Source organism: Streptomyces smaragdinus, assembly GCF_009604385.1.
Taxonomy (GTDB): Bacteria; Actinomycetota; Actinomycetes; order Streptomycetales; family Streptomycetaceae; genus Streptomyces; species Streptomyces smaragdinus.
Window position 1 is genome coordinate 1 of sequence record NZ_WEGJ01000017.1, and the last position, 57,671, is coordinate 57,671.

At 71.5% G+C, this 57,671-nt stretch carries 45 protein-coding genes (1 of these 45 running past the window's edge); 32 read left to right on the forward strand and 13 right to left on the reverse strand.

Translation table 11 applies throughout. The features are described from left to right. From SRB5_RS20730 to SRB5_RS20755, 6 genes are all read left to right on the forward strand, one after another. On the forward strand, positions 1-743 hold a 743-nt coding region (locus SRB5_RS20730; protein ID WP_323378209.1), incomplete at its 5' end, for a vitamin B12 dependent-methionine synthase activation domain-containing protein. Positions 744-873: 130 nt separating this feature from the next. Further along, on the forward strand, positions 874-1,575 hold the full coding sequence (locus SRB5_RS20735) for an HAD family hydrolase (protein ID WP_153454210.1): 702 nt from the start codon (positions 874-876) through the stop codon (positions 1,573-1,575). A 212-nt stretch (positions 1,576-1,787) separates the two neighbouring features. Continuing rightward, the gene (locus tag SRB5_RS20740; RefSeq protein ID WP_153454212.1) at positions 1,788-3,407 is read left to right on the forward strand and encodes an ABC transporter substrate-binding protein; all 1,620 of its coding nucleotides are present in this window, start codon (positions 1,788-1,790) and stop codon (positions 3,405-3,407) included. A gap of 40 nt (positions 3,408-3,447) precedes the next feature. Then, positions 3,448-5,052 (forward strand): ABC transporter substrate-binding protein, encoded by a 1,605-nt coding sequence (locus SRB5_RS20745; protein ID WP_323378211.1) that lies wholly within the window; start codon positions 3,448-3,450, stop codon positions 5,050-5,052. Between the two features lie 104 nt (positions 5,053-5,156). Then, positions 5,157-6,524: an NAD(P)/FAD-dependent oxidoreductase gene (locus SRB5_RS20750; protein ID WP_153454214.1), complete on the forward strand. Its 1,368-nt coding sequence runs from the start codon at positions 5,157-5,159 to the stop codon at positions 6,522-6,524. Positions 6,525-6,635: 111 nt separating this feature from the next. Then, positions 6,636-7,709, forward strand: a complete 1,074-nt coding sequence (locus SRB5_RS20755; protein ID WP_323378212.1) for a ferritin-like domain-containing protein — start codon at positions 6,636-6,638, stop codon at positions 7,707-7,709. A gap of 74 nt (positions 7,710-7,783) precedes the next feature. Here SRB5_RS20755 and SRB5_RS20760 read toward each other — a convergent pair whose 3' ends face one another. Next, entirely contained in the window at positions 7,784-8,623 is an 840-nt protein-coding gene (locus SRB5_RS20760) for a helix-turn-helix transcriptional regulator (RefSeq protein WP_323378213.1), read from the reverse strand. 163 nt (positions 8,624-8,786) lie between these two features. Next, complete coding sequence (locus SRB5_RS20765; RefSeq protein ID WP_194292976.1) at positions 8,787-10,220, reverse strand: aldehyde dehydrogenase family protein; 1,434 nt, start codon at positions 10,218-10,220, stop codon at positions 8,787-8,789. A 167-nt stretch (positions 10,221-10,387) separates the two neighbouring features. Between SRB5_RS20765 and SRB5_RS20770 the strand changes: the two genes are divergently transcribed. The 3 genes from SRB5_RS20770 (at position 10,388) to SRB5_RS20780 (ending at position 14,524) form a co-directional block, all read left to right on the forward strand. Beyond that, a complete protein-coding gene (locus SRB5_RS20770) occupies positions 10,388-12,637 on the forward strand; it encodes an ATP-binding protein (RefSeq protein WP_323378214.1) in 2,250 nt (749 codons plus the stop codon). Between the two features lie 76 nt (positions 12,638-12,713). Continuing rightward, on the forward strand, positions 12,714-13,679 hold the full coding sequence (locus tag SRB5_RS20775; protein ID WP_153454218.1) for an alpha/beta hydrolase: 966 nt from the start codon (positions 12,714-12,716) through the stop codon (positions 13,677-13,679). 98 nt (positions 13,680-13,777) lie between these two features. After that, complete coding sequence (locus tag SRB5_RS20780) at positions 13,778-14,524, forward strand: SDR family oxidoreductase (protein WP_153454220.1); 747 nt, start codon at positions 13,778-13,780, stop codon at positions 14,522-14,524. Positions 14,525-14,588: 64 nt separating this feature from the next. Here the strand turns inward: SRB5_RS20780 and SRB5_RS20785 are convergent, their stop codons facing one another. Further along, positions 14,589-17,324 (reverse strand): helix-turn-helix transcriptional regulator, encoded by a 2,736-nt coding sequence (locus SRB5_RS20785; RefSeq protein WP_153454222.1) that lies wholly within the window; start codon positions 17,322-17,324, stop codon positions 14,589-14,591. Positions 17,325-17,413: 89 nt separating this feature from the next. On the opposite strand from SRB5_RS20785, the gene SRB5_RS20790 reads away from it, so the two are divergent. Together SRB5_RS20790 and SRB5_RS20795 are read left to right on the forward strand one after the other, a co-directional pair. After that, a complete protein-coding gene (locus SRB5_RS20790; protein ID WP_153454224.1) occupies positions 17,414-18,097 on the forward strand; it encodes an alpha/beta fold hydrolase in 684 nt (227 codons plus the stop codon). Further along, a complete protein-coding gene (locus SRB5_RS20795; RefSeq protein WP_153454226.1) occupies positions 18,094-18,729 on the forward strand; it encodes a sigma-70 family RNA polymerase sigma factor in 636 nt (211 codons plus the stop codon). Before SRB5_RS20790 ends, SRB5_RS20795 begins: the two co-directional genes overlap by 4 nt. Positions 18,730-18,777: 48 nt before the next feature. On the opposite strand, the gene SRB5_RS20800 is transcribed toward SRB5_RS20795, so the two are convergent. After that, positions 18,778-19,449: a response regulator transcription factor gene (locus SRB5_RS20800; RefSeq protein WP_323378215.1), complete on the reverse strand. Its 672-nt coding sequence runs from the start codon at positions 19,447-19,449 to the stop codon at positions 18,778-18,780. Between the two features lie 15 nt (positions 19,450-19,464). After that, positions 19,465-20,448 carry a RecB family exonuclease gene (locus SRB5_RS20805; protein ID WP_153454228.1) on the reverse strand — a complete coding sequence of 328 codons (984 nt, stop codon included), beginning with the start codon at positions 20,446-20,448 and terminating at the stop codon, positions 19,465-19,467. On the opposite strand from SRB5_RS20805, the gene SRB5_RS20810 reads away from it, so the two are divergent. The 3 genes from SRB5_RS20810 (at position 20,447) to SRB5_RS20820 (ending at position 23,382) form a co-directional block, all read left to right on the forward strand. Further along, positions 20,447-21,709: a site-2 protease family protein gene (locus SRB5_RS20810; protein WP_153454230.1), complete on the forward strand. Its 1,263-nt coding sequence runs from the start codon at positions 20,447-20,449 to the stop codon at positions 21,707-21,709. The genes SRB5_RS20805 and SRB5_RS20810 overlap by 2 nt on opposite strands. Before the next feature lie 109 nt (positions 21,710-21,818). Next, complete coding sequence (locus tag SRB5_RS20815) at positions 21,819-22,709, forward strand: tRNA (adenine-N1)-methyltransferase (RefSeq protein WP_153454232.1); 891 nt, start codon at positions 21,819-21,821, stop codon at positions 22,707-22,709. A 121-nt stretch (positions 22,710-22,830) separates the two neighbouring features. Then, positions 22,831-23,382, forward strand: a complete 552-nt coding sequence (locus SRB5_RS20820) for a hypothetical protein (protein ID WP_323378216.1) — start codon at positions 22,831-22,833, stop codon at positions 23,380-23,382. A gap of 12 nt (positions 23,383-23,394) precedes the next feature. On the opposite strand, the gene SRB5_RS20825 is transcribed toward SRB5_RS20820, so the two are convergent. Further along, on the reverse strand, positions 23,395-23,709 hold the full coding sequence (locus SRB5_RS20825) for a ferredoxin (RefSeq protein ID WP_153454234.1): 315 nt from the start codon (positions 23,707-23,709) through the stop codon (positions 23,395-23,397). A gap of 241 nt (positions 23,710-23,950) precedes the next feature. On the opposite strand from SRB5_RS20825, the gene arc reads away from it, so the two are divergent. The 15 genes from arc to SRB5_RS20910 all read left to right on the forward strand — a co-directional run bounded on the left by arc (position 23,951) and on the right by SRB5_RS20910 (position 41,816). Continuing rightward, positions 23,951-25,714, forward strand: coding sequence for a proteasome ATPase (gene arc, locus SRB5_RS20835; RefSeq protein ID WP_323378217.1), 1,764 nt, complete (start codon positions 23,951-23,953; stop codon positions 25,712-25,714). 237 nt (positions 25,715-25,951) lie between these two features. Further along, a complete protein-coding gene (gene dop, locus SRB5_RS20840) occupies positions 25,952-27,463 on the forward strand; it encodes a depupylase/deamidase Dop (protein WP_153454236.1) in 1,512 nt (503 codons plus the stop codon). 176 nt (positions 27,464-27,639) lie between these two features. Further along, positions 27,640-27,852: a ubiquitin-like protein Pup gene (locus SRB5_RS20845; RefSeq protein ID WP_153454238.1), complete on the forward strand. Its 213-nt coding sequence runs from the start codon at positions 27,640-27,642 to the stop codon at positions 27,850-27,852. 236 nt (positions 27,853-28,088) lie between these two features. Continuing rightward, entirely contained in the window at positions 28,089-28,931 is an 843-nt protein-coding gene (prcB, locus tag SRB5_RS20855; RefSeq protein WP_323378219.1) for a proteasome subunit beta, read from the forward strand. Positions 28,932-29,004: 73 nt separating this feature from the next. Continuing rightward, complete coding sequence (gene prcA / locus SRB5_RS20860; RefSeq protein WP_323378220.1) at positions 29,005-29,868, forward strand: proteasome subunit alpha; 864 nt, start codon at positions 29,005-29,007, stop codon at positions 29,866-29,868. A gap of 165 nt (positions 29,869-30,033) precedes the next feature. After that, positions 30,034-31,395, forward strand: a complete 1,362-nt coding sequence (pafA, locus tag SRB5_RS20865) for a Pup--protein ligase (protein ID WP_153454242.1) — start codon at positions 30,034-30,036, stop codon at positions 31,393-31,395. A 113-nt stretch (positions 31,396-31,508) separates the two neighbouring features. After that, the gene (locus SRB5_RS20870) at positions 31,509-32,486 is read left to right on the forward strand and encodes an FKBP-type peptidyl-prolyl cis-trans isomerase (RefSeq protein ID WP_153454244.1); all 978 of its coding nucleotides are present in this window, start codon (positions 31,509-31,511) and stop codon (positions 32,484-32,486) included. A gap of 86 nt (positions 32,487-32,572) precedes the next feature. Then, positions 32,573-32,944: an FKBP-type peptidyl-prolyl cis-trans isomerase gene (locus SRB5_RS20875; protein WP_323378221.1), complete on the forward strand. Its 372-nt coding sequence runs from the start codon at positions 32,573-32,575 to the stop codon at positions 32,942-32,944. Positions 32,945-33,742: 798 nt separating this feature from the next. Continuing rightward, positions 33,743-34,732 carry a helix-turn-helix transcriptional regulator gene (locus tag SRB5_RS20880; protein WP_153454248.1) on the forward strand — a complete coding sequence of 330 codons (990 nt, stop codon included), beginning with the start codon at positions 33,743-33,745 and terminating at the stop codon, positions 34,730-34,732. 7 nt (positions 34,733-34,739) lie between these two features. Next, entirely contained in the window at positions 34,740-35,696 is a 957-nt protein-coding gene (locus SRB5_RS20885) for a helix-turn-helix transcriptional regulator (protein ID WP_153454250.1), read from the forward strand. 25 nt (positions 35,697-35,721) lie between these two features. Further along, on the forward strand, positions 35,722-35,919 hold the full coding sequence (locus tag SRB5_RS20890) for a hypothetical protein (RefSeq protein ID WP_153454252.1): 198 nt from the start codon (positions 35,722-35,724) through the stop codon (positions 35,917-35,919). A 160-nt stretch (positions 35,920-36,079) separates the two neighbouring features. Continuing rightward, a complete protein-coding gene (gene tatA / locus SRB5_RS20895) occupies positions 36,080-36,385 on the forward strand; it encodes a Sec-independent protein translocase subunit TatA (RefSeq protein WP_153454254.1) in 306 nt (101 codons plus the stop codon). A gap of 100 nt (positions 36,386-36,485) precedes the next feature. Beyond that, positions 36,486-37,475 carry a twin-arginine translocase subunit TatC gene (gene tatC / locus SRB5_RS20900; RefSeq protein WP_228390260.1) on the forward strand — a complete coding sequence of 330 codons (990 nt, stop codon included), beginning with the start codon at positions 36,486-36,488 and terminating at the stop codon, positions 37,473-37,475. Positions 37,476-37,555: 80 nt separating this feature from the next. Continuing rightward, on the forward strand, positions 37,556-40,369 hold the full coding sequence (locus SRB5_RS20905; RefSeq protein ID WP_153454257.1) for a DEAD/DEAH box helicase: 2,814 nt from the start codon (positions 37,556-37,558) through the stop codon (positions 40,367-40,369). A gap of 16 nt (positions 40,370-40,385) precedes the next feature. Continuing rightward, positions 40,386-41,816: an oxidoreductase gene (locus tag SRB5_RS20910; RefSeq protein ID WP_153454259.1), complete on the forward strand. Its 1,431-nt coding sequence runs from the start codon at positions 40,386-40,388 to the stop codon at positions 41,814-41,816. Positions 41,817-41,855: 39 nt separating this feature from the next. Here the strand turns inward: SRB5_RS20910 and SRB5_RS20915 are convergent, their stop codons facing one another. From SRB5_RS20915 to SRB5_RS20925, 3 genes are all read right to left on the reverse strand, one after another. Next, positions 41,856-42,710: a siderophore-interacting protein gene (locus tag SRB5_RS20915; RefSeq protein ID WP_323378223.1), complete on the reverse strand. Its 855-nt coding sequence runs from the start codon at positions 42,708-42,710 to the stop codon at positions 41,856-41,858. Positions 42,711-42,795: 85 nt separating this feature from the next. Next, the gene (locus SRB5_RS20920; RefSeq protein WP_153454261.1) at positions 42,796-44,925 is read right to left on the reverse strand and encodes a ThuA domain-containing protein; all 2,130 of its coding nucleotides are present in this window, start codon (positions 44,923-44,925) and stop codon (positions 42,796-42,798) included. A 12-nt stretch (positions 44,926-44,937) separates the two neighbouring features. Beyond that, complete coding sequence (locus SRB5_RS20925; protein ID WP_153454263.1) at positions 44,938-47,769, reverse strand: carbohydrate-binding protein; 2,832 nt, start codon at positions 47,767-47,769, stop codon at positions 44,938-44,940. Between the two features lie 65 nt (positions 47,770-47,834). Between SRB5_RS20925 and SRB5_RS20930 the strand changes: the two genes are divergently transcribed. Beyond that, positions 47,835-48,047, forward strand: a complete 213-nt coding sequence (locus SRB5_RS20930) for a hypothetical protein (RefSeq protein WP_153454265.1) — start codon at positions 47,835-47,837, stop codon at positions 48,045-48,047. Between the two features lie 10 nt (positions 48,048-48,057). Then, positions 48,058-52,344, forward strand: coding sequence for a discoidin domain-containing protein (locus SRB5_RS20935; protein ID WP_153454267.1), 4,287 nt, complete (start codon positions 48,058-48,060; stop codon positions 52,342-52,344). Between the two features lie 49 nt (positions 52,345-52,393). Here the strand turns inward: SRB5_RS20935 and SRB5_RS20940 are convergent, their stop codons facing one another. The 4 genes from SRB5_RS20940 to SRB5_RS20955 form a co-directional block, all read right to left on the reverse strand. Beyond that, positions 52,394-53,125: a VWA domain-containing protein gene (locus SRB5_RS20940; RefSeq protein WP_153454269.1), complete on the reverse strand. Its 732-nt coding sequence runs from the start codon at positions 53,123-53,125 to the stop codon at positions 52,394-52,396. A 21-nt stretch (positions 53,126-53,146) separates the two neighbouring features. After that, positions 53,147-54,064 carry a 5'-3' exonuclease gene (locus tag SRB5_RS20945; RefSeq protein ID WP_153454374.1) on the reverse strand — a complete coding sequence of 306 codons (918 nt, stop codon included), beginning with the start codon at positions 54,062-54,064 and terminating at the stop codon, positions 53,147-53,149. A gap of 82 nt (positions 54,065-54,146) precedes the next feature. Next, positions 54,147-55,712, reverse strand: coding sequence for a pectate lyase family protein (locus SRB5_RS36610; RefSeq protein ID WP_153454271.1), 1,566 nt, complete (start codon positions 55,710-55,712; stop codon positions 54,147-54,149). A 299-nt stretch (positions 55,713-56,011) separates the two neighbouring features. After that, positions 56,012-57,337: a hypothetical protein gene (locus tag SRB5_RS20955; RefSeq protein WP_153454273.1), complete on the reverse strand. Its 1,326-nt coding sequence runs from the start codon at positions 57,335-57,337 to the stop codon at positions 56,012-56,014. 144 nt (positions 57,338-57,481) lie between these two features. Here SRB5_RS20955 and SRB5_RS20960 point away from each other — a divergent pair, with 144 nt between their 5' ends. Continuing rightward, a protein-coding gene (locus SRB5_RS20960) for an EamA family transporter (protein ID WP_194292977.1) crosses the window boundary here: on the forward strand, positions 57,482-57,671 show its 5' portion. 665 nt of this gene lie beyond the right edge of the window; 190 of the gene's 855 nt are visible here — the first part of the coding sequence; its start codon is at positions 57,482-57,484; its stop codon lies off the right edge, out of view.

Sequence of the window (57,671 nt, forward strand, 5' to 3'; positions counted from 1 at the left end):
AGGACTACGCCTCCTGGCTGGACGAGGGCGCGCTGTTCAAGGGCCAGTGGGGGCTGAAGCAGGCCCGCACCGGCACCGGCCCCTCCTACGAGGAACTCGCCGAGACCGAGGGCCGCCCCCGCCTGCGTGGCCTCCTCGACAAGCTCCAGACCGACGGCCTGCTGGAGGCGGCCGTGGTCTACGGCTACTTCCCGTGCGTGTCCAAGGGCGACGACCTGATCCTGCTGCACGACGACGGGAGTGAACGCACCCGCTTCACCTTCCCCCGCCAGCGCCGCGGCCGGCGCCTGTGCCTGGCCGACTTCTTCCGCCCCCAGGAATCCGGCGAGAGGGACGTGGTGGGTCTGCAGGTCGTCACCGTCGGCTCGAGGATCGGTGAGGCGACCGCGGAGCTGTTCGCCTCGGACTCCTACCGCGACTACCTCGAGCTGCACGGCCTGTCCGTCCAGCTCGCCGAGGCCCTCGCCGAGTACTGGCACGCCCGCGTCCGTGCCGAACTCGGCTACGCCGGCGAAGACCCCACCGCCATGTCGGACATGTTCGCGCTCAAGTACCGGGGCGCGCGTTTCTCGCTGGGGTACGGGGCCTGCCCCGACCTCGAGGACCGCGCCAAGATCGCCGACCTCCTCGAGCCCGAGCGGATCGGTGTGAAGCTGTCCGAGGAGTTCCAGCTCCACCCGGAACAGTCCACCGACGCCATCGTCCTCCACCACCCCGAAGCAAAATACTTCAACGCCCGATAATTCCCGTTTTGCCGGGGCTGCGCGCGAGCAGAACGCAGGTTTGAGCGACCCGACGTACACTGGTCGGTCCGGAACAGGCCGGTCGCCTCACGGCGGCCGGCCTTCGCGCCCCTCTGCAGGAGGTGAGTGGATGACAAGCAGCCTCCCAGCCCTCGGCACCCGAACGGCCGAAGGCGCAACGCTGCAGGCCGTGCTGCTCGACATGGACGGCACCCTCGTCGACACCGAGGACTTCTGGTGGCAGGCCGAGGTGTCGGTCTTCGCCGAGCTCGGCCATGCCCTGGCCGAGGAAGACCGCGCGGTGGTCGTCGGGGGGCCGATGATCCGCAGCGCCACGCATCTGATCAACGCCACCGGCGCGGAGATCACCCTCTCCGAGCTGACGCCGCTGCTCAACGACCGGTTCGAGGAGCTCATCGACGGGAACGTCCCGCTGATGCCCGGCGCCCACCGGCTGCTGGCCGAGCTCGCCGCGCACAACGTGCCCACCGCGCTGGTGTCCGCCTCCCACCGCCGCATCATCGACCGGATGCTGCGCTCGCTGGGCCGCGAGTACTTCGCGCTCACCGTCGCCGGCGACGAGATCCCGCGGACCAAGCCCTACCCCGACCCGTATCTGGCGGCGGCCGCCGGACTGGGCGCGGACCCCGTCCGGTGCGCCGTGGTCGAGGACACGATGACCGGCGTCACGGCCGCCGAGGCCGCCGGCTGCCAGGTGGTCGTGGTGCCCTCGGTGGTGCCGATCGAGCCCGCCGCCGGCCGTACCGTGGTCGGCTCGCTGGAGGACGTGGACCTGGCCTTCCTGCGCTCCGTCGTGAGCCGCCCCCGGTAGCGCCCGCGGGTGACCTTGGTCACCTCCCGACCCCCTCGGCGCGCCCTGTCCGGCCCGGTGACAGGGTCTGTCTGTCCGGGTTGCCGCCCTTGCGGGTACGTTGTCCGCGGCACCGTATATCGGTGCGCGGTCGCCTGTATTCGGGGAGTGAGAGGCCCCAACTTCCGGGGAACACCGCCCTGCTGAGCCGTCCGGATAGGGTCGGCGGAGTGATGACGGAGCCGAGGAAGACCCCCGCGGCGCTGGTGCTGCCGGCGCTGCTCGCGCTGATTGTGCCCCTGGCCGCCGCGTGCACCGAGACGGGCGGGTCCGGCGACGGTGAGACCGTCGTCATCGGCACCACGGACACCCTCGCCGCCGGTAACGGGACCCTCGCGCCGCTCGACCCGGCGTCCGCGTACGACATCAACAGCTGGAACGTCCTCACGAACACCATGCAGGGCCTCCTGCGGCTGCCGCGCACCGGCGGCGAGCCCGAGCCGGACGCCGCCCGCGAATGCCGCTTCGTCGACAAACGCAGCAGTCAGTTCCGCTGCTGGCTGCGCCCGGGCCTGGAGTTCTCCAACGGTCACGAGCTCACCGCGCAGGACGTCAAGTACTCCGTCGACCGGGTGCTCCGGATCAACGCCCCGCAGGGCCCCGTCGGGCTCCTCGCCAACATCGACACCGTCGAGACCCCCAGCTCTCAGGAAGTCGTCTTCCATCTGAAGTCGCCCGACGCCACCTTCCCGCTGAAGCTGGCCACACCCGCCGCCGCGATCGTCGACTCCGCCGAGTACCCGAAGGCGAAGCTGCGGGAGGGCTTCGAGGTCGGGGGCTCCGGTCCGTACACCGTCGAGGTCGAGCGGCGCGGCTCCGAGGCGGCGAAGCTCGTCTTCACCCGCAACGAGGGCTACGAGGGCAGCGTCGAGCACCGCAACGACAAGGTCGAGCTGCGGGTCTTCCAGGACGCCGGGGCGATGGAGAAGGCCCTCGACGACGGCGACATCCAGGTGATCAACCGGACTCTGGAGCCCGCGCAGCTCGCGGCGCTGCGCGACGGGGCCGACCCCGACCTGCAGTTCGTCGAGACGCCGAGCACGGGCATCCGCTACCTCGTGTTCAACATGAACCTGCCGGTGTCCGAGGAACTCGGGGTGCGCCGGGCCGTCGCCCAGCTCGTCGACCGCAAGAAGCTGGTACGCAACGTCTACCGGGGCGCCGGCTCCCCGCTCTACTCGATGATCCCCCGGGGCGTGCTCGGCCACAGCACCGCCTTCTTCGACGCCTACGGCACGCCGAGCGTCCCCAAGGCCGCGGCGTTCCTGGCGGACGCCGGGGTGAAGACGCCGGTGCCGCTCACCCTGGACTACACCACCGACCACTACGGCGCGGCGACCGAGCGCGAGTTCCAGGAGCTCAAGGCGCAGCTCGAGGCCTCGGGTCTGTTCGACGTCACGCTCCGGGGCACCGAGTGGGCGACGTTCGCCCGCGGGCTGCGCAGCGACCGGTACGCGGTGTCCGGTCTCGGCCGCTTTCCCGACTTCCCGGACGCCGAGGCCTACGTGGCCCCGTTCGTCGGCCCCGGCAACCAGAACGCCACCGGCAACCACTACCGCAACACCGCGATCGAGGAGCGGCTCGGCGCCGGCCGGCAGCAGTCCGAACGGGACCGGGTCACCTCGTCCTTCGACCGGATCCAGGACATCCTCGCCCAGGACGTCCCCGTCCTGCCCCTGTGGCAGGGCACGGACGTCATCGTCGCCGCGCCCACGGTCAGCGGTGCCGAGTGGGCGCTCAACTCCTCCTCCGTCCTGCAGATGTGGCAGCTCCGGCGCGGGCCCCACGAGTAGCACCAGCACGAACAGCACTATCAGCAAGGGACCACAGCAAGTGAAGAATCGATTCCTCAGACTGACCGCCGTGCCCCTCGGCGCGGGGGTCACCGCCGCGCTGCTGACGGGCTGCGGAACGCAGTCCGGGCAGAACTCCGGCAGCGGTGACAGCGTTGTCATGGGGATGAGTGACGCCGTCACCTCCCTCGACCCGGCCTCGGGCTACGACGTCGGCTCCTGGCTGGTGTTCAACAACGTCTTCCAGTCCCTCATCGCCTTCCCCCGGGGCGGCACCGTGCCGCAGCCGGAGGCGGCCGAGAGCTGCGGGTTCAAGGACACCCGGAGCAAGCTGTACGTCTGCACCCTCAAGGAGGGGCTGAAGTTCAGCAACGGCCACGAGCTCACCACCGCCGACGTCAAGTACTCCTTCGAGCGCACCGCGCGGATCAACGACGCCAACGGGCCCGCCTTCTTCTTCGACGCCATCGACAAGATCGAGACGTCCGACGACCGCACGATCACGTTCAGGCTCAAGTACTCCGACGCGACCTTCCCGCTGAAGATCGCCTCCGGCGCCGGCTCGATCGTCGACCACACCGAGTACCCGGCCGACAAGCTCCGCGAGGGTGACTCGGCCGTCGGCTCCGGCCCGTACAAGCTGGACAGTTACAAGGAAGGCAAGGAAGCCGTCTTCACGCCCAACCCCGGCTACCGGGGCGCCGCGAAGCTGAAGAACTCCGGTATGACGCTGAAGCTCTACGGCAACGACACCGGCAAGCTGAAGAAGGCCCTCGAGGCCGGCGACATCGACCTGGCCTACCGCGGTCTGGCCGTGAAGGACATCGCCGAGCTGGAGAAGTCGTACCTCGACTCCGACAACCCGATCCAGGTCGTCGAGGGCACCAGCGCCGAGATCCAGCACCTGGTGTTCAACCTGAACGACCCCGTCGCCGGCAAGCTCGCCGTGCGCCGCGCCATGGCGTACGTGATCGACCGCTCCGCGCTGGTCCGCGACGTGTACAAGCGCACCGCCGAGCCGCTCTACTCGATCATCCCGGCCGGCATCGTGGGCCACAACACGGCCTTCTACGACACCTACGGCGAGAGCCCCGACCCGGCCAGGGCCGCCCAGGAGCTCAAGGACGGCGGGATCGCCACGCCCGTACCCCTCAAGCTGTACGTCACCCCGGAGCGCTACGGCCCCGGCACCCTGCCGGGCTTCCGGCTGATCGCCGACCAGCTCAACAAGAGCGGGCTCTTCGACGCCGAGGTCGTCGACGTCAAGAAGGCCGACGAGTACCAGAAGGGCATGGAGGACGGCCGCTACGGCGTCTACGTGAAGGGCTGGGTGCCCGACTACCCGGACCCCGACAACTTCACCCTGCCGTTCTTCGGCAAGGGCAACGTGCTCTCGAACAACTACCCGGCGGGCAAGATCACGGACGATCTGCTCCCGCGGACCGCCGCCGAGGCCGACCGCGGCGGCACTGTGCAGGAGTTCGAGGAGGTCCAGGACATCGTCGCGCAGGAGCTGCCCGTACTGCCGCTCTGGCAGGGCAAGCAGTACGCGGTCGCCAAGGAGAACATCCTGGGCCTCGAGGGCGTCCTCGACGCCTCGACGGTGTTCCGCTTCTGGGAGATCGAGAAGGGCGCCGGCGAGTAGCGGGCGCGCCCCCGCCGGCAGCTCACGCATCTCGTTGCCGCGCCCTGTCACACCGCCCGGTCCCATCCGGTCTTGGTGGTGTCGGGACAGAAGCAGAGGTGCGTATGCGTGAGATTGTGATTGTCGGCGGGGGCTACGCGGGGTTCTACGCCGCGTGGGGGATCGAGAAGAAACTGCGTCGGGGTGAGGCGCGGGTCACGGTGATCGACCCGCGCCCGTACATGACGTACCAGCCGTTCCTTCCCGAGGTCGTCGCGGGGTCGGTCGAGGCCCGGCACGCCGCCGTGTCGCAGCGCCGGCACCTGCGCCACACCCGGCTGATCGCGGGCAGCGTGAGCCGGATCCGGCACGCGGACCACACGCTGACCGTCCGCCCGGCGAAGGGCGACGAGTACCAGCTGTCGTACGACACGCTGGTGGTCACCGCCGGTGCCGTGACCCGGAAGTTCCCCATCCCGGGGCTCGCGGACCAGGCCATCGGCCTCAAGCACGTCGAAGAGGCGGTGGCCATCCGCGACCGGCTGATGACCGCCTTCGACCGGGCCGCGTGCCTGCCGCCGGGGCCGGAGCGCCGGCGGCTGCTGACCGTGACGTTCGTGGGCGGCGGGTTCGCCGGGGTCGAGGGCTTCGGGGAGCTGCTGTCGCTGGCCACGGCGATGCTGAAGTCGTATCCGGAGCTGAGCTTGGACGACCTGTTCTTCCACATGGTCGAGGCCCGGGGGCGGATCCTGCCCGAGGTCAGCGACAAGCAGGGGGAGTGGGTCGTGGACTCCCTGCGCCGGCGGGGCGGGCACGTCCATCTGAACACCCAGCTGGTCTCCGCCGAGAACGGGCGCGTGAAGCTCTCCACGGGGGAGGAGTTCGACTGCGGGCTGATCGTCTGGACCGCGGGCAACGCCTCCAACCCGGTCGTGCACAACCACACCGACCTCCCGCTCGACGCCCGCGGCCTCATCATGGTCCGGCCCGACCTGCGGGTGGGCACCGACAGCGATCCGCTGCCCGGCGTCTGGGCGGCCGGCGACGACGCGGCGGTGCCGGATCTGGCGGTGCCCGGCTCGTACACCGTGCCCAACGCCCAGCACGCCGTGCGCCAGGGGCGGCTGCTGGCGAAGAACATCGTCGCCGATCTGCGCGGGGGGCGGGTGCGGGAGTACAAGCACGCCAGCCTGGGCGTGATCGCGACGCTGGGGCTGGGGCACGGGATCTTCGAGTACAAGCGGATCGTGGTCAGGGGCTTCCTCGCCTGGCTCATGCACCGCGGGTACCACCTGCTGTCCGTGCCCTCCTGGGAGCGCAAGGCCCGCGTGCTGTCCGTCTGGCTCACGGCCGCCGTGTTCGGCCGGGACCTGGTGTCCCTGGCCTCCGTCCAGCATCCGCGGGACGCCTTCGTCAAGGGCGGCGAGGTGGGCACCACCGTACGGGCCGAGCTCCCCGACGGGGCGCGGGCGACGAGCCGTACCGCCGCCTGAGAACACCCGGTCCGGGCGCCGCGGGTGCGCCCGGACCACCGATCATCCGTCAGGCCGACCGCCGCGCCGGTCTCCGGCGTACCCGGCGACAACCGAAGTGGAAGAACAACCGTGAATCAGCAGCAGCAGTCCGTGGCCACCGCCGAGGCGCCGGCACCGACCGGGATCACCACGATCGAGAGCCTCCGCGAACATCTGCAGTGGGCGCTGGAACTCGAACACGCCACCCTGCCGCCGTACATGGTCGCCCTGTACACGCTCGACAAGGAGCGGAACAAGGAGGCCGGCGAGGCGATCAGCAGCGTCTTCGTCGAGGAAATGATCCATCTGGCGCTGGTGGCGAACGTCCTCAACGCCGTCGGCGGCCGCCCGGTCCTGGACACCCCGGGCATGCTGCCCACCCACCCCCGCCCGCTGCCGCACGGCGACCGCTCGCTGCGGCTGTCGCTCCTGCCGATGGGGCCCGAGGCGCTCGAGATGTTCCTCCGCCTCGAGCAGCCGGCCGCGCCCGGCGCGCCCGCGGAGGGCGACGGCTACGAGACGATCGGCCAGTTCTACGACGCGATCGAGGACGGCCTGCGCCGGCTCTGCGACGAGCTCGGCGAGGAGGCCGTCTTCACCGGCGACCCGGCCCGCCAGGTCACCGGCGGCCCGTTCCGCCACACGGGCGGCGAGCTGGGCCGCGTCACCGGCCTGAGCTCGGCGCTCGCGGCCCTGGAGGAGATCGTCGAGCAGGGCGAGGGCACCTCGCGCGGCGAGGTCTGGGACGGCGACCCGGACATCTTCCACCCCGAGCGCGACGAGGTCTCCCACTACTACCGGTTCCTGGAGCTCAAGCTCGGCCGGCGGTACCGGCGGGGCGACACCCCGCAGTCCGGCCCCACCGGCGAGGAGATCAAGCGCGACCTGGCGGCCGTCCGCCCGATGCGCCCCAACCAGAAGGTGGCGGACCTGCCGGAGGACAGCGACATCCGTGCCGCCCAGGAGGTCTTCAACCAGATGTACTGCGGTCTGCTCCACGACCTGGAGCAGACGTTCAACGGATACCCGGCCAAGCTCGGCCCGGCCACCCGCACCATGTACGGGCTGGAGTCGCTGGCGCGCGAACTGCTGTCCATGGAGTACGAGGACGGCACGGTCGCCGGCCCCACCTTCGAGTACGTGGCGCCGGAGCTCCGCGGCTGACGGTGCCGCGGCCGTACGTGAGCGGCGGTACGGCGGGTGATCCCCGCCGTACCGCCGCTCACGCGGATGAAGACTCAGACCGACATGGACGGGTCCAGGACGGACAGGAGCTGGAGGCTGGTGTGGCTCTCGGTGCCCGGAACGGCCGTGTAGACCAGCAGCCGCTGCGACTGGTCCGGGTCGACCAGCGTCTGGCAGTGCAGCTCCAGCTCCCCCACCCGCGGATGCCGGAAGTGCTTGACGGCACAGAACGGCCCGAGGACCGGCCGCTCCCGCCAGAGCGCGTCGAACTCCGCGCTCTCGGTGCGCAGCGCGTCGACGAGCTCGCCGGTACGGGAGTCACCGGCGTACCGGGCATGGGCGCCGTGCAGGTCCGCCACCATCAGCCGGCTCTGCTCGGCGTGATCGCTCTCGGGATGGATCAGCCGGGAGCCGGGATCGGTGAACCAGCGGTAGTGCGCGCTGCGTTCCAGCCCCGTGTACGCCGTCTCGTCGCCCAGCAGCGCCACCGCGTGGCGGGTCTGCTTCAGCGTCTCGCCCAGATGGTTCATCACCTGTGCCGGGGTGTCCTCCAGCCGGTCCAGTACGCGCATCATCCCCGGGTTGATGTGGTCGCCGCGCCGCACCCGGCGGGGCACCGCGTGCCCCGCCAACTGGAACAGATGGTCCCGCTCCTCCAGCGACAGATGCAGCCCGCGGGCGATGGAGGCGAGCATCTGCTCCGAGGGACGGGGGCCGTGCGGCTGCTCCAGCCGGCTGTAGTAGTCGGGGGACATGTCGCTCAGTACGGCGACCTCCTCGCGGCGCAGCCCGCCGGTGCGCCGGCGGCGCCCGCGGGTCAGCCCGACGTCCTCGGGCTGCAGGGCCGCGCGCCGGGCGCGGAGAAAGGCCGCCAGTGCTGCTCGGTCCGCCACGGCTTTCCTTCCTTTCGGCCGATGGCCCGCACGGCGTGAGCCGACGGGAACCACAGTGATGTCAGCGATACGACCCGGCCATGGATTCCCGCCGGAAGTGTGCTGTTCGGTACATTCCGCACCGGGGTGGCCGTGGTGCGGCCACCCCGGGCGCGTCGGGGAGTCAGTGGGTGATCGCCTTGGTCTCGAGGAACTCCTCGATCCCGGCGCGCCCCATCTCCCGCCCGTTGCCGGACTGCTTGTAACCGCCGAACGGGGCCTGGAAGTTGTGCGGTCCGCCGTTGACGTCGACCTGACCGACCCGCAGCCGCTTCGCGATCGCCATCGCGTGCTCCTCCTCGCCGGTGACGGCGGCGTTGAGCCCGTAGATCGTGCTGTTGGCGATCCGGACGGCGTCGTCGTCGTCGGTGTAGGGGATCACGGTCAGCACGGGGCCGAAGATCTCCTCCTGGGCGATCACGGACGACGGGTCGACGTCGGAGAAGATCGTCGGCCGGACGTACGCGCCGGTCTCCAGACCCTCGGGCCGGCCGGGACCGCCGACCACCAGCGTGGCGCCGTCCTCGACGCCGCGCCGGATGTAGCCGTCCACCCGCTGCCGCTGGGTCTCCGAGGCGAGCGGACCGATCCGGGTGGCCTCGTCGGCGGGGTCGCCGACGGAGTACTCCGCGGCCGCGGCCCGCAACTTCTCGACCACCGTCTCCTGGAGGCCGGCCGGTACGAGCATCCGGACGTACGCGCCGCACGCCTGGCCGCCGTTGGACCACGCGAAGGCCAGCCCGCGGCTCACGGCGAAGTCGAGGTCGGCGTCCGGCAGCACGATGTGCGCCGCCTTGCCGCCCAGCTCGAGCGCGACCCGCTTGACCGTGTCGGACGCGGCGACGGAGACGCTCTTGCCGGCGCGGGTGGACCCGGTGAAGGAGATCATGTCGATCCGCGGGTGCCGGGAGATGGCCTCGCCGACCACCGGACCGGTGCCCTGCACGACGTTCAGCACGCCGTCCGGCAGCCCGGCCGCGGAGGCGATCTCCGCGAACATCAGGGCGCTCAGCGGGGACATCTCCGAGGGCTTGAGGACGATGGTGTTACCGCCGAGCAGCGCGGGGACGACCTTGGTCACCAGCTGCTGGAGGGGGAAGTTCCACGGGGTGATGGCGCCCACGACGCCGATCGCCTCGTGGACGACGAGCGAGTTCCCGATCGTCTCCTCCCACTCGAACTCCTCGGCCGCGGCGACCGCGGCGAGGGTCGAGGCCACCGGGAAGCCGGCCTGCGCCTGCCGGGCGAAGGAGATCGGGGCGCCCATCTCCAGGGTGATGGTCTCCGCGAGCGACTCGTTGTGCTTCTGCATGCCCTCGGCGAGGCGCCGTATGACGGCGATGCGGTCGGCCGGCGAGGTCGCCGACCAGCCGGGGAAGGCGGCGACGGCGGCGTCCACCGCCTTGTCCACGTCCTCGGCGGTGCCGCCGGGCACGGAGGCGACGACGGACTCGTCGGCCGGGTTGATCACGTCGATCACCGGGCCGGAGCCGGGGACCGCGCGGCCGTTGATCCAGTGGGACGGGGTGGGGAAGGGGAGCTTGTCCTGTTCGTTCATGTTCCCCAGGGAACACCCGGTCGTGAACGGCATCCATGTCTTGTGAGACCCATGATCCAGGTCACTTCCCGGTGTTGTCCGACGGGACCGGACCACCATATTGTTTAGGATTCAAATGAGTTGCCCGCCGTCCGGGTACGGCACGGGCGACGTCGGAGAGGAACCACGTGACCGGTGACGAGGCGGCGTTCGGCGCCCTGGTGCGCACGCTGCGCCTGGCGGCCGGGCTGACCATCGAGGGGCTGGCGGAGGCCTCCGGCGTGAGCGTGCGGGGAATCGGCGACCTGGAGCGCGGGCTGCGGACGACGCCCCAGCGGCGTACGGTCGCGGCCCTGGCGGACGGTCTGGGCCTGGCCGAGGCGGAGCGGGAGCAGTTGCTCGCCGCGGCACGGGCCGGACGGGACCGGGCGTACGCTCCGGCGGGGGCGCACTCCTTCCCGCGCGGGATCGACGACTTCACCGGCCGGGGGCCCGAGGTCGCCCGGCTCACCGGCTGGGCGCGCGAGACGGCCCGTACCGGACCCGCGGTCATGGTGATCTCGGGGCCGCCCGGCGCCGGCAAGACGACCCTCGCACTGCAGACGGCGCGGGAGGTCGCCGACGCGTTCCCGGACGGGCAGCTGGTCGTCGACCTGCGCGGGACGGACGACGCCCCGCCCGAGCCGGCCGAGCTCGTGCTCGAGATCCTGCGGGCCCTGCAGGCCGCGGACCGGGACCTGGTCCGGGCCGGGCCGCAGGGGCAGCCCGAGCTCTACCGGAAGCTGCTGGCCGACCGGCGGTTCCTGCTGGTCCTGGACAACGCACGCGACGAGGCCCAGGTCCGCCCGCTGCTGCCGGGCGCCGGTCCGGGCATGGTGCTGGTCACCAGCCGGCGCATGCTCACCGGCCTGGACGCCGTACGCCGGCTGCCGCTGGGCGAGCTCGCCCCCGCCGAGTCCACCGCCTTCCTCACCGGCCTGATCGGCGCCGACCGCGCCGGGGCCGACCCGGCGGCCGTCGCCGAGGTCGCCGACCGCTGCGGGCATCTGCCGCTGGCCCTGCGCGTGGCCGGCAACTGGCTGGCTACGCGCACCGGCTGGCCCGTGCGCCGGCTCGCCGACCGCCTCGCCGACGAGGACCGGCGACTGGACGCGCTGGCCGCGGGGGACATCCGCGTCTCGGCGGCCTTCGAGCTGTCGTACCAGCAGCTCACCCCCGCCGCCGCCCGCATCTTCCGCCGCCTCGCCCTCGTGCCCGGCTCCGACTTCTCCCCGGCCGTCGCCGCGAAGCTGGCCGGCCAGGACCTCTTCGACGCCGAGGACGCGCTGGAGGAGCTGTTCGAGGCGGGGCTGCTGGGCACCAACGGCGGCCGCTACCGGCTGCACGACCTGCTGTGGCTGTACGCCCGTACGCGGCTGGTGGCCGAGGAGAGCACGACGGAGAGGGAGGCGGCCCGCCGGGAGCTGTACGACTGGCTGCTGGAGACGGCGGTCGTGGCCGGACGGTGGTTCGAACCGGACTACGGCGCCCCGCCGCCCGACTGGGCGGGCATCGTTGACCTGTCCAGCGCCGACCGGGCCCACGACTGGCTGCAGGCCGAGGGACTCAACTGGCTCGCCGCCCTGCGCGCCGCCGCTGCCGCGGGCGATCACGCCACGGTGGTCGAGGTGGCCGAAGCGTTGCACTGGTTCTCCGACAACTGGGTCTTCTGGGGCCACTGGCACGAGGTCTACGCTGCCGGCGCCCGCAGCGCCCGGGCCCTGGGTGATCCGCTGACGGAGGCCACTCAGCTCAACTACCACGCCTGGGCCCTTTTCACCTGCGAGGGACGGCCCCACGACAGCATCGAGTGTGCGACGCAGGCCCTCGCGGCGGCCCGTCGCGCCGACAGCCTCAGCCAGCAGGCCTGGGCCCATCAGTACCTGGCCTCCGCGTACCTCTCGCTCGATGACTTCGACGGATCCATGGAAAGTGACCGGCGAGCGGCAGATCTGTTCGAGGCGGCAGGTGATCATCATGGAGCGGCACAGTCCCTGCTGGGTCTCTGCAATACGCTGAACCGCGCCGGTCGCCCCACCGAAGCCCTGGCGTCGATCGCCGCGGCATTCGTCTTCCTCGACGAGACCGGTGACCGGTTCGAGCCGCATATCGCCCGCTACACCCGGACCGCACTGCACACCATCGCCGGTGACTCCCACGCCCGTCTGGGCGACTGGGACGCGGCCGTCGACCAGCTGCGAACCGGTCTCGAGGCATGCGACGGGAAACCGTCACGCATAGGCCGCCTGCTCAGCGAGCTGGGCCACGTCCTGCTGTCCGCGGGCCGTCCCGGGGAGGCCCGGGAAGCCTTCGCCTCCCTTGCCGCCCTGGGCCCGGCCGGAGACCCGGCGCGGGTTTCCGACGCGCGCGAACAACTGGCCCGCCTCGACGGGGTCTGACTCGCCTGTCACAACTCCGGGGTGCTGCCCTGTCATTGCTGACGACAGCAGACAATCGTCGCGAAGGGAACGCCCCATGGCATTGCACCCCCACCTCGACCCCGAACTCCGGGCCGGGGTCGAGCAGCTGCCGATCCTCGACTTCGACATCACGGCCGTGTCGTACGAGGACCTGCCCGGGCAGCGGGAGCAGATGCACGCGACGATAGCCCCACCGCCCGAGACCGAGGTCGTGATCGAGAACCGCCTGGTCCCCGGCGCCGAGGGGCAGCCGGACGTCCGGCTGCGGATCTACCGGCCGGCGGAGCCCGGCCAAGGCCGTCCCGCGCTGTACTGGATCCACGGCGGCGGCATGATCATCGGCCTGCCCGAGCAGGACGACGCCATGATGGTCGGGTACGTGGAACGCCTCGGCATCGTCGGCGTGTCCGTGGACTACCGCCTGGCCCCCGAACACCAGGACCCCGCCCAGGTCGAGGACTGCTGGGCCGGACTGGTCTGGGTCGCGGAGAACGCCGCCGAACTGGGCGTCGACCCGGCGAGGCTGGCCGTCGGCGGATCCAGCGCCGGCGGCGGTCTGGCCGCCGCGATGGCCCTGATGGCCCGGGACAAGGGCGGCCCGGATATCGCGTTCCAGCTCCTGAACTCCCCGATGCTCGACGACCGCAACATCACCCCGTCCAGCCACGAGTTCACCGAGGCCGTGGTCTGGAGCCGGGCCGACAACCTCTACGGCTGGAAGGCGCTCCTCGGCGACCGGGCCGGCACCGGTGAGGTCTCCGTGTACGCGGCCCCGGCCCGCGCCACCGATCTGTCCGGGCTGCCCCCGGCGTTCGTGGACGCGACGGAGCTGGAGGTGTTCCGGGACGAGTGCGTCGACTACGTCCGGGGGCTGCTGAAGGCGGGGGTGCCGACCGAATTCCACCTCTACCCCGGGGCGTTCCACGCGTTCGACATGTGGGTGCCCGACACCGTGCTGAGCCGACGGTCCCTGGCGACGCGGGAGGCGGCCCTCAAGCGGGCGTTCGACCAGATGATGTGACGCCGCTCACCGGCCGCGCTGTCACAGGGGGACGTACCCCCCTGTCTACCTTGCGTACAGCGCCTCGAAGGACAGCGCCACGAGGGACAGGAGAGGTCATGAGGATCGCGGTTGCCGGTGGAACCGGGGTGGCCGGACGGCTTGTGGTGGCGGCGCTGAAGTCCCGCGGGTACGCCCCCGTGGTGCTGTCGCGCGGGCAGGGCGTCGATCTGGTGACCGGCGCCGGGCTGGACGCGGCGCTCGCCGGGACCGAGGCGGTCATCGACGTCAGCAATCTTTCCACGATGAACAAGAAGGAGGCGATCGCCTTCTTCGACAAGGCCGGGCACAACCTCCTCGGGGCGGCCGAACGGGCCGGGGTGCGGCACCTCGTGACCGTGTCGATCGTGGGGGTCGACCGGGTCAGGAACGGCTACTACGCGGGCAAGATGCGCCAGGAGGACATCGTCCGGGGCGGGGCGGTGCCGTGGACGATCCTGCGGTCGACGCAGTTCCACGAGTTCGCCGGCCAGGTGCTCGCCGGTGTGCCCGGGCCGATTGCCGTGGTGCCGACCGGACAGGTCCAGCCCATCGCCGTACGGGAGGTGGCCGAGGCCCTCGTCGGCCTCGCGCTGGACGCGCCGCGGGGGATGGCCCCGGAGATCGCCGGGCCGAAGGTGGAGTCGCTCGTCGGCATGGCGCGGCGGCTGATGGCCGCGGGCGGCGCGCGGAAGCGGCCGGTGCTGCCGGTGCACTTCCCCGGCGGGATGAGCAGCGGCGGTCTGCTGCCGACCGGGCAGGGGCCGCGGGGCAGGGTGACGTTCGACGAGTGGCTGAAGGAGGCCGGCTCCACAACGGCCGCGTAGCCGGCTCGTACACACGGGACAAGGGCGGCCGGGAGACCGGCCGCCCTCTTGTGCGCCCGGGGGATCAGCTCCCGGAGGTGTGCGGCAGCCGGTTGGCGAGTTCGGTCCTCGACCGCACCGACAGCTTGCGGTAGATCCGCGTCAGATTGGCTTCCACGGTCTTCACGGACATGAAGAGCTCGGCCGCGGTCTCCTGGTTCGACCGCCCCGCCGCGACCAGCTCCGCCACCCGGCGCTCCGTCTCGGTGAGCGTGCTCGTCGTGGGGCGCAGCCCCACCCGACCCGCCTCGTCCCGGGCCCGCTGCGCCCACCGCGGGATGCCCAGCGCCTCGAAGGCGCCCGCCGCCGCGTCCAGCGCCTGATTCGCCTTGCCCTTGAACCCGGCGCGCCGGTAGACCTGCCCCAGCGCCAGCCGGGACCGCGCCGCCTCGAACGGGCACTCCGCGTCCGGCAGCCCGACGACGGCGAGGAGTTCCTTCAGCGCCGTGTCCGTGTCCCCGCGGGCGGCCGTCAGCAGGGCCTGGCAGCGCCGGGCGGCGACCTCGGCGTCCTGGCTCCCGGCCGCTCCCTGACGCCGCAGCACGGCGACGGCCGCCTCGACGTCCTTGGTCTCACCGAGCTGGAGGGCGGCGTCGGCGTAGTCCACGCCCCAGAGGAGCCCCTCCAGATCGACCATGCCCGTGCGCTCGAAGATCCCCGCGACCTCGCGCAGCACCTCGAGCGCCGCGGGCCAGTCACGCGCGGATGCCTCGACGAAGCCGAGCTGCGCCAGGAAGCCGGCCCGCCAGTACGTCGACCCCTGGACCTGCGGCCGGTCGGCGCCGCGCCGGGCCCACAGCCGGGCCTCGTCCAGCTCACCGGCGTAGGAGTAGACGAGGGCGTGCGCCATGTCCTCCTGCGAGTTGAAGGCCTCGGACCAGTCACCGGACGCCGCCCACGCCCCCGACGAGGCCGCGTCCTGGAGCGCGGCCTCGGCATCGCGCACCTTCGACCGGCGGACGAGGACGATGATCAGGGCGATGTACAGCAGCGACAGGTCGCCGTACCGGCCGGCCTCGACGGCCTGGGCGATGCCCCCGCGGACCTGCGTCTCGGCGGCCGGATCGGTCCAGCGCGCACCGAAACCCCGTACGGCGGCCGGCAACGACGGGGGGAGCCCGGCCTCTTCGGCGAGCCGGTCGATCTCGTCCAGCGCTCCTGCGTCCGTGCCCCGGCCCACGCCCCAGTGCCGCTCGGCCACCATGAGCTCGGTGAGTGCCTTGAGCCGCAGATCCGCCCGCCCGAGCGCGGTCGCCTCCGTGACCGCCTCCCGGGCGGCCTCGAGCGCCCGCGGCCCGTCGCCCAGCATCCGGCAGAACGCCGCCAGGGTGCCCAGCGCGTCCGCGTGCGCCGCGCTGCCGGCGGGAGCGAGGTCGAGCACCTGCTCCACCCGCGACCGGGCGGTGGCCACGTCCTCCGCCAGCCGGGCCCAGCGCACCTTCACCTGGGCCTGCTGCTCGGGTGAGACGGCGAGCGACTTCCCCTTGCACAGGGCGGCCCGGGCGGCCGTCGCGTCGCCGGCGTTGCTGTAGGTGTCCACGGCACGCAGCCAGCGCGCCAGACCGGCCACCGGGTCCGACACGGTGGCCAGGGCCGCCCCCTCCAGCAGCTCGCCCGCCACCTGCCGGGCGCCGCGGCCCGTGGAGAGTTCGGCGGCCCGTTCCAGATCGGCCGCCACGGTCTCGTCCGGTATCGACGTCGACTTCGCCCGGTGCCGGGCCCGTTCCACCGGATCCTCGAGGGTGTCCGCCAGCGCGCGGTGCGCCCGGCGGCGCTCGGCCGCCGTGGCGGCGTCGTACACGGCCGAGGCCAGCAGCGGATGGGTGAAGGTGATCACCGACCCGGCGCCCACGTTCACCATGTCCTCGTCGACCGCGGCCTCCAGGGCCGGCCACAGCCTGTCCCGTTCGACGACCGCCTGCGCCTGCGTCACCGTCAGCCGGCCGGCCGCGGACGCCAGCAGCAGCACCTCGCGGGTGTCGCCGGTCAGCCGGGCCACGCGTTCGTCCAACAGCTCGGCGAGGCTCGGCGGGACGTGCACCCGCCCGGGCCCGGAGGCCCGCGCGATCTCCAGGGCCAGGAACGGGTTCCCGCCGCTGGCCCGAGCCACCTCGGCGCTCAGCGGCGGCGTCCACTCCGGTCCCAGCCGGGTACGCAGCAGCCGGCCCACGGCGTCGTCCGTCAGCGGGCGCAGCGCGAACTCGTGGCGCGGCTCCGCCAGACACCGCAGGAGTTCCGTACCAGTCTCCGGGTCCGGCCTGGTCGCGATCAGCACGCTCAGCCGCCGGGGTTCGGCCAGCAGGCCGCGCAGCGCGAAGCCGAGGCTGCCGACGGTCGCCTGGTCCAGCCACTGCAGATCGTCGATGATCAGCGCCACCGGCTCCGACTCGCACAGCCGCGAGAACAGACTCCGCACGGCCAGGGGGACGGCCAGCGGGTCGACCTCGCCGCCCCCGGGCTCCGCGCGCTGCAGGGCCACGGCCAGCGCGCGCCGCTGCGGCCCCGGAAGGTCCTGGTCGGCCCCCTCGGGGAAGTGGCGGGTGAGCTCGGCGAGCCCCGCGAAGGGCAGCCCCTTCTCGAACTCGGTCGGCGCCACGGACAGCACCCGGCGTCCCTGGCCCCGCGCCAACTCGGCCGCGGCCTGCAGCAACCGGCTCTTGCCGACCCCCGGGTCCCCGACGGTGACCACACTGCCGCCGCGGTCCATCAGATCGCCGACGGCCGCCAGTGCGTCCTCTCGTCCGAACAGTCCCTGGATCACACCGGCATTTTGCCCTATCACCCTCCCCTCGCGACGGCGAGGGTTATCCCCGATGCCTCCCTTGCCCTCCCGGGGCGAATCTGCCTGCCATGGAACAGATCAAGAATGTGCTGCTGGTCCACGGGGACTTCGTGGACGGGTCCGGATGGCGGCAGGTGTACGAACTGCTCGTCGCCGACGGCTTCCGTGTCTCCGTGGTCCAGCACCCCACCCAGTCCCTCGCGGGCGACGTGCTGGCCACCCTGCGGGTGATGCGCGCCCAGCACGGCCCGTGCGTGCTCGTCGGCCACTCCTACGGCGGCGTGGTGATCACGGAGGCCGGCACCGACGACGACGTCGCCGCCCTGGTCTACGTCGCCGCCTTCGTCCCCGACACCGGCGAGTCCGCGCACGACCTGATGGCCGGAACCGCGCCGATGCCACCGCCGAGAGACGACTTCCTGGTCCGTGAGCACGCCGGCTTCCACGAGCTGTACGCGGCCGACCTTCCGCCCGCCGAGGCCCGCTTCCTGGCCGACTCCCAGGTCCCCTGGCGGGTCGGCGCCCTCGAGGGCCGCGTCACCCGGCCCGCCTGGCACACCAAACCCAGCTGGTACCTGGTGGCCTCCGACGACCGGGTGATCCCGGCGTCGCTGCAGCGGGCCATGGCCGTCCGCTCCGGTTCCACGGTGTCCGAGGTCGCCGCGAGTCACTTCGTCCACGTGTCCCAGCCCCGCGCCATCGCCGACCTGGTCCGCAGGGCCGCCCGGACCGCAGAGGAGACCCGACCATGAACGACGACGATCTCGACGCCTTCGTCGACGCCCGCCCCCGCCTGTTCCGGACCGCCCACCGCATCGTCGGCGACCCGCACGAGGCGGAGGACATCCTCCAGGAGGTCTGGCTCCGCTGGTACCGCACCGACCGCGCCGCGGTGACCAACGCCGAGGCCTTCCTGCTGACCACGACGAGCCGGCTGGCGATCAACCACATCCGGTCCGCCCGCCACCGCCGCGAGACGCCCGCCCTGCCCCGGGAGTACGAGGACACGGTGTACGAGACCGCGGACCCGCAGGCCGGGATCGAACGCGGCGAGACGATCGAGCTCGCCGTCCAGCTGCTGTGCGAACGGCTGCTGCCGTCGGAGCGCGCCGTGTTCGTGCTGCGCGAGGGGTTCAGATACCCGTACCAGCTGATCGCCGAACGACTGCGGATCACTCCGGGCAACGCGCGCCAGCTCGCCACCCGCGCCCGCGCCCGGATCATGGCCGGCCGCACCGGTCCGTACAGCACGGACGCCCGCGACCGGCTGCTGAAGGCGCTCGAGCCGGCCGCCCGCGGCGGCGGGCTGAGCGGCCTCGAGACGACCCTGGCCGCCGACACCCGCTTCCGCGGCCGTCCCGGGCCCCTGGCGGACGCGGCGTAGACGCCCGCGGACGGGTCCGGAGGACATCCGGACCCCGCGGGCGACGGCTCAGGAGGCCCCGGGCCGCACCAGACCGCTCTCGTACGCGTACACCGCCGCCTGCACCCGGTCGCGCAGCCCCAGCTTCGTCAGCACATGCCCCACATGCGTCTTCACCGTCGTCTCGCTGACGAACAGATCCGCGGCGATCTCCGCGTTGGACAGCCCCCGGGCCACCAGCTTGAGCACCTCGACCTCCCGGTCGGTGAGCGTGCCCAGGGTGTCCGGGACGGTCTCCTCGCCGGAGGGCAGCTTCGTCGCGTACTTGTCGAGCAGCCGCCGGGTGATCGACGGCGCCAGCATCGCCTCACCGGCCGCGACCACGCGGATCGCCTGCACCAGCTCCACCGCGGGGGCGTCCTTCAGCAGGAATCCGCTGGCACCGGCCCGCAGCGCGTCCACCACGTACTCGTCCAGGTCGAACGTGGTCAGCACCAGCACCTTCGCCGGGCCGTCCCGGCCGGGGCCGGTGATCTGCCGGGTCGCCTCGACGCCGTCCATCCGCGGCATCCGGATGTCCATCAGCACCACATCGGGCTGCAGCGCCCGCACCTGGTCCAGGGCCTGGACCCCGTCGCCCGCCTCACCCACGACGGCGATGTCCTGCTCCGCCTCGAGGATCATGCGGAAACCCGTGCGCAGCAGCGGCTGGTCGTCGACGAGCAGGACGCGGATGGCCACGAGACTTCTCCTTCGCTAGACGTCGCCCATTGTGCCCTGGGCCACTTCGCCCTCCCCGGCCGGGCGGGGTCCGGGCACTCCCGCCCCCGGCGCCGGGCCGGCGGCCAGGGGATAGGGCGGGGGAGTGCCCCCGTACGCCGGGCAGATCTCCTGGAAGCTGCAGAACCGGCACAGCGGGCCCGTCCGCGGCCGCCAGTCGCCGCTGGCCGTCGCCCGGTCGATGGCCTGCCACAGCGCGTGCAACTTGCGCTCCACGCCGCGCAGATCGCCCTCGTCCGGGTCGTACGTCAGCACGTCCTCGCTGCCCAGATACACCAGCTGCAGCCGGCGCGGCACCACGCCCCGCAGCCGCCACACCACCAGGGCGTAGAACTTCATCTGGAACAGCGCCCCCGCCGCGTACTCCGGGCGCGGGGCCTTGCCCGTCTTGTAGTCGACGATGCGCACCTCGCCCGTCGGCGCCACGTCGACCCGGTCGATGACGCCCCGCAGCCGCAGCCCCGACTCCAGCTCCGTCTCGACGAACAGCTCCCGCTCGGCCGGCTCCAGCCGCGTCGGGTCCTCCAGCGAGAACCACCGCTCCACCAGCGTCTCGGCCTCCGCCAGCCATCCGGCCAGATCCACCGCCCCGCCGTCCTCGGCGAACAGCTCCGCCAGCTCCGGCCGGTCCGCCAGCAGCCGGTCCCAGGCCGGCGCCACCATCGCCCGGGCCCGCGGGACCGTGCGCTCGCCGGCCGGGTCGTCGAAGAGCCGCTCCAGCACCGCGTGCACCAGCGTGCCCCTGGCCGCGGCGGCGTTCGGCTTCTCCGGGAGCCGGTCGATCACCCGGAAGCGGTACAGCAGCGGGCACGTCTGGAAGTCGTTCGCGCGCGACGGCGAGAGCGACGGGCGCGGCGGCGCGGACGCCTCCGCGCCCCCGGGCGCGGGGGCGGACGGGGCGAGTCCGGGCCCGTCCGCGCCCTGCCCTGGATCGCTGTCGGTGCCGGTCGGGGTAGTCATGGTGTACGACCCTACGGCCCGGCACCGACATCGTGCGGCATACCATCGGCAGTACGGCGCCGCGACGAGGGGTACAGGGGAGAGAGTGGACCACGACGGCAAGGACAACCGTCCCAAGGAACGCGGAGGCGGCCTGCTCATGGGCCGTCCCTTCGGCGTGCCCGTGTACGTGGCCCCGAGCTGGTTCCTGGTCGCCGCGCTGATCACCTGGGTCTTCGGCGGCCAGCTGGAGCGGGTGCTGCCGGAGCTCGGCGGCGTGCGCTATCTCGTCGCCCTCTTCTTCGCCGTCGCCTTCTACGCGTCCGTGCTGGTCCACGAGCTGGCGCACACCGTCGTCGCGCTGCACTACAAGCTGCCCGTGCGCCGGATCCAGCTCCAGTTCTTCGGCGGCGTCTCGGAGATCGAGAAGGAGTCCGACACCCCCGGCCGCGAGTTCTGGCTGGCCTTCGCGGGCCCGCTGCTGTCCCTGGTGCTCTCCGCGGTCTTCTACGGGGCCCTGCACCTCGTGCAGGAGCGCACGGTCCCCTCGGTGCTGCTGGCCGGCCTGATGATCTCCAACCTGATCGTCGCGCTGTTCAACCTGCTGCCCGGCCTGCCCCTGGACGGCGGCCGGATGCTCCGTGCCGTCGTCTGGAAGATCAGCGGCAAGCCGATGACCGGCACCGTCGCCGCCGCCTGGGTGGGCCGCGCGCTCGCCGTCGGCGTGCTGATCGGCCTCCCGCTGCTCACCACCACCCGCGACGGCGCCGAGATCGGCGGCGCCGACTCCCTCACCGACGCCCTGCTCGCCGCGATCCTGGCCGCGATCATCTGGACGGGCGCCGGCAACAGCCTGCGCATGGCCCGGCTGCGCGAACGCCTCCCCGACCTGCGTGCCCGCGTCCTCACCCGGCGCGCCGCCCCCGTCACCCCCGACACCCCGCTGTCCGAGGCGCTGCGCCGCGCCGACGAGGCCGGCGCGCGGGCCCTGGTCGTCGTCGACGGCACCGGGGCGCCCACGGGCATCGTCCGCGAGTCGGCGATCACCGGCGTCGCCGAGCACCGCCGGCCCTGGGAGAGCATCGGCCAGTACGCCCAGGACCTGCGCGAGGGCATGCGGGTGTCCGCGGAGCTGACGGGGGAGGAGCTGCTGGAGCACATGCGCTCGACCCCGGCCACGGAGTATCTGGTGGTGGAGGAGACGGGCGAGATCTACGGCGTCCTGTCCACGGCCGACGTGGAACGCGCCTTCGTCGCCGCCATGGCCCGCCCCGCCTCCTGAGCCCCGCCCCCGTCACTCCCGCGGGCGCGGCTCCGTACAGCCGTACGAATAACAAGCCCCGCGGCGGCCCGTGGCGCGGGCACCGGCTCCCGACCGGTAATCTGACCGCATGTCCGAACCGACCGGTGCCGCCCGCCGACGCGGGCCCTTCCAGGTCGGGGACCAGGTCCAGCTCACCGATCCCAAGGGTCGCCACTACACGTTCACGCTCGAAGCCGGGAAGAGCTTCCACACCCACAAGGGTGCCTTCCCGCACGACGAGCTGATCGGCGCTCCCGAGGGCACTGTTGTGCGTACCACCGGGAACGTCGCGTATCTCGCGCTGCGCCCGCTGCTCCCCGACTACGTCCTGTCCATGCCCCGCGGCGCCGCCGTGGTCTACCCCAAGGACGCGGGGCAGATCCTCGCGATGGCCGACATCTTCCCCGGCGCCCGCGTGGTCGAGGCCGGAGTGGGATCCGGCTCGCTGACCATGTTCCTGCTGCGGGCCGTGGGCGACCACGGCATGCTCCACTCCTACGAGCGCCGGGACGACTTCGCCCGGATCGCGCGCGAGAACGTGGAGCGCTACTTCGGCGGCCCCCACCCCGCCTGGCAGCTGACCGTGGGCGATCTGCAGGACAACCTCGCCGACACCGAGGTCGACCGGGTCATCCTCGACATGCTGGCCCCCTGGGAGTGCCTGGACGCCGTCTCGAAGGCCCTGGTGCCCGGCGGCATGCTCTGCGCGTACGTCGCGACCACCACGCAGCTGGCCCGCACGGTGGAGACCATCCGCGAGCACGGCTCGTTCAACGAGCCCTCCGCGTGGGAGACGATGGTGCGCACCTGGCACATCGAGGGTCTGGCGGTACGCCCGGACCACCGCATGATCGGCCACACCGGCTTCCTGCTCACCGCCCGCCGGCTCGCCGACGGCGTCGAGCCGCCGCTGCGCCGCCGCCGGCCCGCCCCCGGGGCGTACGGGGAGGACTACGAGGGTCCCGGCAAGAACCGCTGACGCACGCATCGATGATGCGGCTGACGCCGCGTGGGGTGGCGGTCGTTCCACATGAAGTGATCATGTGGCACCATTCCTGCCACCCCCACGGCGTTCAGCGACTATCCAGGAGCCCCCCAGCGTGCAGTCCCTGCCAGGCGCAGCAGACCTCCCGCACACCCGTACCAGCCCTCTCCAGTGGCTGCTCACCGCCGTCGCCGTGGCCGCGGTCGTCGCCGCCGGCGGCGCCCTGACGCCCGACGGGGCTCACGCGGCGGACGGCGGACAGACCGGCCCCGACGCCGCGGCCGCCGACTACCCCCTGGACTGCGGCGAACGCAGACCGGTCGTCACCCACCGCGCCTCCGCCGACCTCGACCACGACGGCCGCGCCGAGACCGTGGCCGTGGTCCGCTGCGAGACGGGCCTGGGCACCGCGCCCAGCTCCGTCTACGTGCTGGCCGGTCCCGGGGAGCCCCCGCGGGTGCTCGAGACCCTGCTGGACGCGAAGCAGGACATGAGTGTCGGAAAGTTCGCCGTGCGTGACGGTGAGATTTCGGCCACACTGCTCGGCTACTCCGCGGACGCCCCGCGCTGCTGCCCCGACCGGGAGCGGGACGTCGAATGGCACTGGGAGAACGGCCGGTTCGTGCTGGAGGCCCAGCCCGTGCGCCCCGCGGGCGTCGCGGCCTGAGCCGCCCCCCGGTCAGCCGGCGCCGGGGCCGTACACCTCGGCGCCGTCCGCGGTCCGGCGCACGTGGATGCACTCGCCGGGACACTCCCGTACCGAGGCCACCACGTCCGTGAGCAGCACCGACGGCACCGGGGCCGTGGCGCCGGGGGACTGGCGCAGCTCGTCGTCGGGGCCCTTGACGTAGGCCAGGCCGTCGATGTCCAGCTCGAAGACCTCGGGTGCGTACTGGGCGCAGATCCCGTCGCCGGTGCACAGGTCCTGGTCGATCCAGACCTCGAGTTCGGCTTGAATCCCGGTGGACCCGGCCGTCTCGCTGTGCACGGTCATTGCGCCTGCCGATCTACGCGAATGGGACGAAATAGAGTCACCCTTGACGGGTGTTGACTATGCCGACCCTATATCCGGCCGCTTTCCGATGTTCCCGGCTGGGTATCCCCCTGGCGTGAGGGCGTGCGCAAGGGTGAAGATCGGACTCACCCCGACCGTCTTTGTGATCTAGGGGTTTCAACTGGGACTGACCCAGGTAGGGTCAGGAAGCGTCCAGCTCCCCTTGGAGGAGGTGAGGACCGTGGCAGCCCACGACGACGACATGAACCGCGGCAACCGTACGGGCCGGGGCGAAGATCCCGCCGGCACGATTGCCTACCTCGAGCAGGAAATCGCCGTCCTGCGACGCAAGCTCGCCGACTCGCCGCGTCACACGAGAATTCTCGAAGAGCGCATCGTCGAGTTGCAGACCAACCTGGCAGGCGTGTCCGCGCAGAACGAGCGGCTCGCGAACACGCTCCGTGAGGCCCGCGACCAGATCGTGGCCCTCAAGGAGGAAGTCGACCGGCTCGCGCAGCCGCCGGCCGGCTTCGGTGTGTTCCTGCAGGCGAACGAGGACGGCACGGCGGACATCTTCACCGGGGGCCGCAAGCTCCGGGTGAACGTCAGCCCGAGTGTGGAACTCGACGACCTCAGGCGCGGCCAGGAGCTGATGCTCAACGAAGCGCTGAACGTGGTCGAGGCGATGGAGTTTGAGCGCGCCGGGGACATCGTCACCCTCAAGGAGGTCCTTGAGGACGGCGAGCGTGCCCTGGTCCTGGGGCACACCGACGAGGAACGGGTGGTGCGGCTCGCGGAGCCGCTGCTGGACACCGTCATCCGTCCCGGCGACGCCCTGCTGCTGGAGCCGCGCTCCGGCTACGTCTACGAGGTCATCCCCAAGAGCGAGGTCGAGGACCTCGTCCTGGAGGAGGTCCCCGACATCGACTACAACAAGATCGGCGGTCTGGGCAATCAGATCGAGATGATCCGGGACGCGGTGGAGCTGCCGTACCTGTATCCCGATCTGTTCAAGGAGCACGAGCTGCGTCCGCCCAAGGGCGTGCTGCTCTACGGTCCTCCCGGCTGCGGCAAGACCCTCATCGCCAAGGCCGTGGCGAACTCGCTGGCCAAGAAGGTCGCCGAGGTGACCGGCAAGCCCGCGGGGAAGTCGTTCTTCCTCAACATCAAGGGCCCCGAGCTCCTCAACAAGTACGTCGGCGAGACCGAGCGGCACATCCGGCTGGTCTTCCAGCGCGCCCGGGAGAAGGCCTCCGAGGGCACCCCCGTGATCGTCTTCTTCGACGAGATGGAGTCCCTCTTCCGCACCCGCGGCTCCGGTGTCAGCTCGGACGTGGAGAACACCATCGTCCCGCAGCTGCTCGCCGAGATCGACGGTGTGGAGGGCCTGGAGAACGTCATCGTGATCGGCGCCTCCAACCGCGAGGACATGATCGACCCCGCGATCCTGCGCCCCGGCCGGCTCGACGTGAAGATCAAGATCGAGCGTCCGGACGCGGAGGCCGCGAAGGACATCTTCTCCAAGTACCTCACCAAGACCCTGCCGCTGCACAGCGAGGACCTCGCCGAGCACGCCGGGGACAAGGCCGACACGGTCACCGGAATGATCCAGTCGGTGGTCGAGCAGATGTACGCGGAATCCGACGAGAACCGCTTCCTGGAGGTCACCTACGCCAACGGTGACAAGGAAGTCCTCTACTTCAAGGACTTCAACTCCGGAGCGATGATCCAGAACATCGTCGACCGGGCCAAGAAAATGGCGATCAAGGCCTTCCTCGACCACAACCAGAAGGGTCTGCGCGTCTCCCATCTCCTCCAGGCGTGTGTGGACGAGTTCAAGGAGAACGAGGACCTGCCGAACACCACCAACCCCGACGACTGGGCCCGGATCTCCGGCAAGAAGGGCGAGCGGATCGTGTTCATCCGTACGCTCGTCACCGGAAAGCAGGGCGCGGACACCGGCCGGTCCATCGACACGGTGGCGAACACCGGCCAGTACCTGTAGGGGCCGAACGGAAACGGCGTCCGGCTGTGGAAGCCCGAACGGGTATTCCGCGGCCGGACGCTGCTTACCCGCCGGCCGCACCGGCCGGCGAAAAGCAATGACCGTAATGATCTCCCCACCACCCCAATGGCGTTCTAGGCTCTTCCGTACCGGCGCGCGATCGGTGTACGTGCCGGACACACAGCGGTACTTGAGCGCCGCCCAGGGCAGAGGGCGGTGCCGGGCAAGGAGGGCCGCATGACCGTACGGCGAGTAATGGGCATCGAGACGGAGTACGGGATCTCCGTGCCGGGCCACCCCAATGCCAATGCCATGCTCACCTCGTCCCAGGTCGTCAACGCCTACGCGGCGGCGATGCACCGGGCCCGGCGCGCGCGCTGGGACTTCGAGGAGGAGAACCCGCTGCGCGACGCCCGCGGCTTCGACCTCGCGCGGGAGGCGGCGGACTCCAGCCAGCTCACGGACGAGGACATCGGCCTCGCCAACGTGATCCTCACCAACGGCGCGCGCCTGTACGTCGACCACGCCCACCCCGAGTACAGCGCCCCCGAGGTCACCAACCCGCGTGACGCGGTGCTGTGGGACAAGGCCGGCGAGCGGATCATGGCGGAGGCCGCCGTGCGCGCCGCGCAGCTCCCCGGTGCCCAGCCGATCCATCTGTACAAGAACAACACCGACAACAAGGGCGCCAGCTACGGCACGCACGAGAACTATCTGATGAAGCGGGAGACCCCGTTCTCGGACATCGTGCGCCATCTGACGCCGTTCTTCGTCTCCCGCCAGGTCGTCACGGGCGCCGGCCGGGTCGGCATCGGCCAGGACGGCACCGCGCACGGCTTCCAGCTCAGCCAGCGGGCCGACTACTTCGAGGTCGAGGTGGGACTGGAGACCACCCTGAAGCGGCCCATCATCAACACCCGGGACGAGCCGCACGCCGACGCGGAGAAGTACCGCCGGCTGCATGTGATCATCGGCGACGCCAATCTGTCGGAGATCTCCACCTACCTCAAGCTCGGCACCACGGCGCTGGTCCTGTCCATGATCGAGGACGGGTTCATCGCGGTGGACCTGGCCGTGGAGCAGCCCGTACGCACCCTCCACCAGGTCTCCCACGACGCCTCCCTCGGCCACCTGGTCACGCTGCGCAGCGGCCGTACGCTGACCGCGGTGCAGCTCCAGATGGAGTACTGCGAGCTGGCCCGCAAGTACGTCGAGGACCGCTTCGGCACGGACGCCGACGAGCAGACCACGGACGTGCTGACCCGCTGGGAGGACACCCTCAACCGGCTCGAGACGGATCCGATGAGCCTGGCGGGCGAGCTCGACTGGGTCGCCAAGCTCCACCTCCTCGAGGGCTACCGGCGCCGTGACGGTCTGGAGTGGGACGCCGCCCGGCTGCAGCTGGTCGACCTGCAGTACGCGGACGTGCGCCCGGACAAGGGCCTGTACAACCGGCTCACCGCGCGCGGCAGCATCAAGCGGCTGCTGGACGAGCAGGACGTGGAGCGGGCCAAGACCGAGCCGCCGGAGGACACCCGGGCCTATTTCCGGGGCCGCTGTCTGGAGCAGTACGCCGACGACGTCGCGGCGGCCTCCTGGGACTCGGTGATCTTCGACCTGCCCGGCCGGGACTCGCTGCAGCGGGTGCCCACCCTGGAACCCCTGCGGGGTACCAGGAACCATGTCAAGGAACTCCTGGACCGCTGCCGTACGGCCGAAGAGCTGGTACGGGTGCTGTCCGGGGGCTGATCCGGCACCGATCGCACACTGCTGTACCGCAGAAGTGGGCTGAAATGCCCGTGATGCGGGAATCACCAGGGTGGTACTCGCACGTTGTGGGAACTACGGGGCCGATGTCCGACCGGCCTTGTAGGGTCTATAACAGCTGATCTTGCACGCGGACTGAACCGAGCGGGGTGAGGGACATGGCGACCAAGGACACTGGCGGCGGACAGAAGAAGGCCTCGAAGACCTCCGAGGAGGTCGAGGAGCAGCAGGCGGAGGCGGAGTCCGACCTCAAGGAGCGGCACGAGAAGCTCTCGGACGACGTGGACTCCGTGCTGGACGAGATCGACGACGTCCTCGAGGAGAACGCGGAGGACTTCGTGCGTTCGTTCGTTCAAAAGGGTGGACAGTGATTCACGGATGTGAACGCCGCCGGGAGCTGTCGCTCCCGGAGTGAACAGCGGTGGCCGCGGGAGGTCTTCGCCCACAGCGAAGGCCTCCCGTGAGCTTCCGCCGCCCAGGTGGATCACCGCCACGGGACGGGTAGGGTCCGTGGCGTACGTGCTTCAACCGCAATTCGGCCGTCGGTACGGTCCGGGCCTTCGCCCGCCGTGCCCCGTCGCGCCGCCGCCTATCCGGAAGGAAACGCGTGGAAGCCAACCCTCGTAGCACCGGGCGTCTGCCGGCTGCCTTCCTGACGCCCGGGTCGTCGTCGTTCCTCGACTTCCTGGCCCAGCACGCCCCCGAGGCGCTGCCGGGGCGCCGGGAGCTGCCGGCCGAGGGCGTCCTGCAGGCCCCGCACGGCACGACGATCGTGGCGCTGACGTTCCCCGGCGGCGTCGTCCTGGCCGGCGACCGCCGCGCCACCATGGGGAACATGATCGCCCAGCGGGACATCGAGAAGGTGTTCCCGGCCGACGAGTACTCGGCGATCGGCATCGCCGGCACCGCGGGCCTCGCGGTGGAGATGGTCAAGCTCTTCCAGCTGGAGCTGGAGCACTTCGAGAAGGTGGAGGGCGCCACGCTCTCCCTCGAGGGCAAGGCCAACCGCCTCACCACGATGATCCGCTCGAACCTCGGCATGGCGATGCAGGGCCTGGCCGTCGTGCCGCTGTTCGCCGGCTGGGACCTGGCCCGCGAGCGCGGCCGGATCTTCTCGTACGACGTGACGGGCGGCCGCTCGGAGGAGCACGGCTTCGCCGCCGTCGGCTCGGGCTCGGTGTTCGCCCGGGGCAGCCTGAAGAAGCTCTACCGCGAGGACCTCTCGGAGTCCGAGGCCACGACGGCCGCCGTCCAGGCGCTGTACGACGCCGCCGACGACGACTCGGCGACGGGCGGCCCGGACATGGCCCGGCGTATCTTCCCGATCCTCACGGTCATCACGGACGAGGGCTACCGCCGGCTCACGGAGACGGAGTCCATGGAGATCGCCCGCTCGGTCGTGGACGGCCGGCTGGAGCACCCCGACGGCCCGCGCGCCGCGGTGCTGTAGCGCCATGCGGGCCCTGGATGAACTGGTGCGGCCGCGACCGCGCCCCCGACGCAGCGAAAGGGACGGATAGCCGGTGTCGACCCCGTTCTATGTCTCACCCCAGCAGGCGATGCAGGATCGCGCCGAGTACGCCCGCAAGGGCATCGCGCGCGGCCGCAGCGTCGTCGTGCTGCAGTACGCGGACGGCATCCTCTTCGTCGCCGAGAACCCGTCCCGCGCACTCCACAAGGTCAGCGAGATCTACGACCGGATCGCCTTCGCGGCGGTCGGCAAGTACAACGAGTTCGAGAACCTGCGCATCGGCGGCGTCCGCTACGCCGACCTGCGCGGCTACACCTACGACCGGGACGACGTCACGGCCCGCGGCCTGGCGAACGTCTACGCCCAGACGCTGGGCACGATCTTCTCGTCGGTGGCGGAGAAGCCGTACGAGGTGGAGCTGATCGTCGCCGAGGTCGGGGAGGCCCCGGCGGACGACCAGGTCTACCGGCTGCCGCACGACGGGTCGATCGTCGACGAGCACGGCTCGGTGGCCGTCGGCGGCAACGCCGACCAGATCAGCTCGTATCTGGAGTCGCGCCACCGCGAGGGCATGACCCTGGCCGAGGCGCTGAAGCTGGCGGTGGAGTCCCTCACCCGGGACACCAACGGCAGCGAGCGCACGCTGACGGCCGATCAGCTCGAGGTCGCGGTGCTGGACCGGCGCCGGCCCCAGCAGCGCAAGTTCAAGCGGATCCTGGGCGGTCAGCTGACCCGCCTGCTGGAGGGCGAGCAGCCGTCCGCCGACGCCTCCGCGGACGCCGCGGCTGACGACGACGAGGAGATCCTGGACCTGCCCGACGAGTCGCCGGGCGACGCGTCCGCCGGCTCCGGGGGCTCCGGCTCCGAGGACGCCGCGGACTCCGACGCCTCCGGGGACGACGCCGGCAAGAGCTGACACAGCACGGCGGACCGGGTGACCGCCCGGTCCGCCGGAATGGCGAGCAGGCGGCGCCGAGGCCGGTTCCGGGCGTGTCCGCCCGCCGGTGACATGCGCGAAAATGATCGAATCGCCGTCGCCGAACCCGGTTTCAGCGCAGCCCTTCAGGCGTAATGTTCAGACATGGACCGCCGAATCTTCGGGCTGGAGAACGAGTACGGCGTCACTTGCACGTTCAGGGGGCAGCGCCGGTTGTCCCCGGATGAGGTGGCGCGTTACCTCTTCCGCCGAGTCGTTTCCTGGGGCCGCAGCAGCAATGTCTTCCTGCGCAACGGCGCCCGCCTGTATCTCGACGTGGGTTCGCACCCGGAGTACGCCACTCCCGAGTGCGACAACGTGATCGAGCTGGTCACGCACGACAAGTCCGGCGAGCGCATTCTGGAAGGCCTCCTGGTGGACGCGGAGCGCCGGCTGCACGAGGAGGGAATCGCCGGTGACGTCTACCTCTTCAAGAACAACACCGATTCCGCCGGCAACTCCTACGGCTGTCACGAGAACTATCTGGTGGCGCGGCACGGGGAGTTCTCCCGGCTCGCCGACATCCTCATCCCGTTCCTGGTGACCCGGCAGCTGATCTGCGGCGCCGGAAAGGTACTGCAGACGCCGCGCGGCGCCGTCTACTGCGTCAGCCAGCGCGCGGAGCACATCTGGGAGGGCGTCAGCTCCGCGACGACCCGGTCCCGGCCGATCATCAACACCCGCGACGAGCCGCACGCCGACGCCGAGCGCTACCGGCGGCTGCACGTGATCGTCGGCGACTCCAACATGTCCGAGACCACGATGCTGCTGAAGGTCGGCGCGACCGACCTGGTGCTGCGGATGATCGAGGCCGGCACGGTCATGCGGGACCTGACCCTGGAGAACCCGATCCGGGCGATCCGCGAGGTCAGCCACGACATGACCGGACAGCGCAAGGTACGCCTGGCCAGCGGCCGGGAGGCCTCCGCGCTGGAGGTGCAGCAGGAGTACTTCGAGAAGGCCGTCGACTTCTGCGAGCGGCGCGGTATCCGCTCCGGCACCATCGAGCGGGTGCTGGAGCTGTGGGGCCGCACGCTGGAGGCGATCCGCGCCGAGGAGCTCGACAAGATCTCCACGGAGATCGACTGGGTGATGAAGCACAACCTCATCGAGCGCTACCGGGCGAAGAACAACATCACCCTCTCCCACCCCCGGATCGCGCAGATAGACCTCGCCTACCACGACATCCACCGCCGCCGCGGGCTGTACTACCTGCTGGAGAAGCGGGGCCAGGCGGCCCGGGTGTGCAACGACCTGAAGATCTTCGAGGGCAAGTCCGTACCGCCGCAGACCACCCGGGCGCGGCTGCGCGGCGACTTCATCCGCCGGGCGCAGGAGCAGCGCCGCGACTTCACGGTGGACTGGGTGCATCTGAAGCTGAACGACCAGGCGCAGCGCACGGTGCTGTGCAAGGACCCGTTCCGCTCGGTGGACGACCGGGTAGAAAAGCTGATCGCGGGCATGTGAGGGTGCTCCACCCAGGTGTACCGGGGGTTTCGCCCGGCGCATGCCGGCGGGGGCGGGTGGTCCAGGCCGTACAGTGGCAGGACCCGCCCGCCCCCTACTCACGAGTTGGTTTCATGAACCTCAGCAAGAAGACGCGCCTCGTCGTGGCCGTCGCCGTGCCGGCCCTGCTGTTCACCGCCGCCTGCGGCTCGGACGACTCGTCCGGCTCGGACAAGGGCACGAAGGCCGCCGCGGTGGTGTCGCAGGTCACCGGCGGTTTCGGCGAGAAGCCGACGATCAAGGTGCCGTCCGGGGCGAAGGCTCCCGCGTCGATCGCCGTGAAGACCCTCGTCCAGGGGAAGGGCGCCGCGGTCAAGAAGGGCGACTACGTACGGCTGGACTTCTCCGGCATGGCCATGAAGGACAACCGCGACCTGGGCGGTACCTGGGCCGCGCAGGGGCCCACCCGCCAGCAGGTCGTCGCCAAGACCGGCGAACAGAACCCGATGCTGCCGCCGAAGGTCCTCGACGCGGTCGTCGGCGCCAAGCCCGGCAGCCGGATCCTGGTCGAGGGCAGCGCGGGCGATCTGGTGGGCCAGAACCTGAACCCGCAGTCCGGGATCAAGGAGTCCGACGGTCTGGTCTGGGCGATCGACGTCGTCGGCGCCGCGACCGCCGAGGCCAAGGCCGAGGCGAAGGGCGAGATGGCCGAGCCGCAGTTCGGGCTCCAGGTCCAGGTGCCGCGCCAGAAGCCCGCGGAGATCACGATTCCGAAGGGCCAGGACGCGCCGGACAAGCTTCAGCAGCAGGTGCTGATCAAGGGCACCGGCCCGGTGGTGGAGAAGGGCCAGGGCCTGATCGCCCAGTACACCGGGGTGGCCTGGGAGGACGGCAAGAAGTTCGACTCGTCGTGGGACCACGGCGGCGCCACGGCCTTCCAGATCGGCACCGGCTCGGTCGTCAAGGGCTGGGACCAGGGTCTGGTCGGCAAGAAGGTCGGCGACCGGGTGCTGCTGGTGATCCCGCCGAAGCTGGCCTACGGCGACTCGCAGGGGCATGAGCTGGCGGAGAAGTCGCTGGTGTTCGTGGTGGACATCCTCGGCACGGTCTGACCCCCGCCGCCGCGCGTCGGTCCCCGGGGCGGGTCTGGAAGACTGTCCTGGTTAACCACCGATGGTTCTGCTTAGGAGCAAGTGACGTGAGCATCGACAAGCCCGAGGTCGACTTCCCGGGCGGCGAGCCGCCGGCCGATCTCGAGATCAAGGACCTCTGGGAGGGTGACGGCCCGGTGGCGAAGGCCGGCGACACCGTCTCCGTCCACTACGTCGGCGTCTCCTTCGGCTCGGGCGAGGAGTTCGACTCGAGCTGGAACCGCGGCACGCCGCTGCAGTTCGGGCTCGGGGCCGGGCAGGTCATCCCCGGCTGGGACCAGGGGATCCAGGGCATGCGGGTCGGCGGGCGCCGGCAGCTGATCATTCCTCCGCATCTCGCCTACGGCGCTCGGGGCGCCGGGGGCAAGATCGGTCCGAACGAGACCCTGATCTTCGTCTGCGACCTCGTCTCGGTCTGACGTCGCCTTCCCGCACGGGGCCCGGGGCTCACGCCCCTGGGCCCCTCTTGCGTTCTGGGCCTGCGACCGCTGCAGCGCGGAGCGCGTCCTCGGCCTGCGGCCGTCGCTGTTGTGCTGGGCGCGTTGGCGCGTCGATTGCTGCGGTCCGCTGTGCCCACCCGTCCCGCCCTGCGGGACGCCTGCCCACAGCGTTGCTGTGGGTTTGGGCGCCGTCCGGCGGGGTGAGCCCTGCCCACAGCGTGGTGCATCGGGCGCCGCCCACGCCGTGGCCGGACCGGCCGCGTTCCGCAGGTCGCCGGCGTAACGAGGGGGCGGGACGGAGCGGCGGCGGAGCGTGGTCCGGCACCGAGACCAGAGTCTCCACGTCCAGCGGAGCCGCCGCTGCGGCCCGCGCCCGGACATGAGACGCGACACCAGCGAACCGGCTGCGGCCCGCGCCCGGACATGAGGCGCGACACAGCGCCCCGGCTCCAGCCCGCGCGGGCGCGAGATGCAGCGCCCCACAGGCCGGCCGCCGGCCGACGGCGCGGAGTGAGCCATTTCCAGCCCGCCCGGCGTTTGAGGGCGAGGCGCGCAGCGCCGAGAAGCCCGGCCGGCGGCCGGGAGCGGGGAGAACCCCTGTCCAGCCCGGCCGGCGGCCGAGGCCGAGGCGCGCAGCGCCGAACCGGGGTCCGGGGCGGAGCCCCAGGACGGGGGGTGCCCCCCGGTGGGGTGCGCTTTGGTGGGCGGGGGTGGGGCGCGGTAACGTCGGGGCCGTGGCCGCGAACCGCGGCGAGGTGCAGGGGAACAGGGGCAGCGATGGCGATCGCCAAGGCCGAACGGCTGATGAATCTCGCGCTGTGCCTCCTCGCCACCAACCGCCCCCTGACGAAGCGTGAGCTGAGAGGCTCGATCGAGGCGTACATCGAAGCCGGCGGCTTCCCCGGCCGCCCGAGCGACGCCGCAGGCGACGAGGCCTTCAACCGGATGTTCGAGCGCGACAAGGACGACCTCCGCGAACTCGGCCTGATCATCGAGACCGTCGAGAGCCTCGACGGCGACACCGGCTACCTCGCCCGCCGCGACAGCAACCGCCTCCCCCCGATCACCCTGGACGCCGAGGAGGCCGCCGCCCTCGGCGTCGCCGCGAAGGTGTGGCAGCACGCCCGCCTGGCCGGCGCGGCCAGCGGCGCCCTGCAGAAGCTCCGCGCGGCGGGCATGCCGGTGGCGGACGTCCCGTACGGGGAGCACTCGGCGATCGAGCCCCGCATCCCCGCCCGCGAGGCCGCGTTCGAGCCGCTGATGCTGGCCTGCCGCGACCGGCGTCCGGTGGTCTTCGACTACCGCAAGGCCTCCGCAGCCCGTCCCGAGCAGCGGCACGTGGAGCCCTGGCAGCTGGAGTGCTGGCGCGGCCAGTGGTATCTCGCCGGCTGGGACCGCGACCGGGCGGCCGAGCGGGTCTTCCGGCTGTCGCGGATCACCGGCCGGGTCCGGGCCCGGGGCAACGGCTTCGTCCGGGACGTACCGGACCGGGTCGAGGTCCGCGAGACCGTCGAGCGCTGGGCCGGGGAGATCGCCGACCGTACCGCGCTGATCCGGCTGCGCACCGGCTGCGGCTACCCGCTGCGGGCGAAGGCGCTGGGCATCCGGGAGGCCGCGCTGCCGGGCTGGGACGAGCTGGAGATCCCGTACGGGCACGGGCTGGACGCCTGGCTGGTGGAGTTCGGCCCCGATGTGGTGGTGCTGGAGCCGTCCGAGCTGCGGGCGGATGTCGTGGACCGGCTGCGTGCCGTGGCCAAGGGGGAGTGACCGGCCGATGGCCAACGCGATCGACCAGACCCGGCGGATGCTGTCGCTGGTGACGTATCTCGGGGAGCGCAACGGCGCCCGCGTGAGCGACGTCGCCCGCGCCTTCGGGATCACCGAGGACGAGCTGATCCGCGATCTGAACGTGCTGCCGATGTGCGGGACGAGCTTCCGCGGCGGTGACCTGCTGGACATCGACACCGACGGCGAGCGCGTCTGGTTCCGCAATCCCGACGCCACCTCCACCGGCGAGCCGCTGCGGCTGGCGGCGGACGAGGCGACGGCGCTGCTGGTGGCCGCCCGCGCGGTGGCGACGCTGCCGGGGCTGCGCGAGGGCGACCGGCAGGCGCTGCTGCGGGCCACGGCCAAGCTGGAGGCCGCCGCGGGCGAGGCGGCCGACGCCAGCGCGAGCGTCACGGTGACGTTCGAGTCGGAGGGCGGGGTGTTCGCCGAGGTGGACCGGGCGATCTCGGAGCGCCGCCGGCTGTGGCTGAAGTACTACTCCCCGGCCCGGGACGAGCTCACCGAGCGCGAGGTCGACCCGATCCGGCTGTTCACCGTGGGCCGTACGTACATGGAGGCCTGGTGCCGGCTGTCGGAGGACCGCCGCACCTTCCGGCTGGACCGCGTCGCCGAGGTCCGGATGCTCCCGCTGCCCGCGGACCCGCCGCCGGTGGAGCTGCGCGACCTCTCCGAGAGCCTGGTGCGTACGACCGAGGAGGATCCGGAGGTCGTGGTCGAGGTCGGGCCCGGCGGCCGGTGGGTCGCCGAGTACTACCCGCACGACAGCGCCGAGGAACTGCCCGAGGGCGGCCTGCGCATCACGCTGCGCGCCCCCGACCCCTCCTCGCTGCGCCGGCTGGCGCTGCGGCTGGGCCGCGACGGGCGGATCGTCGCCCCCGGCGATCTCGCCGACGCCGCCCGCGCCGCGGCGGTCAAGGCGCTCGAGGCGTACGCGGAGGCCTGAGCCCCCGCTCCGTTAGGCTCCCCCCATGCTCTGGCCCATGATCGCGATCGCCGCCGGTGTCCTCGGCCTGACCGTCCTCGCGGTCCTCGCCGCCCGCGTCTGGATCGAGGTCCGCCGCCTGGCGCGGCGGGTGGAGGAGGCCTCCGAGGCCGTCGCCAGAGCTGCCCAGGAGGTCGAAAACGCGGTAACGCCGCTGGTGAAAGGCTCCGTAACCGGACTGTGACCTTTGTGGGTGCAGGACCGGGCGGTACTCTGCAAACGGTTGGGCCCCGCAGCGAGGCGGGGGCGCAACCTGGTGCACCCAGGAGGATTGCCTGGCGTTCACCCTCGCGGGTTACGATCGCAGCCAGATCCACGCCGCCTCGGTGAGAAGGTAGAAGCTTATGTTCGGACGGCTCGGCCCGACGGAGATCATCCTTATCCTCGTCGTCATCATCCTGCTCTTCGGAGCGAAGAAGCTGCCCGAGATGGCCCGCTCGCTCGGCAAGTCCGCCCGTATCCTCAAGAGCGAGGCGAAGGCGATGAAGTCCGAGGGCACGGACACCGCCGCGGCTCCCTCCGACCCGCCGGCGCAGCAGGCCCCCAAGACGATCCAGGCCGCTCCCGGGGACGTCACCAGCTCCCGACCGGTCAGCGAGCAGAACACCCGCCCCGTCACGGAGCCGAACGACACCCAGGCCCCGCGCTGACGCGAGGCCGGTTCGCGGGGCCCTGATACCGGGGCCCCGGTCGCAGGGTTCGCCGACACGGCAGCCGGGGACGGCTGGCCGCACGAGATGAGGACGTGGGTTGCTCAAGTCCGCCCGCAGTAAAGAGCGCAAGGAGCGCAGGGAGAAGGACCCCGAGGGGCGGATGCCGCTCGCGGACCATCTGCGCGAACTCCGGGACCGGCTGATCAAGGCCGTCGGCGCGATCCTGGTCGTGACGATCGCCGCGCTCTTCTTCTACCAGCACATCGTCGACTTCCTGATGGCGCCCGTGCTGGACTCCGTCGGCTGTCCCGACGGGCTGAAGGTCTCCGACATCGGGGAACAGAAGCAGTGCGCCGACTTCACGATGAACGGCCTCATCTCACCGTTCTCGACCCTGCTGAAGGTCTCCTTCATGACCGGCCTGGTCGTCTCCACGCCGGTCTGGCTGTACCAGCTGTGGGCGTTCCTCGCGCCGGGTCTGCACCGGCACGAGAAGAAGTACTCCCTGTGGTTCGTCGCCGCCGGTGTGCCGCTGTTCCTGTGCGGCGCCTACTTCGCGTACGCGATCCTGCCGACGACCGCCGAGGTGCTGCTCGACTTCACCCCGGACAACACCAAGAACCTGCTGCCGATCCCCGACTTCCTCGATCTGCTGACCCGCATGATCGTCGTCTTCGGCCTCTCCTTCGAGCTGCCGCTGGTCCTCGTGCTGCTGAACCTGGGCGGCGCGCTGAGCGGGAAGAAGATGCTCGGCTGGTGGCGCTGGATGATCATGAGCATTGTGGCGTTCGGCGCGATCGCCACCCCGAGCACCGACCCGATCGGCATGTTCGCCCTGGCCGGCCCGGTGATCGTGCTCTACTTCGGCGCCTGCGGGTTCTCCCTGGTCAACGACCGCCGCAAGGCCCGCCGCGCGGCCATGGGACCGGACGACGACGAGGCCTCCGACCTGGACCTGACCCCCGAGGCCATCGGCGAGGTCGAGACGGTCGCCGCCTCCGCCGCGCCCGCCCTGCCCGAGCAGGCCGGCGGCGACTCCGACACCGCCGACCCCGCCCGCCGCGGCGGCTACGACGACATCACCTGACCCCACCCCCGCCCCCGCCTCCTGCCCCCGGAAAAAGATCGCGTGCGGTGTCACACCGTGCGGGTAGGCTCGGAGACAAGATGACCGACGAGCTCTCACCTGCCCAGCGGTACGCCGAGGCCAGGCGCCGCGCCGCCGACCGGGCCACCGCCCTCGCGGCCTTCCGCGAGCTGTACGAATTCGACCTCGACGACTTCCAGGTCGAGGCCTGCCGGGCGCTGGAGGACGGGAAGGGCGTGCTGGTCGCCGCCCCGACCGGCTCCGGCAAGACGATCGTGGGCGAGTTCGCCGTCCACCTGGCCCTCGCCCAGGGCAAGAAGTGCTTCTACACCACGCCCATCAAGGCGCTGTCGAACCAGAAGTTCGGCGACCTCGTCCGGCGCTACGGCGCGGAGAAGGTCGGCCTGCTGACCGGGGACAACACCGTCAATTCCGAGGCGCCGGTGGTCGTGATGACCACCGAGGTGCTGCGCAACATGCTCTACGCCGGTTCGCAGACCCTGAGCGGCCTGGGCTACGTCGTGATGGACGAGGTCCACTATCTGTCCGACCGGTTCCGCGGCGCGGTCTGGGAGGAGGTGATCATCCACCTCCCGGAGTCCGTGACCCTGGTCTCCCTCTCCGCGACCGTGTCCAACGCCGAGGAGTTCGGCGCCTGGCTGGACACCGTGCGCGGCGACACCGAGGTGATCGTCTCCGAGCACCGGCCGGTGCCGCTGTGGCAGCACGTGATGGCCGGCCGGCGGATGTACGACCTGTACGAGGAGGAGCAGGGCGCCAGCGTGCCCTCCTCCCGGGTGGTCAATCCCGAGCTGGTCAAGCTCGCCCGGATGGACGCCCCGCGACCCACGTACGGCCGGTCGCGGCGCAATATGCGCGAGGCCGACCGCGAGCGCGAGCGGCGTTCACGCGGGCGGGTGTGGACACCCAGCCGGGTGGAGGTCATCGAGCGCCTCGACGCCGAGGGGCTGCTCCCGGCGATCACGTTCATCTTCAGCCGGGCCGGCTGCGAGGCCGCCGTGAACCAGTGCCTGTACTCGGGGCTGCGGCTCAACGACGACGCGGGCCGGGTCAGGGTCCGCGAGATCGTCGAGGAGCGTACGGCCGCGATCCCGCAGGAGGACCTGAACGTCCTGGGCTACTTCGAATGGCTGGAGGGCCTGGAGCGGGGCATCGCCGCGCATCACGCCGGGATGCTGCCGACTTTCAAGGAGGTCGTGGAGGAGCTGTTCGCCAAGGGCCTGGTGAAGGCCGTGTTCGCGACCGAGACCCTGGCGCTGGGCATCAACATGCCCGCCCGCTCCGTGGTGCTGGAGAAGCTCGTCAAGTGGAACGGCGAGACCCACGCCGACATCACCCCGGGCGAGTTCACGCAGCTCACCGGGCGGGCCGGGCGGCGCGGCATCGACGTCGAGGGCCACGCGGTGGTGCTCTGGCAGCGGGACATGAGCCCCGAGCATCTGGCGGGGCTGGCCGGGACGCGGACGTATCCGCTGCGGTCGTCGTTCCGCCCCTCGTACAACATGGCGGTCAATCTCGTCTCGCAGTTCGGCCGGCACCGCTCGCGCGAGCTGCTCGAGACGTCGTTCGCGCAGTTCCAGGCGGACCGCTCGGTCGTCGGGATCTCCCGGCAGGTGCAGAAGAACGAGGAGGGGCTGGCCGGCTACCGCACGGCCATGACCTGCCACCTCGGGGACTTCGACGAGTACGCGGGGCTGCGGCGCAAGCTCAAGGACCGGGAGAACGAGCTGGCCAAGCAGGGCGCCGCGCAGCGCCGGGCCGCCGCGCACACCGCGCTGGAGCGGCTGAAGCCCGGTGACGTGATCCATGTGCCGACGGGCAAGTTCGCGGGCCTGGCGCTGGTGCTGGACCCCGGGCTGCCGCCGGGACGGACCAACGGCCACCGCGGGTACGACCACTTCGACGGCCCGCGCCCGCTGGTGCTCACGGCCCAGCGGCAGGTCAAGCGGCTCAACACCGCCGACTTCCCGGTGCCGGTGGAGCCGCTGGAGCGGATGCGCATCCCCAAGTCGTTCAACGCCCGCAGCCCCCAGTCGCGCCGCGATCTGGCCTCCGCGCTGCGGACGAAGGCCGGGCACTACGTCCCCGAGCGGCACCGCAAGCCGCGCTCCCCGGCCGCCGACGACCGCGAGATCACCGCGCTGCGCGAGGAGATCCGCCGCCACCCGTGCCACGGCTGCGACCAGCGCGAGGACCACGCCCGCTGGGCCGAGCGCTACGACCGGCTGCGGCGCGACACCCGGCAGCTCGAGCGCCGGATCGAGGGCCGGACGAACACCATCGCCCGGACCTTCGACCGGGTGTACGCGATGCTGGCCGAGCTCGACTATCTGCGCGGCGACGAGGTCACCGAGCACGGCCGGCGCCTGGCCCGGCTCTACGGCGAGCTGGATCTGCTGGCCTCCGAGTGTCTGCGCGAGGGCGTCTGGGAGGGCCTCGGCCCGGCCGAGTTGGCCGCCTGCGCTTCCGCGCTGGTGTTCGAGGCGCGGCAGGCGGACGACGCCATGCCGCCGAAGCTGCCCAGCGGCAACGCCCGGCGCGCGTTGAGCGACATGGTCCGGATCTGGGGGCGGCTGGACGGCCTCGAGGAGGATCACAAGATCAACCAGTCGGACGGCGTGGGCCAGCGCGAGCCGGACCTCGGCTTCGCCTGGGCCGCCCACCAGTGGGCGTCGGGCAAGTCCCTGGACGTGGTGCTGAACGAGGCGGACATGCCGGCCGGTGACTTCGTGCGCTGGTGCAAGCAGCTCGTCGACGTCCTGGGCCAGATCGCGCACGCGGCCCCGGGCGGGGACTCCACGGTGGCGCGCAGCGCGCGCAAGGCCGTGGACGGTCTGCTGCGGGGCGTGGTGGCGTACAGCTCGGTGGGGTGAGGGCTACCCTGCACGCGTGCTGACCTTCGACGAACTGACGCCGCCCGAGCGGGAGTTGTGGCACGCCTTTCCCGAGGGGCGGCGGGTGGACCTCGGCGGTGCCGGGTCCGTACGGGCCGAGGTGATCACGGCGCTGCTGCTCGGCGTCAACCCGCCCGTGCCGGGTGCCGTGGCGGGCGTACGGCTGGCCGGGGCGCGGATCACCGGGACGCTCGATCTGGCGGGGGCCGAGACCGCGCACCGGCTGAACCTCGTCGAGTGCGTGCTGGAGCGGGAGGTCGTGCTGCACTCGGCGGCCACCGCGTCGCTGCAGTTCAAGAAGTGCCGGCTGCCCGGCATCGACGCCACGACCGCGCGTGTCTCCGGCACGTTCTACCTCAAGGGCACGGTCTTCGAGGGCGGGCGGCTGAACCTCAACAACGCCCGGATCGCCGGGGAGCTGCTGCTGAACGGCGCGTCCTTCGACCGGCCGGGGGACTGGGCCGTCTACGCCGGCGGCGTCGAGGTGCAGGGCGGGGTGTTCGGGCGGGACGGGTTCACGGTGCGCGGCGGGGTGCGGTTCGCGGGGGCGCGGCTGCACGGGGGGCTCTTCCTGGAGGGGGCCCGGCTGTCGTGGCCGGGCGGCACCGCCCTCTACATGATCAACGCGACGGCGTCGACCGTCGTCCTGGACCAGGGGTTCGCGGCGGAGGGGGACGTCGCGCTGCCGGGCGCCCAGATACAGGACCTCCTCACCTTCGACGGCGCCGACCTCGCGGCCTGCCCCCAGGTGCTGCTGCCCCGGCTGCACGCCGTCGACCTGCGGTTCACGCCCGCCGTGCCGCCCGCAGACGCCGTCGACCTGTCCGGCACGCAGGTCACCGTGCTGCACGACACCGCGGCGGGCTGGCCGGAGCGGGTACGGCTCGAGGGACTGGCGTACGGGACGCTGCGCGGCCGGGACGGGGGAGACGTACCGTGGCGCATCGGGTGGCTGGCGCGGGACCCGGTGTACTCGCCGCAGCCGTACGAGCAGCTCGCCGAGTGCTACCGGCGGGCCGGCCACGACGACGACGCGCGGCGGGTGCTGCTGGCCCGCCGACGCCGCCAGGCCGCGACGCTGGGCCCGGCGGGCCGGATCTGGAGCCGCCTGCTGGACGTCACCGTCGGCCACGGGTACCGGCCGTGGCTGGCCGGGCTGTGGCTGGCGGCGCTGTGCCTGGCCGGTTCGGTGGTCTTCGCCGTCTCCGGCCGAGAGCACGCGGTGAAGCCGGGGGAGGGGCCGCCGTTCCATCCGTTCGTCTACACCCTGGACCTGCTCATCCCCATCGGCGGACTGGGCCAGCGCACGGCCTGGTACGTCGAGGGCGGCTTCGCCGGGGTGCTGAGCTACGTGCTGATCGCGCTGGGCTGGGTGCTGACGACGACGGTGGTGGCGGGGCTGTCCCGGGTGCTGGGGCGCAACTGACGCCGGGCGCCCGGGCGCGGACGGGGAGCGGCGAAACGGCTAGGCGGCCGCCGTCTGCGGGGCGTCCTGCTCGGCCTCGATCCGGGCGTTCCAGTCCTTCTTCGTCGCCCGCCAGCCCTCCTCGTCGTGCCCGAGGCGCCAGTAGCCGGAGGCCGACAGTTCCTCGCGCGGCACACCGCACTCGAGCCGCAGATACCGGCGGAGCTCCTTGACCATGCCCGCCTCGCCGTGCACGAAGCCGTGCATCCGGCCCGCCGGCCGGGGCAGTGCCCGGACGGCCTCGACCAGCAGGTCACCGACCCGGCGGCCGTCGCGGTACAGCCAGGTGAGCTCGGTGCCGTCCGGCACGGTGAGCGGCTGGCGCTCGGCGCGGTCGGCGACCTCGAGGAAGACGTGCGCCCGGGCGTCGTGCGGCAGCCGCTCCAGGGCGGCGGCGATCGCCGGCAGGGCGCTCTCGTCGCCGGCGAGCAGATGCCAGCCGGCCGCCGGGTCCGGGGCGTACGCGCCGCCGGGGCCGAGGAAGCGGACCCGCTCGCCCGGGCGGGCGGCCAGCGCCCACGGGCCGGCGAGGCCCTCGTCGCCGTGCACCACGAAGTCCACCGTGAGTTCGAGGGCGGCCGGGTCCCAGCGGCGCACGGTGTACGTGCGGGTCACCGGCCACTGGTCGCGGGGCAGGTCCCGGCGGATCGCGTCCAGGTCGTACGGCTCGGGCCGGGCGTCGGCCCCGGGGTCGAACAGCAGCTTGATGTAGTGGTCCGTGTACTGCCCGCAGTCGAGCCCGCTCAGCGTCTCGCCCCCCAGTACCACCCGCGTCATATGCGGCGTGAGCCGTTCGACGCGCACCACGCGGGCGGTGTTGACCTGGGTCTTCTTGCGTGTGGGACGTTCCGCCACCGGGTGGGCTCCCCTCGGACCGAGACTTAGGCGTGCCTAAGTTAACATCCTTTGCCCGAGGGGGGCATCGATCACCCGGTCAGTTTTACGGTTCGAACCTCCCGGCCCAGTAGGCGGTCCGGTCGAGATACGCCGTCTCGGCGTCCGTGCCGCCGCGGCCGTAGGCGCCCTCGTACGTCTGGTAGCCGTACCCGCCGGGCGGGGTGCTGTCGGCCGGCTCGATGGAGCTCCCCTCGTGCCATTCGTTGAACGAGGTGACCGACACCCAGGTGGGTGATCCGCCGATCGCCGGGTCCAGGGCGTTGTTCCACTGCCGGTCGTACGCCGCGCCGTTGTCGCGCCCGACGGTCGGCGTGGTGTTGCCCGGCACGGCCCGGTCGTCGAGATAGCCGGGTGCCACCGAGGGTGCCCAGATCAGGCCGTGGGCGCGGGCGTAGTCCCCGGCGTTCTTCCAGCCGGGCGCGGTGGCGCCCGCGATGCCGTCGTACGTGTACATCCCCGAGAAGTGGGCGATCCTCGAGGTGTCGGTGGTCTGGGCGAGGACGATCGAGTCGTCCGTCACCTGGTCCAGCGCCGCCCAGTCGGTGATCCGCAGGGACTCGAAGACGTAGTACGCGCCCCGGTTGCCGTGCCGGGCGTCGCGGTAGAACGCCGGATGGCCGCCGTAGGCGCTGTTGAGGTACTCGATGTCGGCGACGGTCGAGGCGGCGGTGCGGCCCGCGTAGGGCTCCAGGTGCCAGGCCACCTTGACGCCCTGCCGGGCGGCCGCGTCCAGCACCCCGCGGACCAGGGAGTCCTCGTAACCGCCGCGTCCCCACCAGCTGTAGACGATCACGCCCGCGCCGGAGCGCCGCACCCACTCCATGTGCCGTGCCACGGCGCCCTGGTAGTCGCCCGAGTCGTACGCGCCGAGGCTGGGGTAGAGGTTGGCGCCGATGTCGTCGGGCGGGTTGTGGCCGCCCTGCTGCCAGTGCCGCCAGCTGCCCGAGCCGGCCGGGGTGCCGTACCAGGGGTAGTAGAACAGGTGGACGTTCTGGTCGAGGGCGGTCTGCGTCTGCCCGTACGTCACGGTGAGCGTGTCGACGTCGAAGAGGGCGCCCGAGCCGCCGGAGAAGGTCAGGTACAGCGGCCCGCTGCCGGCGTTCACCGCCGTGCTCACGGTGGTGAACGTCTCCCAGTTCCCGGTGACCGGCACCGTCACGGAGCCGAGGACCGGCCCCGTCTGCGACCCGGAGCGGATCTGGATGGTGCCGCCGGCGCCGGCGGAGGAGACCCGGGCGGCGAACCGGGTCGCGCCCGCCGTGGTCACCCCGGAGTACGCCGCCCAGTCCCCGTTGTCGATGTACCCGAGGGTCTGCCCGCCGCTCGCCGGCCCGTGCCCGGCGGCCTGCACGCCGGAGCCCGAGGTGTACGCCTCGCCCTCCACGGTCCGCGTGGTGTCCCCGCCGCCGCCCGGTGAGCAGTCGGCGGGGGCGACCCCGGCCGCGTACCGGATGCCGCCGAGCAGCAGCGAGCGGAACGCGGGGTCGGTGTACGACTCGGCGGTGTGCCCGAGTCCGGTGTAGAACGACCGGCCGGTGCCCTGTGCGTGGCACCAGGTGATGGGGTGGTCGCCGCTCATCGAGCCGCCGCTGTAGCTGGCCTCGTCCAGGCTCTGCAGCACGCGGACCGACGGGCGCGGATTGGACTGGTAGTTGTACCACTCGTCGGTCCGGGTCCAGTCCGGGCCCAGCTGCGCGGTGGCGGGATGGGTGCGGTCCTCGGTGACGACCCGGGCCTGCTGGATCGCCGGATGGCTGGCGAACCGGGCGCCGACCAGGGTGCCGTAGTACCCCCAGCCGTATTCGGTGTCCGCCGCCGCGTGCACGCCGACGAAGCCGTGTCCGCCGTCGACGTGCGCCTGGAGGGCGGACTGCTGGGCGTCGTCGAGGACGTCGCCGGTGGTGTTGAGGAACACCACCGCCTCGTACCGGGCGAGGTTGCCCGGGGTGAAGGCCCCCGGGTCCTCGGTGGCCGTGACGGTGAAGTTGTTCGCCGTCCCCAGCGCCCGGACGGCGTCCGTGCCGGCCGGGATGGAGTCGTGCCGGAAGCCGGCCGTACGGGAGAAGACCAGCACGTCGTACGCCGGATCGGCGGCGAACGCGCTCGGGGGCAGCGCCCCGGCCGCCAGGGCGAGCGCGACGGATGCCGTCGCGCGGCGCAGGAGGGGATGCATCGCGGGCTCCAATCAGCGGGAGACGGTCAGGGTGTCCACGTCGAACAGCGCGCCCGCGCCGCCCGTGAACGTCAGATACAGGGGGCCGGTGCCGGAGCTCACCGCCGTGCTCACGGTGGTGAACGTCTCCCAGCCCCCGGTGACGGGCACCGCCACCGAGCCGAGCAGGGTCCCGGTGGGGGAGCCGGAGCGGATCTGGATGGTGCCGCCCGCGCCGGCGGAGGAGACCCGGGCGGCGAACCGGGTCGCGCCCGCCGTGGTCACCCCGGAGTACGCCGCCCAGTCCCCGTTGTCGATGAACCCGAGCGTCTGCCCGCCGCTCGCCGGCGCGTGCCCGGCGGCCTGCACGCCGGAGCCCGAGGTGTACGCCTCGCCCTCCACGGTCTGCGCGGCGCCGGAGGTGAACGTGAAGGCGTCGACGTCGAACAGATTGCCCTGGCCGGAGGGCCCCCGGAAGACCAGATACAGCGCACCGGTCCCGGCGGGCGCCCCGCCGAGCGCGGCCGACACGTCGGTGAACGTGTCCCAGCCGCCCGTCACCGGCACCGTCATGGTGCCCAGCAGCGTGCCGGTCGCCGACCCCGCCCGTACCTCGATCGTCCCGCCCGCGCCGCCGGACGACACCCGGGCGGTGATCCGGGAGGCGCCGGAGAGCGCGTACGGGCTGAAGGAGATCCAGTCGCCGTCGTCCGTGAAGCCCACCGTCTGCCCGCCCTCGGCGGGGGTGTGCGAGGCGAGCTGGATGCCGGACTGGGCGGTGAAGTGCTCCGCCTGCCGGTGCCGCGGCTGCAGGACGCCGCGGTCGTGGCCGGTCAGGCCGCCGCGGTCGGAGTACGAGGCGTCGAGCACGCCGTAGATGTTCGCGGCCGAGTCGTGCTCGCCGTCGGCGGGCACGGTGAGCGTGCCGGAGCAGCCTGTGGTGCCGGTGATCTGGTGCTCGTGGCTGTCGTGGCCCAGCAGATAGGTCAGGCGCACCTGCGAGCAGTCCACCGCGCCGTCCTCCGGATCGGAGACGGTGATGGTGTACGGCACGGAGTCGCCGAAGGCGAACAGCTCACCGTCGCGCGGGGTGGTGAGGGTGACCGTCGGGGCGGAGTTGCCCGCGGTCACCACCAGGCTCGCGGTGCCGGTCAGCCCCTGCGGGTCGCGCACCGTGAGCGTCGGCCGGAAGGTGCCGGCGGTGGTGTACGTGTGCGACGGGTTGGCGTCCGTGGAGGTGGTGCCGTCACCGAAGTCCCACGAGTAGCGCAGGGTGCCGCCCTCGGGGTCGGAGCTGCCCGCAGAGGAGAACCGCACGGTCAGCGGGGTGGGGCCGGAGGTCCGGTCGGCCGCCGCCTTCGCGATCGGGCTGCGGTTGGCGCCGGCCAGATACTCGATCCGCCACAGGGCCTGATTCCCGCCGCCGGTGCCGTAGTCCAGCACGTACAGGGCGCCGTCCGGGCCGAAGTCGGAGTCGATGACCTGGGTGCCGGTCCACGGGAAGTCCTCGATGACCCCGGGTGAGCCGTCGGACCTGACCTCGATCGCCTTGATCCACCGGCGGCCGAACTCGGTGGCGAAGTAGCGCCCGTCGAGCGACTGGGGGAACTTGACCGCCGAGGTGGAGGCGGCGTCGTAGCGGTACACCTCGCCGCCCATCGGTGACTCGGAGCCGCCGCCGAACTCCGGCGGTGAGCCCGCGTCACCGGCGTAGCGGATCCACGCGGCCCTGGCGGCCGGCAGCACCGGCCGGCCCGTGTTGCGGAAGGAGTTGTTGGTGGGGCCGCCCGCGCAGTCGTACTTGGCGCCGGAGGGGCCGCTGGGGAAGGTGTACTCGTTGTAGGTCTCGGTGGTGGTGTTGGTGCCGGTGCAGTACGGCCAGCCGTAGTTGCCGGGGCCGGTGATCCGGTCGAACTCCACCTGCCCGCTCGGGCCGCGGTTCGGGTCGGTGGTGCCGGCGTCCGGCCCGTAGTCGCCGAGGTAGACCGTGCCGGTCGGCTTGTCGACGGACATCCGGAACGGGTTGCGGAAGCCCATCGCGTAGATCTCCGGGCGGGTGTTCGCCGTGCCGGGGGCGAAGAGGTTGCCGGCCGGGACGGTGTAGCCGCCGTCCGCGGTGGGCTTGATGCGGAGCAGCTTGCCGCGCAGGTCGTTGGTGTTGCCGGCCGAGCGCTGGGCGTCGAACTGGGGGTTGCGGCCGGTGCGTTCGTCCAGCGGGGCGTACCCGGCGGAGTCGAACGGGTTGGTGTCGTCGCCGGTGGTCAGATAGAGGTTGCCGGACGCGTCGAAGTCGATGTCGCCGCCGACGTGGCAGCACTGGCCGCGGTCGTTCGGCACCTCGAGGACGACCTTCTCGCTGGCGGGGTCCAGGGTGCCGTCGGTCCGCAGGGTGAAGCGGGACAGGTTCAGATGGCCCTTCCACGCCTCGAAGTCGGCGGCGCTCCCGGTGACGGGCGCGTCGCCCGCCGGGGTACCGAGCCGTGGGGAGTAGTAGAGCCAGACGTGGCGGTTGCCGGCGAAGCCGGGGTCCGCGGCGACGCCCTGGAGTCCCTCCTCGTCGTGGGTGTAGACGTCGAGCCGGCCCGCCGTCCTGGTGTTGCCGGCCGGGTCGGTGTAGCGCACCGTTCCGTCGCGGGCGGTGTGCAGGACCGAGCGGTCCGGTAACACCGTGAGGGACATCGGCTCACCGAGCTCGGCGGCGCCGAGGGCGAGCTGGACCTGCTGGTAGTCGCCGGGCGGGATGGCCGCGGGCGCCTGGGGCGGCTGGGCGGCGGCGGCCTGCGGCGGGCCGGCCGTCAGGGCCGCGGTGGCGAGCAGCGCCAGGGTGGGGAGCAGCGCGCGCAAGACGCGCGGACGCGGGAGCATGGAGCTTCCTCCTGACAGGGTGGGGGTGGGTCAGGGATCGCGCTCTGCGGAGTTATTGCGTACTCATGAAGACTGAATTACAGCTTCTGGCAAGCGTGTTGCATGCTGGCAACACCTCTCGAATATGTCAAGTGCGCGTCAAAATCGACTTCTTCGGGGCGCTGGCCTCGGCTTACCGGGTTCATGCTGTCACGCCTGTGGACTTGCCGACAACTTGCTGCAATATTCCAACAGTTGAACGCAAGAACTCGCGTGTGCTGATCCATTACGAGCCGTAGGGACCCCCACATGAGACCATCACGCGGGCGATGGCGGACGCTTGTCGCCGCCCTCGCCGCCGTTCTCCTCGGATACGGCCTGCCGGCGCACTCCGCGTCGGCGGCCGGCGGACCCAACCTCGCCGCCGGCCGCCCGGCCACGGCGAGCAGCTCCCACGCCGAATACGGCGCGGGCAACATCACCGACGGCAACCAGGGCACGTACTGGCAGGGTGCGGACGGCACCTTCCCCCAGTGGGTGCAGACCGACCTCGGCGCGGCGACCCGGATCGACGAGGTCGTGCTGAAGCTCCCCGCCTCCTGGGAGGCCCGCAGCCAGACCGTCGCCGTCCAGGGCAGCGCGGACGGCACCAGCTTCACCACCCTGTCCGCCGCCGCCTCCCGCTCCTTCGCCCCCGGCTCCGCCAACACCGTGACCGTCGGCTTCGCCGCCGCGCAGACGCGGTTCGTACGGATCCAGATCACCGCCAACACCGGCTGGGCCGCCGCCCAGCTGTCCGAGCTCGAGGTGCACGGCGTGAGCTCCGCGTCGGGCAATCTGGCGCTGGGCAAGACCCTCACCGCGAGCGGTCAGTCCCAGACGTACGTCCCGGCCAACGCCAACGACGGCAACCGGGCCACGTACTGGGAGAGCGCCAACAACGCCTTCCCGCAGTGGATCCGCGCCGACCTCGGCGCGTCCGTCGCCGTCAACCGGGTGGTGCTGAAGCTGCCGGCCGGCTGGGAGTCCCGTACCCAGACGCTGAAGCTCCAGGGCAGCGCCGACGGTTCGAACTTCTCGGATCTCACGGCGTCCCAGGGCCAGGTGTTCAACGCCGCCAACGACCAGACGGTGTCGATCACCTTCGACTCGACGACCACCCGGTACGTACGGGTGTGGGTCACCGCCAACACCGGCTGGCCCGCCGCCCAGCTGTCCGAGGTGGAGATCTACGGCCCGGACACCGGCGACACCCAGGCGCCGACGGCTCCCGCCGGGCTGGCGTTCACGGAGCCGGCGGGCGGGCAGATCCGGCTGACGTGGCAGGCGTCGACCGACAACACCGGCGTCACCGGCTACGACGTCTACGCCAACGGTGAGCTGCGTACCAGCGTCGCCGGGAACGTCCTGACGTACACGGACACCCAGCCGGCGAGCGCCACCGTCACGTACTACGTCCGCGCCAAGGACGCCGCCGGGAACCAGTCCGGCAACAGCAACACCGTCACCCGCCAGGGCTCCACCGGCGACACCCAGGCGCCGACGGCCCCCGCCGGGCTGGCGTTCACCGAGCCGGCCGCCGGGCAGATCCGGCTGACGTGGCAGGCGTCGACCGACAACACCGGCGTCACCGGCTACGACGTGTACGCCAACGGTGAGCTGCGTACCAGCGTCGCCGGGAACGTCCTGACGTACACGGACACCCAGCCGGCGAGCGCCACCGTCACGTACTACGTCCGCGCCATGGACGCCGCCGGCAACGAGTCCGCGACCAGCAACACCGTGACCCGTACCGGCACCGGCAGCGGCGCCAACCTCGCGGTGGGCAAGCCCATCGAGGCCTCCTCCACCGTGCACACCTTCGTCGCCGCCAACGCCAACGACGACTCCACCAGCACCTACTGGGAGGGCGCCGGCGGCGCGTACCCGAACACCCTCACCGTGAAGCTCGGCGCCAACGCCGACGTCGGCTCCGTCGTGGTCAGGCTCAACCCGGACAGCGCCTGGGGCCCGCGCACCCAGACCTTCCAGGTGCTCGGCCGCGAGCAGGGCGCGAGCGGCTTCACCAGCCTGGTCGCGAGCCGTGACTACGCCTTCGCGCCCGGCAGCGGCAACCAGGTCAGCATCCCGGTCGGCGCCCGCGTCGCCGACGTCCAGCTGAAGTTCACCGCCAACACCGGCGCCCCCGCCGGCCAGGTCGCCGAACTCCAGGTCCTGGGCACCCCGGCGCCCAACCCCGACCTCCAGGTCACCGGGATCACCGCCACACCCGCCTCCCCGGTCGAGACGGACGCGATCACCCTGAGCGCCACGGTCCGCAACACCGGCACCGCCGCCTCCGCCGCGACCGACGTCACGTTCAGGCTCGGTGGCACCAAGGCCGGCACGGCCTCCGTCGGCGCGCTCGCGGCCGGCGCGTCGGCCACCGTCACCGGCTCGATCGGCACCCGGGAGGCCGGCAGCTATCTGCCGGGCGCCGAGGTCGACGAGACGAACAAGGTGATCGAACAGAACGAGGGCAACAACACGTACACCGGTACCACCCCGCTGGTCGTCCGGCCCGTCGACAGCTCCGACCTGGTCGCCGCCCCGGTGAGCTGGTCGCCGACGGCCGCCGCGGCCGGGGACACGATCACCTTCCGGGTGGCGATCCGCAACCAGGGCACCGTGGCCTCCGCGAGCGGCGCCCACGGCATCACGCTCACCGTCCGCGACGCCTCCGGCAACGCGATCCGTACCCTCACCGGCAGCTACAGCGGGACCATCGCGGCCGGCGCCACCACGGATCCCGTCACCCTCGGCACCTGGACGGCGGCCAACGGCAAGTACACGGTCCGCACCGTCCTCGACCCCGACGCCAACGAACTCGCCGTCAAACGCGCCAACAACACCAGCGAGCTCCCCCTCTTCGTCGGCCGCGGCGCCAGCATGCCGTACGACACCTACGAGGCGGAGGACGGCGTCACCGGCGGCGGCGCCCAGGTCATCGGCCCCAACCGGACCGTCGGCGACCTCGCCGGCGAGGCGTCCGGCCGCAAGGCCGTGACCCTCAACGGCGCCGGCCAGTACGTGGAGTTCACCACCAAGGCCCAGACGAACACCCTGGTCGCCCGGATCTCGATCCCGGACGCCGCGGGCGGCGGCGGCCGCAACTCCACCCTGAACGTCTACGTCGACGGCGTCTTCCACAAGGCCCTGTCCGTCACCTCGAAGTACGCCTGGCTGTACGGGGCCGAGGCCGGACCCGGCAACGACCCCGGCTCCGGACCGGCGCGGCACATCTACGACGAGGCGAACATGCTCCTCGACCGGACCGTGCCGGCCGGCAGCAGGATCCGGCTGCAGAAGGACGCGGCGAACGACACCACGTACGCCGTCGACTTCGTCGACCTCGAGCAGGCCACCGCGCTGCCCAACCCCGACCCCGCGCGCTACGCCGTGCCCGCCGGGTTCGCGCAGCAGGACGTGCAGAACGCCCTCGACCGGGTGCGGATGGACACCACCGGAACGCTGATCGGTGTCTATCTGCCCGCCGGGAACTACGAGACGTCGAGCAAGTTCCAGGTGTACGGCAAGGCCGTCAAGGTCACCGGGGCCGGGCCGTGGTTCACCCGCTTCCACGCGCCGACGTCGCAGACCAACACCGACATCGGCTTCCGGGCCGAGAACAGCGCGGCCGGCTCGTCGTTCGCGAACTTCGCCTACTTCGGCAACTACACCTCGCGGATCGACGGCCCCGGCAAGGTCTTCGACTTCTCCAACCTCGCCGACATCACCATCGACGACATCTGGACCGAGCACATGGTGTGCCTGTACTGGGGCGCCAACACCGACCGGATGGACATCAAGAACTCCCGGATCCGCAACATGTTCGCCGACGGCGTCAACATGACCAACGGCTCCACCGACAACCACGTCCACAACAACGACGCACGGGCCACCGGCGACGACAGCTTCGCGCTGTTCTCCGCCATCGACGCGGGAGGCGCCGACGAGAAGAACAACCTCTACGAGAACCTCACCACCACGCTGACCTGGCGGGCGGCGGGGCTGGCCGTCTACGGCGGCTTCGACAACACCTTCCGCAACATCCATATCGCGGACACGCTGGTCTACTCCGGGATCACCATCAGCTCCCTGGACTTCGGCTATCCGATGAACGGCTTCGGGACGACACCGACGAACTTCGAGAACATCTCGATCGTCCGGTGCGGCGGCCACTTCTGGGGCGCGCAGACGTTCCCCGGGATCTGGCTGTTCTCCGCCTCGAAGGTGTTCCAGGGGATCCGGATCACCGACGTGGACATCGTCGACCCGACGTACAGCGGGGTCATGTTCCAGACCCAGTACATCGGCGGCCAGCCGGTGAACCCGGTCAAGGACACGATCCTGCGGGACGTCACGATCACCGGGGCGCGCAAGTCCGGTGACGCGTACGACGCCAAGTCCGGCTTCGGCGTCTGGGCGAACGAGCTGCCCGAGCCGGGGCAGGGCCCGGCGGTGGGCGAGGCGACGTTCTACAACCTGCGGCTGAACGGCAACGCGGTGGACGTCAGGAACACCACGTCCACGTTCAGGATCAACCTCAACCCGTAGGAACCGAAGGGGGGAGGCGCCGTCCGGATCCGTCCGGGCGGCGCCCCGCTCACTCCCGGGGCGCCACGATCCCGGCCCGGCGGGCGTCCGCCAGCCACTGCGGGAACTCGGCCAGCAGCTTGTCGTACATCCGGGCGTCGGACACCTTGCGCGGGTCCTTCCCGGCACCGAAGAAGCCGGCGTTGTCCACCGGGCGGCGCTTGGGCACGGCGAGGTCGTCGAGCTTGTGCAGGAACCGGAACTCGTTGTCCGCCGGATCGCCGAAGCCGATGAACTGCCAGAACAGCGGCAGATGCGCGGCCTTGCAGAGAAACTTCTCGGCGGCGCCCTTGTTGCTCGGCCCGCCGTCCGTCTGGAAGATCACCAGGGCGGGGGAGCGCGGCGCCCGCGCCAGATGCAGGTCCAGGACCGCGTCCATGCCCCAGTGGTAGTTCGTCCGCCCCATGTGCCCGAGCGCGTCGTGCATCTCCTGGATCCGGCCGGTGTAGCCGTCCAGGCTCACCTCGCCCGTGCCGTCGACGTCGGTGGAGAAGAAGACGACCGGGACCCGGCCGTCGTCGTCGAGATGGGCGGCCAGCCCCAGCACCTGCTCGGCGAGATGCTGCACCGTGCCGTCCCGGTAGAACGGGCGCATCGAGCCGGAGCGGTCCAGCACCAGATAGACCGCCGCCCGCTCACCGGCCAGCTTGCGCTTCGACAGGCTGTGCCCGGCCTTCTTGTAGAGGCTGACCAGCGACGGAGCGCTGGACTCGACCTTCGTGAGACTGATCGCGGATGTCATGGAATCCCCCCGGGTGCGGTGTCAGGCCCGGGCCCGCAGGACCTCGAGGACCCGGTTCAGCGAACTGCGCAGCCCCCACCGCTCCGACAGCTCCAGCAGCCGCTCCGGCTGCGCGGGCGCGGCCGGCAGCGCCGGATCGAACGCCGGCAGCGGTACGTCCCCGGCCACCCGGACCACGGTGGGCGCCACCGCGACGTACGGCCGCGACGCGTCGAGCTTCCTGCGCTGCGACGGCGACAGGCCCGACGCCGGATCGTCCACCGCGGCCATGATCCCGGCCAGGTCGCCGTACGCGGCGATGAGCTTCGCCGCGGTCTTCTCGCCGATGCCGGGGACGCCCGGGAGGCCGTCGCTGGGGTCGCCGCGCAGCAGCGCCAGATCCACGTACCCGGGGCCGTCCACGCCGTACTTCTCGCGCAGCGCCGCCTCGTCCATCAGCGTGGCATTGCCCACGCCCCGCACCGGATAGATCACCCGGACGCCGCGGGCGTCGTCGATGAGCTGGAAGAGGTCGCGGTCGCCCGTGACGATGTCCACCGGGCCCTTCGCGTGTCCGGTCAGCGTCCCGATCACGTCGTCCGCCTCGTACGGCGCCACGCCGACGCGGGCGATGCCCAGGGCGTCCAGCACCTCCTCGATCACCGGGACCTGGGGCGACAGGGTGTCGGGCACCTCCTCCACGTCCGGCTCGGTGTCCCCCGGGTGCTCCTCGAGCACCCGGTGCGCCTTGTACGACGGGATGAGGTCCACCCGCCACTGCGGGCGCCAGTCCGCGTCCATACAGGCCACCAGGTCGTCCGGGCCGTGGTCCTGGACCAGCCGGGCGATGAAGTCGAGCAGACCCCGGACGGCGTTCACCGGAGTGCCGTCCGGGGCCCTGACCGACTCCGGCACGCCGAAGTAGGCGCGGAAGTACAGACTCGCGGTGTCGAGGAGCATCAGGCGTCGGGTCACACCCCGCATGATGCCCTACGGCTGTGACAGCGGGCCGGACGACGGTGAAGCCGCCCGGCCCGCGCCGTCAGCCGCTGATCTTCCCCGTGCCGGCGCCCGCGTTCACGGAGGCCTTCACCGTGCCCGACGACTCGGCGGTGAACGCGTAGGGGATTGACCCCACGCTGCCGCTCGTCAGGACGGGTCCCGAGTTGACCAGGGTGTTGTTACGGGCCACCAGGCTCCCGCCGTCGGAGTCGCCCTCGGACAGATGGGTGGGCTCGGCGATGTTCTCGAAGTAGTTCCCCTCGACGAGCACGCCCGCGCCCATGGTGGTGGCGACGCCGTAGCTGTAGTCCTCCGGGCCGCCGCCCATCGTGTAGTAGTTGTTGTAGACGTGCACCGGGTTCGCGAACCGCACCCGCGGGTTGCGCTGGTAGCAGTTGCTGAACTTGTTGTGGTGGTACGTCACCCGCAGATGGCCCCGGTCCTCCGACGCGTTGGAGTCGCTGTGGCCGACGAGCGAGCACTTGTAGTGGTCGTGCAGCACGTTCCACGACACGGTGATGTAGTCCGCCCCGTGGGTCATGTCGAGCAGACCGTCGTAGTAGTCGAGGTCGTGGCTCAGATCGCTGGAGAGATCGTTGTGGTCCAGCCACAGATGGGTCGCGCCGTCGATGTGGATCGCGTCGCCGTTGCCGTTGCCGGCCCGGACGTTCGAGATCTTCATGTTGCGCACGACGACGTTGTCGACGTCCTTCATGCCCAGACCGCAGCCGTTCAGCCCGGACGAGGAGCCGACGCCGATCACCGTCTTGTCGGACGAGACCCGCACGCCCACGGAGCAGCTGAAGTTGCCGTTCACCCGGACCGTCAGCCGGCCGTCCTGGGCGACCGCGTCGGTGAGCGCCGCCAGCGAGGTGACCGTCACGGTCGGGCCGCCGGAGCCGCCGGTGGTGCCGCCGCCCTGGGTGGCCCAGCCGGCGAGGCTGGTGTCCGGGACGGGCGGGGTGCCGGGGTCGGGGTCCGTGGGATCCGGGTCGGGCTCGGTGGGGTCGGGGTCGCCGGTGGGCGGCGTGCCGTCGGAGCCGGTGAGGGTCCACTGCTTGGTGGCGACGCTGTCGCAGGAGTTCGTCTGGACGAGGGCGCCGGCGGCGGTGGAGTTGTCCTTGGTGTTCATGCACTTGCCGCCGTTGCCGTTGACCAGGCGGTAGTTGCTGCCGCTCGCGGTCGGCGTCCAGGTCTGGGTGGCCGAGCCGTTGCAGGTCTGCTGCTCGATGACCTTGCCGGCGCTGGTGGAGGCGTCGCGGACGCCGACGCACAGCCCGCTGCTCACGGAGCGGACGGTGAACCCGCCGCCGGCGGCGGTCAGCGTCCATTTCTGGGTGGTGGCGCCGTTGCAGGCGGCCTGCTGGAGCTGTACGCCGGTGCCGGAGCCGGGCAGCGTGAGACAGAGTCCGCTGGCGCCGTTGGCGACGGTGTACGTGCCCGCACCGACGGCGGCGTTGGCGGAGGGGACGCCCAGGAGCACCACGAGGGCTCCGGCGAGCGCCGTGGCGAGGGTGATCGCCAGACCGACGGAACCGCGGCGGCGGGTACGCGGCGACGACCCCCTGTTCTTACCAGGGGCATGACATAAGCTGGGACTGCGCATGAACGGCTCTCCTTGTGGTCTGCGCGGATCAGGCATGGTCTGCAGACGGGGTCCGGGCGCCGGCCGTCGCGAGTGCCAGCTCGCGGCGGCCTTTGCGTGGGAGCAACGCGGAGAATACGGCCTTGCTGCGGCGCCTCAGATCTCGTGTATCGCGTCTCGTATATGACATACGGTCAACGTCGCGAAAGGTAGGAGCTAGGAGTGTTCACGTCAAGAGCCTGAGCGGCGTCCGTTTTTTCGCAAACCTCTGACCTGCGACGCCCCGGAAGAAAGCGTTTGCTCCCTCCGGTGCACACGATCTACCCCTCGGCGACCGGCGCCGGTTCCGGCTGCGGCGTCCGCGGCGGCGCGATGGGCACCACGGGCGGCATCGGGCCGGGCCCGTCCGGCGGCGAGGCGCGCAGCCGTCGCTTCAGCCGGTGCCAGAGGGTGGGCAGGAAGGGCAGGACCAGGAAGCCGATGATCGTCCCGGCCAGCGTGGTGAACGAGATCAGCGGACGCGGGTCGTCGCCCGCGGTGGTGTCCGTGCCGGTGTAGAAGTCGTACCAGATGAAGATGCACTGGAAGACCGTGAGCGAGGTGAGCGCGACGATCACCCGGTTGCGCGTCTCGTCCCGCCGGTTGGCGACCCGCTCCCGCCGCAGGTTGAACATCTCGCGCAGCGCCGCCATCCGGTCGCCCAGGGTGCGGCCCTCCTCGGCGATGCCCCACGCCTGCTCGATGGCCTCCTTGACCTTGTACTCCGTGTTGGAGACATAGCGGGCGCTCTCCCCGAACACCACGCTGCGGAACGTCGCGTGCCCGGTGAGGTCCAGGATCTCGTCGTACTGCCGGTCGATCTCCTGCTGGGTGTACGGGCCGTCGGTGTCCGCCGTCATCAGCTTGTTCGCGGCGAGCCGGGTGGCGTCGTCGATGATCAGCCAGTTCTGGGAGGCCAGGATCAGCCCGTTCACCAGATGCCGCAGGGCCGGCTCGGTGGCGTTCGTGACGCTGGAGAAGAGATACCCCACCGAGCACGTGGTCTCGCCCAGCTCGCAGGGCACGCCGGCCGCCACGCTCATCGGCACGTTCGGGCCGGGGTCGACCAGGATCCGGTGCCACCACAGCATCTTGCCGGAGGGCAGCACGCCGAGGTCCTCCGGGCGCAGCTGGACGCAGTCGAGCGGGCCGAGCCGGCGCTTCATCTCCTCGCACCACTGCCGGATCCGCGCTCCCACGGCCTGCCGGTAGGGCGCCTCCAGGGCGCGCAGACCGTTGCCGCCGTCCGCGGCCTCGAGGTCGAGGTCGATGTCGTCCCGGCAGTGCGCCAGGTCGAAGATGACGAAGCCGATGGAGAGGCTGCTGATGTACACCCGGGCGTCGAACTCGTCGCCGAGTTCCGGCAGGGGAATTCGTACGGTTCCGTCCAGGAGTTCGTTCTCTATCCGCGCCGCGTGCTTGGGCTCCGGGTAGTCGAGGATGATTTCCCCGTCCCCCGTGATCTCGTCACGGCCGTCCGGCCCCTGCTCCACGAGGCCGGGGAAACACGCTCTGAGCGGGGCGAGTACGGTCTCCCGCTGCTCGATCAGCCCGCCCAGCGAAAAGTCCAGCGGCAGTGAGAATGTGACTACCGTACAAATACGCACCGTTTATCCCCCGCGTTCCCTGGACAGATCTTGCCCCAGGCGGATATGACCGTAGGCACTGGAGATCATCGGGGCAACAGCCTATTCAGCCAAGGAGGTTGGGCGCTGTACGGGGTAACGGAACCAAGCTCTGTCGTCCGGGGGGTGACCCTCGTCAGCCTGTCGGCCGCCGGCTTCGGCCTGCTGCCGCTGCTCGCGATCTGGGGGGCCGACTCCGGACTCGGCGTACTGACCCTGCTGACGCTGCGGTTCATCCTGACCGCGCTGGTGCTGCCGCTGCTCACCCAGGGGGATCCCCTGCCGCGGCCGACCGGGCGGCAGTTCGCCGCGCTGG

What these genes read in the sequence shown, in the direction of transcription:
- SRB5_RS20735 (WP_153454210.1), top strand. Translation starts at nt 874, where the DNA reads ATGACAAGCAGCCTCCCAGCCCTCGGCACCCGAACGGCCGAAGGCGCA.
- SRB5_RS20740 (WP_153454212.1), top strand. Translation starts at nt 1,788, where the DNA reads ATGACGGAGCCGAGGAAGACCCCCGCGGCGCTGGTGCTGCCGGCGCTG.
- SRB5_RS20750 (WP_153454214.1), top strand. Translation starts at nt 5,157, where the DNA reads ATGCGTGAGATTGTGATTGTCGGCGGGGGCTACGCGGGGTTCTACGCC.
- SRB5_RS20765 (WP_194292976.1), bottom strand. Translation starts at nt 10,220, where the DNA reads ATGAACGAACAGGACAAGCTCCCCTTCCCCACCCCGTCCCACTGGATC.
- SRB5_RS20775 (WP_153454218.1), top strand. Translation starts at nt 12,714, where the DNA reads ATGGCATTGCACCCCCACCTCGACCCCGAACTCCGGGCCGGGGTCGAG.
- SRB5_RS20780 (WP_153454220.1), top strand. Translation starts at nt 13,778, where the DNA reads ATGAGGATCGCGGTTGCCGGTGGAACCGGGGTGGCCGGACGGCTTGTG.
- SRB5_RS20790 (WP_153454224.1), top strand. Translation starts at nt 17,414, where the DNA reads ATGGAACAGATCAAGAATGTGCTGCTGGTCCACGGGGACTTCGTGGAC.
- SRB5_RS20795 (WP_153454226.1), top strand. Translation starts at nt 18,094, where the DNA reads ATGAACGACGACGATCTCGACGCCTTCGTCGACGCCCGCCCCCGCCTG.
- SRB5_RS20810 (WP_153454230.1), top strand. Translation starts at nt 20,447, where the DNA reads ATGGTGTACGACCCTACGGCCCGGCACCGACATCGTGCGGCATACCAT.
- SRB5_RS20805 (WP_153454228.1), bottom strand. Translation starts at nt 20,448, where the DNA reads ATGACTACCCCGACCGGCACCGACAGCGATCCAGGGCAGGGCGCGGAC.
- SRB5_RS20815 (WP_153454232.1), top strand. Translation starts at nt 21,819, where the DNA reads ATGTCCGAACCGACCGGTGCCGCCCGCCGACGCGGGCCCTTCCAGGTC.
- SRB5_RS20825 (WP_153454234.1), bottom strand. Translation starts at nt 23,709, where the DNA reads ATGACCGTGCACAGCGAGACGGCCGGGTCCACCGGGATTCAAGCCGAA.
- dop (WP_153454236.1), top strand. Translation starts at nt 25,952, where the DNA reads ATGACCGTACGGCGAGTAATGGGCATCGAGACGGAGTACGGGATCTCC.
- SRB5_RS20845 (WP_153454238.1), top strand. Translation starts at nt 27,640, where the DNA reads ATGGCGACCAAGGACACTGGCGGCGGACAGAAGAAGGCCTCGAAGACC.
- pafA (WP_153454242.1), top strand. Translation starts at nt 30,034, where the DNA reads ATGGACCGCCGAATCTTCGGGCTGGAGAACGAGTACGGCGTCACTTGC.
- SRB5_RS20870 (WP_153454244.1), top strand. Translation starts at nt 31,509, where the DNA reads ATGAACCTCAGCAAGAAGACGCGCCTCGTCGTGGCCGTCGCCGTGCCG.
- SRB5_RS20880 (WP_153454248.1), top strand. Translation starts at nt 33,743, where the DNA reads ATGGCGATCGCCAAGGCCGAACGGCTGATGAATCTCGCGCTGTGCCTC.
- SRB5_RS20885 (WP_153454250.1), top strand. Translation starts at nt 34,740, where the DNA reads ATGGCCAACGCGATCGACCAGACCCGGCGGATGCTGTCGCTGGTGACG.
- SRB5_RS20890 (WP_153454252.1), top strand. Translation starts at nt 35,722, where the DNA reads ATGCTCTGGCCCATGATCGCGATCGCCGCCGGTGTCCTCGGCCTGACC.
- tatA (WP_153454254.1), top strand. Translation starts at nt 36,080, where the DNA reads ATGTTCGGACGGCTCGGCCCGACGGAGATCATCCTTATCCTCGTCGTC.
- SRB5_RS20905 (WP_153454257.1), top strand. Translation starts at nt 37,556, where the DNA reads ATGACCGACGAGCTCTCACCTGCCCAGCGGTACGCCGAGGCCAGGCGC.
- SRB5_RS20920 (WP_153454261.1), bottom strand. Translation starts at nt 44,925, where the DNA reads ATGCATCCCCTCCTGCGCCGCGCGACGGCATCCGTCGCGCTCGCCCTG.
- SRB5_RS20925 (WP_153454263.1), bottom strand. Translation starts at nt 47,769, where the DNA reads ATGCTCCCGCGTCCGCGCGTCTTGCGCGCGCTGCTCCCCACCCTGGCG.
- SRB5_RS20930 (WP_153454265.1), top strand. Translation starts at nt 47,835, where the DNA reads ATGAAGACTGAATTACAGCTTCTGGCAAGCGTGTTGCATGCTGGCAAC.
- SRB5_RS20935 (WP_153454267.1), top strand. Translation starts at nt 48,058, where the DNA reads ATGAGACCATCACGCGGGCGATGGCGGACGCTTGTCGCCGCCCTCGCC.
- SRB5_RS20940 (WP_153454269.1), bottom strand. Translation starts at nt 53,125, where the DNA reads ATGACATCCGCGATCAGTCTCACGAAGGTCGAGTCCAGCGCTCCGTCG.
- SRB5_RS20945 (WP_153454374.1), bottom strand. Translation starts at nt 54,064, where the DNA reads ATGCTCCTCGACACCGCGAGTCTGTACTTCCGCGCCTACTTCGGCGTG.
- SRB5_RS36610 (WP_153454271.1), bottom strand. Translation starts at nt 55,712, where the DNA reads ATGCGCAGTCCCAGCTTATGTCATGCCCCTGGTAAGAACAGGGGGTCG.